Origin of the sequence: Rhizobium sp. FKL33, assembly GCF_005222915.1 — a bacterium.
Lineage (GTDB): Bacteria > Pseudomonadota > Alphaproteobacteria > Rhizobiales > Rhizobiaceae > Rhizobium_E.
Genome location: NZ_STFX01000028.1, coordinates 56,332 through 113,647, shown reverse-complemented (window position 1 = coordinate 113,647; position 57,316 = coordinate 56,332). Strand labels below are relative to the sequence as shown.

Here is a 57,316-nt window from a genome sequence, read left to right as displayed (position 1 = left end):
TGTTCCGCATCATGGGACTGAGGACAAGCATCGAGCGCCGCCTGCGGTCCGACAGCGTTCGGCTCATGAAGATCATTGCGGAAGCGGAAGCGGCCGCCCGCGATCTCGTCCTTAACCTGCCAGAGAAGGACCAGATCGCTCTGGTCCCGTTGATCGAGCGAGAGCGCAAGCGGGATCGGTATCATGAGCGCGCAGGCCTGTTCGAATCCATTCTGGTCGGACTTTCGCGACCGGCGTCCGATGCCTGGGAGCAAGTGTTGCTCAAGGAGATTTCCGGCAAAGAGCCCGGCCTCATGTTGCCGCGGCTGTTGCAGCAGCTGTATCGCGCTCGCGGCGACGCCGACAATTACATCCGGCTGGAGGCGATAAAGCCCGATCGCTATCAGGACCCCTACAGCACCGCGCTGATGCTGCATGAGGCCAAGCGCCATGAGGAGGCGCTCACCTGGGCCCGCAAGATCATCAAGGGTCCCAGGCTGATCTATGCTGAGGGCGAATTCCATCAGGTGGCCGGCAATCATCAATTGCGGGAGCTTCGCCTGCTGGAGGCCGATATTCTCGATGGCCTGAAGCGCAAGGACGAAGCGCGCGAGGCGCGATGGAAATTCTTCCTCGAAAGCTTCGACGCCGACATGCTGCGCCGGCACATCGCCAAGCTCGACGATTTCGATGAATTCGACGAAATGGACAGGGCGTTGAAGCTGGTGGCGTCCAGCGACCGCATCTATGACGCGCTCCGCTTCTATCTCGATTGGCCGCGCATGGATCTCGCCGAACAACATGTGCTGCGGCATAGGAGCGCCTGGGACGGGCGACGCGAGCGCGCCCTCGAGCCTGCCGCCGAACAGCTGGGCGAAAGCTCTCCTCTGGCCGCGACCATACTCTACCGAGCGCTCATCACCAGCGTGCTCGATCGTTCTCTGATGGATTCCTATGCGGACGCCGCGATGTGGACGCTTAGCCTCGATATATTTGACGAGAAACTTCCAGCGAATGCGCCTGTTGTCAGCCATGACGACTTCATGGACGCGTTGGAGACCAAGCACGCCCGCAAATACGGCTATTGGCGCCTGTTGAGCGATGCGCGACTCTATAGCGAGGATTTGTCCCAATAGGGCTGCGGGCCATAGAGATCCGCGAGGAAATCGATGAAAGCGCGCACCTTGGCTGGCAGATGCTGGCGTGATGGATAGACCGCATAGAGGCCGACATCCGACGACCCCTCCCAATCCGGCAACACCTGAACAAGTCTGCCGGCGCGCAGATCGGGACCGACATCCCAGGTGGACCGAAAAGCGATGCCCAAACCCGACAGCACCGCCTCGCGCACCACTTCGCTGGAATTGGTGGACAGAGGCCCGACGGGCCTGAGCGCGACCGGACCATTCGGCCCGCTCAGATGCCAATAGGCGTTGTTGTGGGCGGAAATACAGACATGCTGTTCCAGATCCTCGATCGCCGCCGGCGTCCCATGGCGCTCAACGTAGTCTGGCGTGGCGCAGAGGATGCGCCTGACAGCCGCGAGCTTTCGGGCCACCAGGCTCGAACTCGGCAATTCGCCGATGCGGATGGCGAGATCGAAGCCTTCAGCGACGAGATCCTGAAAGGCGTCGGTCAGCGTCAGTTGAAGTTCGACATCGGGATAGAGCGAGAAGAAGCGGGTGAGATAAGGCGCAATATGCATGCGGCCGAAGGATGTCGGCGCGGAAACGCGCAGGCGTCCGGTCACGGCGCTCGATCGGCCGGCGAGAAAGGCTTCGGCCTCCTCCAGCCCGGCCAGCGCCGCAAGCACGCGCTCATGAAATCCCTCGCCCGCCTCGGTCAGCGAAATCTGACGCGTGGTGCGGTGAAACAGCCGCGACCCCAGCCGTTCTTCCAGCCGCTTGATGCGCTTGGAAATGATCGGCGTCTGCAATCCGAGCTCGCGGGCGGCCTCCGACATCGAACCGGAGGCGACGACGCGCGTGAAGATTTCGAGATCGCCGAGATTGGTCATCATTCTCTCCCCAAGTCGGCCATAGTTTAAGCCGATTGTTTCCCATTGAGGCAAGAGAGCATTGTCGTGGATTGGACCAAGGTCTGGTCGAATGCGACGATGAAGCAGTTGACGCGCAAAGCCGGATCGGGACACTGGCGAAACAAGGGGAGGTCCGACCATGACATCGCTCGCATTCCTGCCGCCGGATCCGGCGGTGCTGTCCAAACGCGACATGATCGTCGCCGATCTCAAGGATCTCATCGGCAAGGATTGCATCCTCTCCGATCCGCGCGAGCTGACTCCCTTCGAAACCGACGGCTTCATCGCCTGCCGCAATCTGCCGCTCGCCGTGGCCTTGCCGCGGACGACGGAGGATGTCGCGGCGCTGATGAAATATTGCGCGCGGTATTCCGTGCCGGTGGTGCCGCGCGGGGCGGGAACATCGTTGTCCGGGGGCGCGATCCCGCAGCAGGATGCGGTGGTCGTCGCGCTCACCCGCATGAACCGCATTCTGGAGGTGGATCTGCCCAATCGCTGCGCCCGCGTTCAGGCCGGCGTCACCAATCTGTCGATCTCCGATGCGGTCGGCGGCGATGGCTTCTTCTATGCGCCCGATCCGAGTTCGCAGCTTGCCTGCACCATCGGCGGCAATATCGGCATGAATTCGGGCGGCGCCCATTGCCTGAAATATGGCGTCACCACCAACAATCTCCTCGGCGTGAAGATCGTGCTGTTCGATGGAACCGTGATCGAGCTCGGCGGCAAGGCGCTGGATGCGGGCGGTCTCGATCTCATCGGCCTGGTCTGCGGCTCCGAGGGCCAGTTGGGCATCGTCACCGAAGCCACCGTGCGGCTGCTCGCCAAGCCCGAAGGGGCGCGCCCGGTGCTGTTCGGCTTTCCGAGCGCGGAGGAGGCGACGGCCTGCGTGTCTGACATCATCGGCGCGGGCGTGATCCCCGTCGCGATCGAATTCATGGACAAGCCGGCGATCGAGATCTGCGAAGCTTTCGCCAAGGCCGGCTATCCCATGGATGTCGAGGCGCTGTTGATCGTCGAGGTCGAGGGCTCCGAGACCGAGATGGATGCGATGCTGAAAAGCATCATCGACATCGCTCGCCGCCACGGCGTCAAGACCGTCAAGGAGAGCCAATCTGCGATGGAGGCCGCCGCGATCTGGAAAGGCCGCAAATCCGCTTTTGGGGCGACCGGCCGCATTGCCGATTACATCTGCATGGACGGCACAGTGCCGCTGTCGGAACTCACCAATGTGCTCAAGGGCACCTATGACATCTGCGCCCGCTATGGCCTGCGCGTCGCCAATGTCTTCCATGCCGGCGACGGCAACATGCATCCGCTGATCCTCTACAACATCAACGACCCCGAAGAGGCGGCCAAAGCCGAAGCCGCCGGCAACGACATTCTCCGCCTCTGCGTCGATCACGGCGGCTGCCTGACCGGCGAGCACGGCGTCGGCGTCGAGAAGCGCGATCTGATGCGGCATCAATATGCAGAGGCCGATCTCGCCCAGCAGATGCGGACCCGTGACGCCTTCGATCCGCAATGGCTGATGAACCCCTCGAAAGTGTTTCCCCTCGAAGGACGGCAGCGATGACGCGCCTTGAACCTCGCCACGAAATCGAATGCGTCGAGACTGTTCGCTCCTGTCTCGCCGGCAAGACGACAGTGGAGATCACCGGCGGCGGAACCAAGCGCGGCATCGGCCATCGCATTCAAGCCGACGCCACGCTCTCCATGCGCGGCATGACCGGCATCGTCTCCTACAATCCCGCCGAGATGGTGATGACCGCCAAGGCGGGAACGCCGCTTGCGGAGATCGAAGCCGCGCTTGAGGAGAAAGGCCAGATGCTGGCCTTCGAGCCGCCGGATTACCGGCCGCTCTTGGGATCGACCGGCGAGCCCACCGTCGGAGGTCTGTTCGCCTGCAATCTCTCGGGACCTCGCCGCTTCCAGTCGGGCGCGGCGCGTGACCATCTCTTGGGGCTGCGCGTCGTCAATGGGCGCGGCGAGATCGTCCAGGCGGGCGGCCGGGTGATGAAGAATGTCACCGGGCTCGATCTCGTCAAGCTGATGGCTGGCTCTTTCGGCACGCTGGGGCTGATGACCGAGCTGACCTTCAAGGTGCTGCCGCGCCCCGAGACGAGCGCCAGCCTGATCCTGTCGGGTCTCGATGATGAAGCTGCTTCCGTGGCGATGGCAAAGGCCATGGCCCTGCCGCTCGAAATTTCAGGCGCGGCTTACCTTCCCGAGAGCTGCAAGGGCAAATTTCTGGCTGGCGAATTGCCAGAAGGCGCGGCGGTGGCGCTGCGGGTGGAGGGGCTGGCTTTGTCGGTTTCCGAGCGAATGGCGAAACTCAAGGCGGTTTTCGAACGTCTCTGTCCTCTTTCCGAACTAGGTCGTGAGGAAAGCCAAGCCCTCTGGCGAGAAATCCGTGACATCAAGCCCTTTCATGCCGATGGCCTGGAGCGCCCGGTTTGGAAAGTGTCGGTTGCGCCCATGGCCGGCGAGAAGCTTTTGTCGATGCTGCGCATGCAGACGGGAGTCGACGGCTATTACGATTGGCAGGGCGGTCTCGTCTGGTTGAGAATGGAGGCCGAGCCCGAAGCGGATTTGCTGCGCGCCGGCATTAGCCATTTCGGCGGCGGGCATGCGACTTTGATCCGGGCGACAGACGCTCAACGTGACGCAATCCCGGTCTTCGAACAGCAGACTCCGGCTCTCGCCGCTCTCACCGAGCGCGTGCGGACAAGCTTCGATCCCATGGGCCTGTTCAATCCCGGCCGCATGACCGGCCCAGCCGCCAGCGCGAGGGCCGCCTGATGCAAACCAATTTCTCTCTCGCCCAACTCGCCGATCCCAAGACGGCGGAGGCAGAGGCGATCCTGCGCAAATGCGTGCATTGCGGCTTCTGCACCGCCACCTGTCCGACCTATGTGACGCTCGGCAACGAGCTCGACAGTCCGCGCGGGCGCATCTATCTGATCAAGGACATGCTGGAGAATGACCGTCCGGCCGACGGGACGGTTGCGACCCATGTCGATCGCTGCCTCTCCTGCCTCGCCTGCACCACCACCTGTCCGTCAGGCGTGGATTACATGCATCTGATCGATCATGCCCGCGTGCATGTCGAGAAAACCTATAAGCGCCCGCTGATGACGCGCCTGCAACGCGCGCTTCTCGCTTGGCTGATGCCGTCGCCGCGGCTGTTCCGCAGCGCCATGACGGCGGCGAAACTCGCAAAACCCTTCGCAGGTGTGATGAAGCGCGTTCCGGCCCTGCGCTCCTTCGCCGCCATGCTCGATCTCGCGCCCGCAAGCCTTCCTTCGCCATCACCTTATGCTGTGCCTGGACGATTTGCAGCTGAAGGCGAGAAGCGGAAGCGGGTCGCGCTTTTGACCGGCTGCGTCCAATCCGTGATGGATCCCGGGATCAACAAGGCGGCGGTCGAACTGATGACCCGTTTCGGCGTCGAGGTCGTGCTGCCGAAAGGCGAGGGTTGCTGCGGCTCGCTTCGCCACCATATGGGCCATGAAGAGCCGGCGTTGGCCTCGGCCCGCCGCAACATTGACGCCTGGATCGCCGAGATGGACGACGAAGGACTGGACGCGATCGTGATCACCGGCTCCGGCTGCGGCACGACCATCAAGGATTACGGCCATATGCTGAAGTCCGATCCCGCCTATGCCGCCAAGGCGCGCCGAGTCGCCTCGATCGCGCGCGACGTGACCGAGATGCTCGATCTTCTCGATCTGCCGGACCTCGAAAAGCGGGGTACCCGCGTCGCCTATCACGCTGCCTGTTCGTTGCAGCACGGCCAGAAGATCACGCTGCAGCCCAAGGCGCTATTGCGTAAAGCAGGTTTTACCGTTGTCGATCCCGCGGAAGGACACCTCTGCTGCGGCTCCGCCGGAACCTACAACATGCTGCAGCCCGACATTTCGGCGGCGCTCAAGGACCGTAAGGTTCGCAATCTCAAGGCCGTGAAGCCCGATGTGATCGCCGCCGGCAATCTCGGCTGCATCACCCAGATCGCCGACGCCGCCGGCGCGCCGATTCTACACACGGTCGAACTGTTGAACTGGGCCTATGGCGGAGAAAAACCCGTCGCGCTCGGCTGAGCGCGACGGGTTCAATTGTCTCTCAAATAAACTCAGCCGCCGAAAGCGGCGAAGAGCTGGCGGAAATGATCGACGCCCTTGTCGGCGAACTGCACCTTGCCCTGACGGTTGCCCGGTCCAACGACGATCACTTTGGTGCCGACGGGCGTGCGTGAATAGAGATGTTCGACATCCTTGTTCATCATGCGGATGCAGCCCGAGGACATATTCAGCCCGATCGTCCAGGGCTGGTTGGTGCCGTGGATTCGGAAGCCGGTGTCGGACTTGCCCTTGTAAAGATAAAGGGCGCGGGCGCCGAGCGGATTGTCGATGCCGCCTTCCTGATATTCGGGGAGGATATGGCCCTTCTTGCGTTCGCGGGCGATCATTTCCTTCGGCGGCACCCAGCGCGGCCATTCCGCCTTGCGCTGCACCTTCACCACACCCGACCAACCGAAACCTTCGCGGCCGACGCCGATGCCGTAGCGCGTCGCCTTGCCTTTGCCTTCGACGAGGTAGAGGAACTTGTTGTTGGTGTCGATGATGATGGTGCCCGGCTTCTCAGTGGTGTCGAGCTTGACGACGCGGCGCTGGAATTTCTGCGCCGGCTGCTTCTGCACGGCGACAAGCTGCACATCGCCTGTAGTCCGCGAGGGCGTCGAACTCTGCGACAGTGTGAAGGCCTGCGCTGCGCCGGCGGCCAGCAATACGGACATTGCAACGCCCATGGCGGCGGCGGTAAAGGTTCGGACGTTCATGAAAACTCCCCCGAAGTTTAGGATTTGTTAAGAAACTACCTGTTGTCGCGGCAAATTCAAGCGCTTCAGCCGCCATCGTCGATCGACAGCGGCTTCACGATGCCGTGAGAGGCGTTGGCTCACAGGACGATGACGCGGGTTCCGACCTTCACCCGTTCATAGAGATCGACCACATCCTCATTGCGCATGCGGATGCAGCCGGAGGACACGGCATAGCCGATCGTCCAAGGCGCATTGGTGCCGTGGATGCGATAAAGGGTCGAGCCCAGATACATGGCGCGGGCGCCGAGCGGATTGGCCTCGCCGCCATCCATGCGCGCCGGCAGGTAATGGCCCTTCGCCGCTTCGCGTTGGATCATTTCCTTCGGCGGATGCCATTCCGGCCATTCCGCCTTGCGGGTGATCTTGTGCTCGCCCGCCCATTCGAAGCCGGGCTTGCCGACGCCGACGCCATAGCGACGCGCCTGGCCATCGCCCATGACGAGGTAGAGAAAGCGGTTGTTGGTGTCGATAATGATCGTGCCCGGCTTGTGCTCGGTCTCGTAAGCGACTGTCTGCGGCAGGAATTGCGGCTCGATCGCGTTGAGCGCCGGACGCTCCGGACGATAGGCCGCCTGCTGAACCTGCGCCTGCGGCTCTACGGCGATCTGGCGCTGGAGCCGGCGCGGCTGGACCATCCGTAGCGGCTGGCCTTGCTCGACGCGCCGCACCACCTGTCCGCGCACCGGGCCGCCGAGCTGCATCATCCATTGCCCGGCGATGCCGGATTCGATGATGACGGGGCGCACCACCTTGTAGCGCTCATCGGCGATCACCGTGGAGGACGCCAGGGAAAGCAGGAATGTCAGAAGCAATCTCGATCTGGTCATGAACGCGACTCGCGGAAAGGTTTGACTTATGGAAATTCACCATCCGCGCGGCGGGCAAGCGAATGGTTAATGTCCATTCATTCCAATTCGAACGAGGCTGGAAAGTTTTTGTCAGGGTTAGCGCCGGGTTTTGAAACATGGTTAGGCAATGCTAAACAGGCGGAAAAAGCGGATTCGGAGGCGAAAATGGCGGGCGCGGGCCTGATCGAAGGCGAAGATGGCAGGCATCGCTGCAGCTGGTGCGGCGGCCTTGACGACTATATGCGCTACCATGACGAGGAATGGGGTTATCCTGTGCGCGATGACCGGCGGCTGTTCGAGAAAATCTGTCTGGAAGGCTTTCAATCGGGCTTGTCCTGGCTAACGATCCTGCGCAAGCGCGACAATTTCCGCGCCGCTTTCGCCAATTTTGAGCCCGAGATCGTGGCCGCTTTCGGCGAGACCGATATCGAACGGCTGCTGGCGGACGCCGGCATCGTGCGTCATCGCGGCAAGATCGTCTCCGCCATCAACAACGCCCGCCGCGCATTGGATCTCAAGGCCGAATTCGGCTCGTTGTCCGCCTATTTCTGGAGCTTCGTTCCGCCCGACAGCGAGCGCCCGTCGACGATGACCCTGGAATGGGCCCGCGCCAATCCGACGTCGCCGACCTCGGTCCGCCTGTCCAAGGATTTGAAGAAGCGCGGCTGGAGTTTCGTCGGCCCCACCACCATCTACGCCTTCATGCAGGCCATGGGCCTGGTCAATGATCACATGGACGGATGCTGGCGCCGCGCCGCCGCGGAAGAGAAACGGTCGCTTCATGCAATGGACGGATGAAGCCGTCATCCTCGGCGTCAAGCGTCACGGCGAAGGCTCCGTCATTGCCGAGGTGATGACGAAGACGCGCGGCCGCCATCTCGGCGTCTTGCGCAATGGCCGCTCGCGCAGCATGCAGCCGCTGCTGCAGCCCGGCAATCTCGTGGAAGCCACCTGGCGGGCGCGGCTCGAAGAGCATCTCGGCCATTTCTCGATGGAGCCGATGAACTTCCGCGCCGCGCAGCTGATGGAGGACGCGATCAGCCTCAATGGCGTACAGGCGATCGGAGCGCTGTTGCGGCTTCTGCCGGAGCGCGATCCTCATCCACATCTCTATGACATGCTCAACATCACGCTCGATCATCTCGGCGCGGCGGCTGAAGCCGGCGAACTCTATGTCCGCTTCGAACTCGCGGTGCTCGAGGATCTTGGTTTCGGTCTGGATCTGGCTCAATGCGCCGCCACCGGCTCGCGCGACGAACTCGATTATGTCTCCCCGAAATCGGGACGCGCCGTCTGCCGCGACGCTGGCCTGCCTTATGCCGACCGGCTGTTTCGCCTGCCGGAATTTCTCAAGGCGCAGTCGAAGCGTGCGGCGGATCAAGATGGGCTGATAGAAGCCTTCCGCATGACGCAGTTTTTCCTGCATCGCCATGTCTACGAGCCGCGTGGATTGGAGCCGGTTTCGGCGCGTGACGGTTTCGTGCAGTCGGTGCTCGCCAAGCTGCCGCGGGTTCTTCAGGAGCAATGACGCCGCCCCGGAAGGCGGCGCCCCATGTGTCAGAGGTCAGGCGATCTTGCCGCCGCCCTGCTTGGTGATGGCCACCACCGACGGACGCGGGGGTATGCCGTCCTTGAAGTCAGGCCAGCGCGTCGCGGGCGTCTCAAAAGTCGGAAGGCCGGCGTCGCCGGGATGCTGGACGGCGACGAAGAACGTGTCCGACGTCGGGTTGAAGCAGGGGCCGCACATTTCCGCGCCCACCGGCACGCGGAAGAACAGTTTTGACGTGCCGCGCATCGCGCCTTCGGTCTCCACCGCCCAGACGCCGTCGGTGCGGCCGGTGTCTTTCTTGTTGTTGCCGTCGGTCGCGACCCAGAGACGGCCGTCGACGTCGATGGCGCAATTGTCGGGCATGCCGAACCAGCCATTCGCCGTCGTGGCGGTGGAGAAGGAAGCGCCGACATCCGCCACCGAGGGATCGCCGCATTTCAGCAGCACTTCCCAGGTCGACTTGGTCGAGGCGAAATCGCCATCGGTCTCGGTGATCTCGATGATATGGCCGAACTTGTTCTTGCCGCGGGGATTGGCGGCGTCGACCTGCTCGTCCTTGCGCTTGGAATTGTTGGTCAGCATGCAATAGACCTTGCCGGTCTTCGGATTGGGCTGCACGTCTTCAGGGCGATCCATCTTGGTCGCGCCGAGCGCATCGCCGGCGAGGCGGGCATTGATGACGACGTCGGCCTGCGAGCGAAAGCCGTTCGCCTCGGTGAGAGGGCCCTGGCCGTGAATCAGCGGCAGCCATTCCACCACGCCGTCTTCATGGAACTTGGCGACATGGAGCGTGCCCTCGTCGAGCAGCTTCATGTTGGCGGCGCGGTCGTCCGGGTTGAACTTCCCGGCGGTCACGAATTTGTAGACATAGTCGAAGCGCTCGTCGTCGCCGCAATAGACCACGACGCGGCCATCCTTGTTCACCACGGATTCGCAGCCTTCATGCTTGAAGCGGCCGAGCGCGGTGTGCTTGACCGGCGTCGAGGTCGGATCCATCGGATCGACTTCCACCACCCAGCCGAAGCGGTTGGCTTCGTTCGGCTCCTTGGAGACGTCGAAACGGTCGTAGAAAGCATGCCATTTGTAATTGTCGCCCGGAATGCCGTAGCGCTTGAAGGCGGCGTGCTCCGGATGGCTTTCCGGCATCTCGCCGCCGAAATAGCCGTTGATGTTCTCCTCGGCCATCAGCCAGGTGCCCCAGGGGGTGACGCCGCCGGCGCAGTTATTGATCGTGCCGAACACGCGGGTTCCGGTCGGGTCTGCCTTGGTCTTGAGGCGATCATGGCCGGCGGCCGGACCGGAGATCGACATTTCAGTCATGGCGGTGATGCGACGGTTGAACTTTCCGTCAAGCACCGGCCGCCATTTGCCGGCGACCTTCTGGATTTCGATCACCGTTCCGCCATGGGCGGCCATTTCGATGTCCACCAGCTCCTTGGTGAAGTCGCCCATGATCACGGCGTCTTCTTCCTTGCCGTCGACCATCTCTTTGCCGATCTTGGCGAAGTTCGGGAACATCAGTTCGGCGTTGGTGTATTCGTGGTTGACCACGAGTAGACCGTGATCGGCGGAGCCGTCGAGCGATACGAAGCCGACATAGTCGTTGTTGTAGCCGAACTGGCGAAGCTGGGCGGCTGCGGTCTGCGCCATCGGGTCAAAGTCGGGGCTGTCGGCGAACAGCTTGTCGCCCCAGCGCAGCAGGACATCGGCGTCATAACCGCGAGCGACATGATGCGTCTCGTCGACGCCGGCCTCGACTTCGTCGAAATCGAAGCTCGGGGAAGCAGCCTGCGCCTCCGACGCCGCGCCGAGCGCCAGCGGGCTCACGGTCGTCGCGATAGCCGCTACAGCCAGCGAGCCGCCGAGAAAGCCGCGGCGGGAGAAGCGACGATGAATGATGTCGCCCATCGTCGGATTGGCGGAACAGTTGCTGCCGTAGTCTTCCTGGGCTTCCCGGATGTCCTGGGGCGTTTGCGACGGGGGGATGTTGTCCTGACCGATGATCTCGTTCATTGTCTCTCTCCGGTTGAATTCCGCGCCAGCATTATCCTCGGATCGATGACGGCGCTGTGACATCGGAACGCATAAAGCGGCGTCTTCAACCGTTAGAACAGGCATGGACGCTTTGCCAGCTTCGGGGTGGAACAGGCATGTTGGAATTGATGGCTCTGGCCGCTTTGCTCATCGCAGTTCTTGCGATGTTCAGGATCAAGGATCTCAACCGCAGATTCGAACGGGAAATCGCAGCGTTGCGGGACGATATCGGGCGGCTTCAGCAGGCGACGCCTTCAGCCGCGCAGGATGCAGCCGATGCTCCTGAAATGACGACGGCGTCTGATCCACCTTCCATAGCGGTCGACGACGTTGCAGAAGCCGATCCTCTAGATGCAGCGTCTGCGCAGGCGCAGCCATCCGAAAGCCTCGAGTCTCGGGAAGACGCGCCTGAGCCGATCGAGCCCGCTCTTCCCGCCGCCGCCCGCGAGAGCCTGGAAAGCCGACTGGCCGGCCGCTGGTCGGTTTGGGTCGGCGGCATCGCTTTGGCCTTCGCTGGCGTCTTCGCCGTCAAATATTCGATCGAGCAGGGGCTCTTGAGCCCCGCCGTGCGGCTGACGCTCGCGGCGCTGTTTGGTCTGGCATTGGTCGCGGCCGGCGAATGGGTGCGGCGCAGAACGACGCCGCTCGTCCAAAGCGCCTTCCAGAACGCTCTCATCCCCGGCGTGCTGACGGCGGCGGGATCGCTGACCCTGCTTGGCGCCGTCTTCGTCGCCCATGCCGTTTACGGTTATGTTGGACCCGGCTTCGCCTTCTTCCTGCTGGCTCTGGTGTCGCTCGCCACGCTCGCGCTTGCGCTCATTCACGGACAAGGCCTTGCGGGGCTTGGTCTTCTGGCCTCCTTTGCGACGCCGCTCATGGTCGACAGCGACGCGCCGAGCCCAGGGTTTCTGTTCGGCTTCCTGTCGATCGTCTGGCTCGCCAGCGCTCTCGCCTCGCGCATGCGGAACTGGCGGGTTTCGCCGGCGCTCGCCAATGCCGGCCTGTCTCTCTGGTCCCTGGGGCATGCGGCGTTCTTCCCGGCTGAAACGGTCTTTGCGTCGGCTTTCGCCATGCTGGTGATGATCGCCGGCATGGCCTTCGTCTGGCCCGGACCGAAGGCGCCTCCGTCCCCTGCCGTCAAGTCGGCGCGCTCTCCGTGGGAGCTTTATCTGTTCCCCAGCCATGGTGCGGCCGTGCTGATCGCCTCTCTCGGCGTCCTCGCCAATGTCATGGCGGTTTTGTCAGCTGGCATCAGGATCGCCGGAGCCGAATGGGTCTTCGCAGCCCTGGTGATCGCCCTTGCACTGTTGGGCGCCGGGCGGCGATACGGCGCCTATGCCGCCATTCTCGCCGCGCTTTCGGCCTTCGGCGGCATTCGCGCGATGGCGGAGAATGCCGTCTCCACGACCATCGACGCGGCGGGAGAAAGCTATTACGCGCCCTTCGAGCCCAATCTCGTGATTGGCCTCGCCTTTGGCCTCGGGCTGGTCTTCGTCCTGCTCGGCGGCGCGGTAAACTGGCGGCTGGGCGAGCGCCTCCTGCCGAGATCGGTGGTGTGGAGCGGGCTTTCAGCAGTCACGCCGCTGGCGCTCGCGGGTTTGAGTTTCTTCTTCCTGGGCAACTACGCCTTTGACCCGTCGCATGGCGCTTATGGGCTTTTCCTGGCCATTCTCTATTTCGCGGTCGCCTGGCGTCTTTCGGGATCGATCGGAGCCGGCCGCTATCATATCAATCGCGATATCTGGGCGGCGGCGTCCTGGGCGTCCCTGCTCTTCGCTTTGGTGATGTTGACCGAGGGCGCGGCGACGACGCTGGGCGCGGCCATCATCGGCTTTGCCTATTTGCTGGGTTATCGCCTCAAGCCCTGGCCGATCCTGCCCTGGGCCATGGCGGCCTCGGCTATCTTCGTCGCCAGCCGCATCGCCTGGCAGCCGACCATCGTCGGGGCGAGCCTGCTCGGCAAGACGCCGGTGTTCAACGCGCTGCTGATCGGTTACGGCGGCCCGGCGCTGCTGCTCATTCTCTCGGCCTGGATGATGCGCAGGAGCGAGGACATTCGCCTGCGCAGCGTGCTCGAAGCGCTGGCGAGCCTGTTCACGCTGCTGACGCTCGGCGTTCTCGTGCGTCACGCCATGAATGGCGGCGTGCTCGACAGCGGTGTGCCCACGCTATCGGAGCAGGCGATCTACACGCTCCTGACCATCGGCGCGTCTGCAACCTTGATGGCGCTCGATCTGCGCCAGCCTAGCATCGTCTTCCGCACGGGCTCCATGGCCGTAGGCTATGTGTCGATGCTCTCGGTTCTCTCGGCGCATTTCATCGGGCTCAACCCCTATTTCACCGGCGAGCCCACCGGCACTATCCCGTTCTTCAACCTGCTCTTTCTCGCCTATCTCCTGCCGGGGCTCGCTTATGGCGCGGCGGCGCATTACGCCCGGGCGCGGCGGCCCCTGCATTATGTCATGGCGCTTGCGTTGACCGGGTCCGCGCTTTTGTTCGGCTATGTGACGCTGTCGGTGCGGCGGCTCTATCACGGCGCCGATATCTCCGACTGGAAAGGCTTCCTGCAACCCGAGCTTTACACCTATTCCGCCGTCTGGCTGGCGCTCGCCGCCGCGCTTCTGGCGATCGGTTATCGTTTCAGGGCGAAAAGCATACGGCTCGCTTCGGCAGGCCTGATGCTGGTGGTGGTGCTGAAAGTCTTTCTGATCGACATGGCCAATCTCGAAGGTCTTTTCCGCGTCCTGTCCTTCGTCGGCCTCGGCGTGGTGCTGATCGGCATTGGCCGCTTCTATCAGACCATTCTCGGCGGACCGCAAACTCCGGGAGAGCCTGCGGGCGGTGTTTCTCCTACCGCAACAGAAACGGTTGCAGATCGAGGCGAAACGGATAGAACCGCCTGATGACAGACACCGCATCCCGCTTCGCGCCTCACGAGGCGCTCGCCGTCACGCTTCTGCCGCATGCGGTGGCGAGCGACGACGGCGCCCATGACATCGCCCATATCGGCCGCGTCTTCGCCAACGCCATGCGCATTCATGCGGAGGAGGGCGGCGATGGCGAACTGCTTGCGGCCGCCGTGCTCCTGCATGACTGCGTGTCCGTCGAGAAGAACTCTCCGCTCCGGTCGCAGGCCTCTCGGCTCGCGGCGGAGAAGGCGAGCGGCATTCTCGCTGAACTCGGCTGGGACAAGGCGCGGATCGCCGCTTGCGCCCATGCCATCGCCGCGCACAGTTTTTCTGCGGCGATTGAGCCGGAGACGCTTGAGGCGAAAATATTGCAGGATGCAGACCGGCTCGACGCCATCGGCATGGTGGGCGTCGCCAGACTTTTCTACATCGGCGGTCGCATGGGTTCGCAATTGTACGAGTCCGCTGATCCCCGCGCCGAGCATCGGGCGCTGGATGACAAGACTTTCGCGCTCGATCATTTCCCCGCCAAGCTTTTCACCCTTGCGGATGGTTTCAAGACCGAGACGGGTCGACGGATGGCGGCCGAACGCCATCGCCGACTGCATCTGTTCCGCGATCTGTTTTTAGAGGAGATCAACGCATGAAGGTCGTGTCCCTGCATGTTTATCCGCTGAAAAGCGCTCGTGCGATCGATCTCGGCGTGGCCGAAGTGACCGGTTGGGGCCTCGCCGGCGATCGGCGCTACATGGTGTGCGATCCCGAAGGCGCGCTTGTGACGCAACGCGAGGTGCAGGCGCTGGCGCAGGTGACTGCGCGCGTGGAGAACGGTGTTCTGACCCTGACGAAACAAGGGGAAGCCACTCCGATTCATGCGACCTTCGATCCCGAGCGGCGTCTCGACGTGCGAGTCTGGGATGATCCGCTCAGCGCCAGTCTCTCCTCGCCTGAGGTTGACGCTGAACTCAGCCGCTGGCTGGGTCGCGACGTCAGGCTGGTGCATGCCGATGCGCTTAGCCACCGCGCCTGCAATCCCGCCTGGGCGGGCGAGGGCGTCGAGACGGGGTTTGCGGATGGCTATCCCATTCTCGTCGCCACGACTGGCTCGCTGAAGGCGCTGGCCGAAGAGGCGGAACGTCTGGGCGGCGGCGCCTTCGGCATGGATCGCTTCCGTCCCAATATTGTCATCGAGGACGACAGGCCCTTCGCCGATGATTATTGGCAGGCGATCGAGATCTCCGGCATCCGCTACGATCTCGTCAAACCCTGCACCCGCTGCATCATGACCACCCAGGACCAGATGACCGGCGAACGTGGCGGCCCGGATCCGATGCCGGCCATGCGCCGCATTCGCATGTCGGGCGATCGCCGTGTGGCGGGCGTTCTGTTCGGCTGGAACGCCGTGCCACGCGCCGAGGGCCGCGTATCCGTGGGCGATACGGTGACGGTGGTCGCGGAGCCTCCCGACGGCTGGCCGCTCAGGACGCGTTGATCGGGATCGAGACGACCTGGTGCACTGCCTGGTAATCCGGCGACAATTCGCCATAGGGCGCAACTGTCCAGGACCATTCAGCGCGCGCCGGCGGAAGCTCTACGCCTTTCATGAGATCATCGCGTTCGAGCACATTCCCCGCCTTGTCGATCACCTCATAGGATCGGTCGGTGAGCAATAGGCTGGACGTTTTCAAGCTCTGCAGCCCCTCCACATGCGCTGCGATCAGGCGCTCGGCTGCTTGGCGCGGAAGCGTCGGATCCGCTGCGACCATCCGGCCGATGCCAACCCCTATCTGGCTCAGCAGATTTGCGGAGACTGCCAGATCGAGATCGGGGATCTCTTTGAGAAAGGCGAGGGGGCGAGGCTGAGCCCCCGGCTTCTCTGCCAGTTGTTCCATGCCCGAAAGATCTCGGGTTTGGAATTCGAGATTGGCGAGACCTGACAGCCGCGCCCAGATCCGCACGCTCGCCAGATGCTGCAGATCGTAGAGATAGACCCGGTCGAACTGTTCCGACAAAAGCTGGATCGGCACATCGCGCAAAAGCCCAGAGCCAAGCACCGCGACCGCGCGGCGGGTATTGGGCAGCGTCGCAACGATTGCTGAGACCTCCTGGTGGCAGGCCTCCTCATGCGTCCGCCAATGCCGCGCCGCCCGTCGCGACCGTGCCCAGAGGCTGACGGAGGAGGATATTTCGTGTCTCCGCCGCCTCGGCGTCAGCGGATAGGTCGCAGCAAAATTCAGCGCTTCCAGAATCATGGTCCACGGTCACCCCTTGCCCCGACACGGGCTGGCCGTTGATAGCCGCAATTTTGCCGCCGACGCAATCCGGGACAATCACTCCCTTATAACGGGAAATATATTGAGGCTCGCCTATAGACATGAAATGATGTCTCGTTCATGGCGGAAGCAGCAGCGCCGAGCCAGCCGGCGCAACCGTGGGAGATGGGCTCCCCGGCTGTGGCGAGAGCCTCGCTTCATGAACGGAGGGTGTTGCCATGTGGCGTTTGCCAGTGCGCATCACGTTGGAAGTGAAGAGGATGCGGACGAGTTGGCAGCTCATTGTCCGCATCCAATTCGACTACTGATCCAGGAAGGCGGGCGTAAGCTCGCCTTCCACTCCCGAGATTATCATCATCCGACATCCATCAGCAACCAACGCATCCCGTCTTAGTGTGAAAAAATACACGCATTGCGAGAATGGGATTGATGAGTCCGAGCCTTGATGAGAAGCTTCATCGTTCTCAGCGAAAGCAGCAGCGCCGAGCCAGCCGGCGCGACCGTGGGGGATGGGCTCCCCGGCTGTGGCGAGAGCCTCGCCTGTGAACAGGAGGTGCATGCCATGTGGCAATTGCCAGTGCGCATCACGCTTGAAGTGAAAAGGACGCGGACGAGTTGGCAGCTCATTGTCCGCGTCCAATTCATATTTTGAGCAAAAGGAAGGCGGGCGAGAGCTCGCCTTCCACTCCGTCAGATTATCACCGTCCCACCGAAACGGCAACTATTGTGGATCGCTTGCATGGATGCGTTGCACTCATGGCGCGAATGTCGTTGATGCGATCAAAGTAAAATGAGAACATCCCGGGTCCGCAGCGGAAGCAGCAGCGCCGAGTCAGCCGACGCGACCGTGGGAGATGGGCTCCCCGGCTGTGGCGAGAGCCTCGCCTGCGAACAGGAGATATGTGTCATGTGGCATCTGCCAGTGCGCATAACGTTCGAAATAAAGAGGACGCGGACGAGCTGGTCCCTCGTGATCCGCGTCCAACTTTATAGATAACGAAACGGAAGGCGGGCGAAAGCTCGCCTTCCACTCCAGATATAGTCGAATTCCCGCCATTCCGCAACGATGGCCGCTCAGTGCGGCGCATCTGCCCCTTGCCGCTCCCCGGATGATCCGTTAGAGCGAGGGCCTTGAGAAAACCGACGTCCGGATCAGCCCGCCATGAATGACAAGCCCAAGAAACCGCAGAAGCTCAAGGCCCGCCTGCCGCGCGGCTTCGTCGATCGCGAGGCGGCCGATATCAGGGCCGTCAACGAGATGACGGCGAAGATCCGCGAGGTCTATGAGCGCTATGGTTTCGATCCCATCGAGACGCCGCTGTTCGAATATACCGATGCGCTGGGCAAGTTCCTGCCGGACAGCGACCGTCCCAATGAAGGGGTGTTCTCGCTGCAGGACGACGACGAACAGTGGATGAGCCTGCGCTATGACCTGACCGCGCCGCTCGCCCGGCATGTCGCGGAGAATTTCCAGGAAATTCAGCTGCCTTATCGCACCTATCGCGCCGGCTATGTGTTCCGCAACGAAAAGCCCGGCCCCGGCCGCTTCCGCCAGTTCATGCAGTTCGACGCCGACACGGTGGGCGCGGCCGGCGTGCAGGCCGACGCCGAAATGTGCATGATGATGGCCGATACGCTGGAAGCGCTGGGCATCAAGCGCGGCGACTATGTGATCCGCGTGAACAATCGCAAGGTGCTGGATGGCGTGATGGAAGCCATCGGTCTTGGCGGTGAGGAGAATGCTGGACGTAGGCTGACCGTGCTGCGCGCGATCGACAAGCTCGATAAGTTTGGGCCGGAAGGCGTAAAGTTATTGCTCGGGGCGGGTCGGAAGGATGAAAGTGGAGACTTTACCAAGGGCGCTGGTCTGGATGAAGATCAAATCGGTAGGGTCGAAACTCTCTTGCAGGTAGAGCGATTTGCAGGAATGAGTATCACGGCCTTTGCTGGGGATCCTTCCAACTTCGCATCGGAGCGCACAGTCACGAACGAGCGGGTAGTAACCGCCGCTAATGTGGCCGTGATTGGAAGCTCAATTGGAGTCGACGGACTGAACGAGCTGCGGGCAATAGCTGAAGTCGTCGAAGCTTGCGGATATGGACGTGACCGCATCAAGATTGACCCTTCCGTCGTCCGCGGCCTCGAATATTACACCGGCCCCGTCTATGAGGCCGAACTCACCTTCGACGTCACCAATGAAAAAGGCGAAAAGGTGGTCTTCGGCTCGGTCGGCGGCGGCGGGCGCTATGATGGTCTTGTGTCCCGCTTCATGGGCCAGCCCGTGCCGGCGACAGGCTTTTCCATTGGCGTCTCCCGCCTGATGACGGCGCTCAAGAATCTCGGCAAGCTCGGGGCCGATGAGGTGGTCGCCCCCGTGGTCGTTTGCGTCATGGATCGCGACGTCGAAAGCCTCGGCCGCTACCAGAAATTCGTCCAGGATCTGCGCCATGCCGGCATCCGCGCCGAAATGTATCAGGGCAACAAGAAGAATTTCGGCGATCAGCTGAAATATGCCGACCGCCGCTCAGCCCCGCTCGCCATCATCCAGGGCTCGAGCGAACGCGAGGCTGGCGAGGTGCAGATCAAGGATCTGATCGAGGGCAAGCGTCTGTCGGGCGAGATCACCGACAATGTCGCCTGGCGCGAAGCCCGCGTGGCGCAGGTCGCCGTGCCCGAGAGTGAACTGGTTGAGAAGGTTCGCGAGATGCTGGCCGCTCAGGCTGAAGATCGTCGGCGTTCGGGCGAATAGTCGACATGACCGTTATTGGCCTGGATCACATTCAAATCGCGATGCCAAGGGGGCGGGAAGATGATGCGCGCGCTTTTTATAGTGCGATCCTCGGATTTTCTGAGATCAAGAAACCGGATGCACTGTTTGACCGCGGCGGTTGCTGGTTCGTTGCAGGCGATGTGAAGCTACATCTGGGCGTTGAGGAGAGTTTTAAGCCCGCTCTAAAGGCGCATCCGGCATTTCTGGTGGAGAGCGCCGCGATGATGGAAACGCGCCTGACCGCCTCCGGCTATTTGATCAGCCGCGATGCCCCCTTGCAGGGCTATCAGAGATTCTTCGTGTCGGATCCATTTGGAAACCGGATCGAGATTATGCAACGAACGAAAGATTGAGGGAACTGAGATGCCCCTGATCAACAGCCCCGCTTTCGCCGCCGATCTCTTCGCGCTCTTCACCGAACTTGGTACGGAGCGCGTCGACACGCCGATCATCCAGCCCGCCGCGCCCTTTCTGGACATGGCCGGCGAGGATCTGCGTCGGCGCATTTTTCTCACCGAAAGCGAAACCGGCGAAAGCCTGTGCCTCCGGCCGGAATTCACCATTCCTGTCTGTCTTCGCCATATCGAGACTGCCACCGGCACGCCCAAGCGTTACGCCTATCTCGGCGAAGTCTTCCGCCAGCGTCGCGAAGGCGGCAGTGAATTCTATCAGGCGGGCATCGAGGATCTCGGCGATCAGGATTTCGCCCGCGCCGACGCTCGCACCGTGGCCGACGCGATCGCCTGCCTGACGCGCACCCTCAAGGGCAAGGTCTTCGCCGTCACCATCGGCGATCAAGCGGTGTTCGAAGCCGTCGTCGCAGCGCTCGGCCTGCCAACGGGCTGGCAGAAGCGGCTCGTGCGCGCCTTTGGCCAGACCGATCTGCTCGAAGCCATGATTGCGCGTCTCGCGCGGCCCGAGCCGATCGCCGGGCTCGACCCCAAGGTCGAGGCGATGCTGGAGGCTGGCGACGATGAAGGGCTCGCCGCCCATATCGAAGCGGAGATGGAGCGCACCGGCTATCTCACCAACGCCAGCCGCTCGCCTGCAGATATCCTCCGCCGCCTTAAGGAAAAGCGGACGCTGGCCGGCGCCTCGCTGGACACCGCCAAGCTCGACGCGCTCAAGGAATTTCTGTCGTTGAATGTCAGCCTGCGCTATGCGCCGGGCGTGTTGGCCGATTTCGCCCGCGCTGCCGGTTTGCCGCTGGAAAAGGCGATCTCAGGTTTCGACGCGCGCGTGGCGGCTTTCGCCCAAGCCGGCGTGTCCTTGGCCGACATCACCTGGCGCGCCGCCTTCGGCCGTCCGCTCGATTATTACACCGGGCTCGTCTTTGAGATCACCGAGCGCGGCGACCACCGGGTATTGGCCGGCGGCGGTCGCTATGATCGCATGTTGACGCTGCTCGGCGCCGCCGATCACATTCCCGCTGTGGGCTTCGCCCTCTGGCTCGACCGCATCGAGGCGGTGAAGGGAGAGACGAGATGATCACCATCGCGCTGCCCTCCAAGGGCCGGATGAAGGACGACGCGTTGGCGATCTTTGAGCGCGCCGGCATGAAGATCGTGCAGGTCGGCAATGACCGCTCCTATCGCGGCCGCGTCGAAGGCGTCGACGATGTCGAGATCGCCTTCCTCTCGGCGTCTGAAATCGCCCGCGAAGTCGGCGCCGGAACCGTCGATTTCGGCGTCACCGGCGAAGACCTGATGCGCGAAGACGTCGCCGATGTCGACAGGCGCGCCGAATTCTGCGTTCGGCTCGGCTTCGGCCATGCCGATGTCGTCGTCGCCGCGCCTGAGATCTGGCTGGATGTCGATTCCATGGCCGATCTGGCCGATGTCGCCGCCGATTTCCGCGCCCGCCATGGCCGCCGCCTTGCCATCGCCACCAAATATTGGCGACTGACGCAGCAGTTCTTCTCGCGCACCCATGGCATCCAGCTCTACCGGATCGTGGAAAGCCTCGGCGCCACCGAAGGCGCGCCGGCGGTCGGCCAGGCGGATATCATCGTCGACATCACCTCGACCGGGTCGACCCTCAAAGCCAATCACCTCAAGATCCTCTCGGACGGCGTCATCCTCCGCTCCCAAGCCTGCCTTGTGCGGGCGCGCAAGCCGGAGCATGAGGGCGACAGGCGGATCGGCGAGATCGTGGCTGCCGTCAGGGCGGCGCTTTAGGATAATTCTCGGTCAGCCTCGCGCCACCCTGTTGTGAGATAGGTTAACCATTATGGGGCACGATTACAGTGCATTTGGTCGATTCGGCCTTGAACCGGATCGCTCACCGGAGTGATGGCCTGATGAAAGCGCAGTTGAAGCCGAGAATTAATCTGGAAGGGCGCACGCCCCTCGAAACGGTGATCCCGCTCGAGACGCCCTTCATTGTATTCGTCGATCCCGCGAGTTCCTGCAATTTCAAATGCACCTTCTGCCCCACCGGCCATCGCGAACTGATCGCCGAGACCGGACGATATCAAGGCGCGATGAAATATGAGGTCTTCACCAAGGTGATCGACGACCTCGCCGCTTTCGGCAAACCGATCAAGGTGCTGCGCATGTACAAGGATGGCGAGCCCTTCCTGAACAAGCGCCTCGCGGACATGATCCGCTACGCCAAGCAGTCGGCCTATGTTGACTACATCGACACCACCACCAACGGCACTTTCTTGACGCCCGAACGGCTCGCGCCCGTCATCGAGGCCGGCCTCGACAAGATCAACATCTCCGTCGACGGCATGACCAATGAGACCTATCAGAAGTTCACCGGCTTCAATTTCGATTTCCCGAAATTCGTCGAGGGCGTGAAATGGCTCTATGACAACAAGGGCGACATGGAAGTGTCGATCAAGATCCCCGGCGAGCTCATCACCGAGGCGCAGCGCCAGGAATTCTTCGACACCTTCGGCGATTATTGCGACCGTATCTTCATCGAGAATTTCGCGCCCTGTTGGCCCGAGTTCAATGTCGAAGAGCGCTCCGGCATCAAGATCGGCGATGTCGGCATCTACCAGCAGGAACTGCGTCCTACCGACACCTGCCCCTATATCTTCTACGCCATGAGCGTGAACGCCGATGGCCTCGTATCGTCCTGCTTCCTCGATTGGGGCCGAAAGCTGGTGATCGGCGATGTCCGCACCGAGCCGTTGTCGAAGATCTGGATGTCGGACAAGATGAACGCGCTCCGCCTTCAGCATCTCGAAGGCCGCCGCTGCGAGAACAAGGTCTGCGGCTCTTGCGGCCAGCTCACCCACTGCCTGCCCGATAATATCGATGATCATCGCGAAATGCTGCTCGAACGCTTCCGCGCCAAGGTCAAGATCAATCCGGCGGTACCCGCTCCGGGCGGCCTTAAAATGCCGACGCCCGTCGCCGCTGAATGAACATCCTGCATGTGACGGCCCATCTGGGCGGCGGCGTCGGCAAGGCGCATGCCGCCTTGAGCGCCGCCATGCCGCCTTCGATCCGACGCACCTATCTCCTGCTCGAAGAGGCGCGCGATCGCCGCTATGCGGATGAAATCGCCGATCACGGCGTGGAAGTGCGCATGGCCCGCGGCTTGAACGATATCGCGGCGCAGGCCGCCCAAGCCGACATCGTCCAGGTCGAATTCTGGAACCATCCGCGTCTCTACGAATGCCTGGCGTCCGATCTCCTGCCGCCGATGCGATCGGTTTTCTGGTCGCATGTCTCCGGTCTGTTCCGGCCGGTGATCGATTCACGTCTTTTTGAGACTGTTCATCGCTTCGTCTTCACGACGCCGGCGTCTCTTGCCCTTGGTCGTGCACTGCCAGAAAGCGTGAAGGCGCGCCTGTCCAGTATCGGCAGCGGCTTCGGTTTCGAAAACAGGGGTGAAACAGCGCCGCCTGACGGCGCTCCCATCTGCTATCTCGGCACCGTGGACTTCGTGAAGATGCATCCCGGTTTGTTCGACGCGATCGACGGTATGCGGTATGACGCCATCGTCGCCATCTGGGGCGCGGTTGATCCCGAAGGCGACGTGGCGGCCCGCGCCCGCGCCATGCGCCGCCCGGAGCGGGTGATGTTCATGGGTCAGACAGACGATCCCAGAGCGGCTCTTTCGGCCTCCCGCATCTTTTTCTATCTACTGCAGCCCGATCACTATGGCACGGCGGAGAATGCGCTGATCGAGGCGATGTCGTTGGGCCTCGTTCCTGTGGTGCTCGCCAATCCTGCGGAGCAGGCGATCGTCACCCATGGCGGTGACGGCCTCGTCGCGGGCTCTGTTGCGGATTGCGCGGCCTTGTTGGATGGCTTGCTGGACGATCCCGCCCGATGCGCGGCTCTCGGTCGCGTGGCGGCCGAGCGGGCAAAGAGCTTTTCGGCGGAAAGATCGGCGGACGCCTTCCTCCGTCTCTGGTCCGAGGTGCTGCGAGAGGACAAGCGGAAACCGGATTTTGCCGCCATCATCGGCGCGACGCCGTTGGATTGGCTGCGCAGCACGCAAGGTCGCGCGGAGACGTCGGGCAAGCCGACGGCCGAACGCGCCGCCAAGGGCACGCTCGCCCATTTTCGTGCTGCTTTCCCCGATCATTCCTGCTGGACAGAGCTGGACGGCTGAACGCCTCAGACGGCCACGCCGCCGCACATCAGGCCGATCGGCGCCAGGAAGTTGCGGATCACCCGGTAAAATTCGATGGCGTTGCGTGCACCGCCGATGTGGCGGTCGACCATCAGAGTCGTGCCATGCAGGCCGCGGCGGCGTTCGAGCGGGCGAGGGCCGGTGAATTTCGGCTGGAAGAGATGGGCGTGCCGTCCGCCCTCCCAAAGCGCCAGAGCCTGCCGATAGCCGGCGCATTTGGCGTCGAAACGGGCGGGGTCGGTCTCGCCGATGCAGTCGATCAGGATCGCGCGGATCACATGTTCGGGCGCGCCGCTCCAGGCGGCCCCCATTTCGGTGAACAGCGCAGCCTGGATTTCAATGATGCCGCCGGTGACGCCGAGGCCGGCATGAAACGGGAAGTCGGCGCGCCGGACAAATCGCGCCGGCGTCGCATAAGGACGCTGGTCGACGATCGACAGAGGGCGCGGGCAGAAGACGAAGTTCTCGCCGATCAACATCACCCGCGCCGCCCATTCCCATTGCGGCAGGTCATGATCGCGTCCGGCTGTGCGAATAGTGCCGGCGATGTTGAGCGCGAGCTCCCGCGACAGAATGCCGTGATAGAGGCCGAAGGGCGCCTTTGGCGTCGCAAGGCTGCCCTCCCAGAGAAAGAACGCCTTGAGGAGATTGGTTTTCTCGTAGGGGAACGGGTCGAAGCCGGTGGGGAGACCGACCGATTCGTCCCGCGCGGGGTCGGCGTCGGCGCTGATGGGTATGGCGTTCCAGGCCAGTGCGTCGACCTTGCCGATCTTGGCCTTCACCGCATCGGCAATCCGCCCGGCCTCGGGCTCGAAGCCGTCGCGCGGCTTGACCAGCGAAATCCAGGCGCCGGTGGAGGCTTCGACGGCGGCGCTCCAAAGCGCCAGCGAAGAGGTCGGTCGAGCCGCGGGAATGAACAGGCGCGCCCGCGAATCCTGCGCGGCCAGCGCCTCAAGATCAAGCGCCGCCGCCGTCTCCCGATCAGGCGCGGCGAGCAGGATTTCGAGATCGGCTCCCTTGTTCTCGGCGAGCGAAGTCAGCAGTTCGGCCGGACATTCGTCGCGCGTTTCCACCGGAATGATCAGGGAAAGTGTGGCCAAAACCTGCTCCAGAAAAAGAAGTAGGACAGACCAGCCTTGGAGAGACGCGAAGGCGGTTCGCGTCCCACGCGCGGCTTTTGGCCGTGGCGGCTGTCCATGACGCTGTTGGTAAGGCGTCTATCTTGAGCGAAGCTTAGGCTTTTCGGCGCTGGCTTGCATCAGCCTTGACGGAATGCCGAAAGCTCAGAACGCCGCCACGCGGTCGAGTTCCCCGAGCGGGGTCACGCGCGACAGCAGCGCGCGCGCCTCCTCGACGTCGCGATTCATCTGGGCGATCAAAGGGTCGAGCCCATCATATTTCTCCTCCGGCCGCAGGAAGCCGAAGAAGGACACCGAACAGTTCTGGCCGTAGAGATCGCCTGAAAAGTCGAACAGCATGGTTTCGAGCAGCGCCGCGCCGTTATCCGTCACGGTCGGGCGGTAGCCGAAGCTTGCGACGCCGTCATGGATGGCGCCGTCCTGCTTGCGGAAACGCACGGCGTAAACGCCGGGGCGAAGGCCGCATTCCGGCGGCAGCGCCATATTGGCGGTCGGAAAGCCGATGGTGCGGCCGAGTTTCTTGCCATGGATAACAGGCGCTTCGACCGTGTAGCGATAACCGAGAAGACCAGCCGCTTGCGACACATCGCCTTCGCCGATCAGCGTGCGAACGCGGCTCGAGGAGACGACTTCCGCATTCTCGTCACGAAAGGCGTCGACAAGCGTAACGCCGAAGCCATGGCGGCCGCCGGCTTCAAGCAGAAAGGCCGGCCCGCCCTCCCGCCCCCTGCCGAAGTGAAAATCGAAGCCGGTCACTACGTGCCGCACGCCGATCCAGTCTTTCAGGATCGATTGAATGAATTCTTCCGCAGACCGACCGGAAAAAGCGCGGTCGAAGGGATATTCGAGCACGGCGTTGAAGCCCATGGATTCCAGAAGCCGAGCCTTGAGAGGCGCAGGCGTCAGCCGGAAGACAGGCTTGTCTGGATTGAACACCGTGCGTGGATGCGGCTCAAAGGTTAATGCGAGCGTCGGCGCGCCGACCGCTTTGGCGATGTCCAGCGCCCGGGACAACACCGCCTGGTGGCCGCGATGCACCCCGTCGAAATTGCCGATCGCCAACACGCCGCCTTCGAGCGACTGAGGCAGATCGCCGCGATTTTCGTTTCGGTGAAACACGGTCATGCGCGGCGTATCCCTCTCAGGCGAGGCGCGGCATCCACCAGCGCGGTTCGGCCTGGTGGGCGGCGAGGAAGGCGTTCATCCGGTCGACATCGGTCACACTGCCGGTCATGTAGTCGCGGGCATGGATACCGGCGGAAATATAGAGAAGATCAAGCCCTTGGCTGATCGCCCCCTTGACGTCGGTCGGCATGCCGTCCCCGATGGCAAGCACGCGGGCGCGATCAATTGGGCCACGCGCGTCTTCCGCCGCGGCGAGCGAGGCGGCATAGATCGGCGCATACGGCTTTCCGGCGATGCTGGTTGCGCCGCCGAGTTCGGCATACAGCGCTGCAAGCGCGCCGGCGCAAGGAATGAGCCTGTGGCCGCGCTCGACCACGAGGTCGGGATTGGCGCAGATCATCGTCAGGCCGCGCGCAGCAAGGGCCGCCAGCCTGTCGCGATACATTTCCGGCGTCTCGGTTTCGTCATCCTTGAAACCGCTACAGACGACAATTTCGCCCTCCTCGTCGGTCACGATATTGACGCCCAGTCCTTCGAGAAGGGGCGTGTCGCGGTCGGCGCCGATGAACGCGATGTTCCTGGGGCCTTCGGAGATAAGCTTGCGGGTGACGTCGCCGGAGCTGACGATCCGGTCATAGGCGTCGCGGGCGACGCCGATCGCGTCGAGCTGGGAAACGACGTCCTTGCCCGGGCGAGGAGAATTGGTGATCAGCACCACCGTCGCGCCGGCGTCGCGGATGGCTTTCAGTGCTAGAGGCGCTTCCGGGAAGGGGCTTACGCCATTGTGCAGAACGCCCCAGACATCGCAAAGGATCACGTCGTAATGCGAGACGATGTCTCGTAGGGACTCGATGCGCTCCGCCATTTCATTCTCCAGAAAAATGATCGCGCCCCAAATCGCAAAATGGGGCGCGGAACACAAGAGAGAATATGTCTCAGGCCGCTCCGCGATCGAAGTTTGGCCGGCGTGACGTCATAGGTTGCGTATATAGGCGGAAAGCCTGTCTGCCGCCTGCGACACGATCGCAGGATCTCTCAGGAAGCAGGCGCGCATGAAACTCTCTCCGCCGGGGCCGAAGGCTGTTCCGGGAGCCAGGCCCACGCCTGCTTTGTCGACGATGTCGAAAGCCGCCTTGCGGGAATCCGTCACGCCGTCGATCTTCAGGAAAGTGTAGAGCGCGCCGTCGGGCTTCAGCGTCGCCACGCGGTTGGTGGCGATCAGCGCGTCGCAGAGAATATCCCGCGAGGCCTTCGCCTTTTCGAAATTCGCCCGCATGACGTGGTCGCCTTGATCGAGCGCGACGACGGCGCCGCGTTGGATGAACTCGGCGACGCCCGACGTCGCATACTGCACCAGGTTTTCGAACACCTGTCCTGTTTCTGGCGGCGCAACGATCCAGCCTATCCGCCAGCCGGTCATCGACCAGTTCTTTGAGAAGGAATTGACGAACAGGATCTTGTCGCCGTCCGTCATCACGTCGAGAAAGGACGGCGCCCGCGCGGCGGAGAAGGAGTAGAGCGCATAGATCTCGTCGGCGATGATCCAGAGATCATGGGCGCGGGCGAGCGAGAGCAGGGCTTCGAGATCGGCGCGCGTCGCCGTCCAGCCGCAGGGGTTCGACGGCGTGTTGATGAACAACGCCCGCGTCTTGGCGGTGACCGCCTTCTCGACCTTGGCGATATCGAGGCTCCAGGCTCCATCCACGAAATCGAGCACGGCCGGAACTGCCTTGCCGCCGGAGATTTCGAGGGAGGCGGCGAAATTGGGCCAGGCCGGCGACAGATAGATCGCCTCGTCCCCCGGCTTCACGACCGCTTCGATGGAAAGCTTGATGGCCTGCATGCCCGAGCCGACCACATAGAAATGCTCCGGCGGCAGCCGCTTGTTGAAGTGCCGGGCGTAGTAATTCGACAGCGCCTGGCGCAATTCGGGAATGCCGCGCTGATAGGTGTAGAAAGTCTGGCCGGCATTCAGCGACGCAATCGCCGCATCCGCGATGAATTGCGGCGTCGGGTTGTCGCCTTCCCCCACCCAGAGCGGAATCAGATTGTCCCGCGTGCGGGCGTAATTGACGATTTCGACGATGCCGCTTTCCGGGGCGGCGAGTGATTGCGGCGAAAGACTTTCAAGCAAGGACATGAGGTCGGCTCCATTGGGTGAGACCTCATAGCCCGATTTGTCCGGTAGATCTCATGAGAATTGTTGAATGGAGCTTCAACGTCAGTGACCGGTCGGCAAAGACTTTGTTGGTCTTCGCCGACTGTCTGATCCTCAATGCCAGGCGTCAGCCGTATCGGCCTTCTTGCGCGCCATGAAATCGAGCAATTCCTCGTCGACCGCCTCGTCGAGTGGCGGCGCCTGGTATTCATCGAGCATGCGCTTCCAGCGCTTGTTGGCGCGGGTCGCCATGTCGGTCGAGCCGCCTTCTTCCGACCACTTCTCGAAAGGCTCGTTGTCGGAGACCTCGGTGTCCCAGAAGGCTGTCTGGTAGTTGCGCAGCGTATGGCCGCTGCCGAGAAAATGACTGCCGGGACCGACTTCCTGAAAGGCGTCCATCGCCAAGGCGTTGTCGTCGACCTCCACCCCCTTGAGGTAGGAATGCAGCGCGCCGCAGAAGTCCATGTCCATGACGAATTTTTCGTAGGACATCGACAAGAGCCCATCGAGGAAGCCCGCCGAATGCAGAATGAAATTGGCGCCGCAATGGACGGCCGACATCATCGACATCACGCCTTCTTGCATCGCCTGCGCGTCCGGAAGCTTCGAGTTGGAGAAATTGCCGGCGCAGCGCAACGGCAGCTTCAGCCGGCGTGCGAGCTGTCCCACCACCATGGAGCCGATCGCCGGCTCCGGCGTGCCGAAGGTGGGCGAACCCGAGCGCAGCGACATCGACGACAGGAAATTGCCGAAGATCACCGGCGCGCCGGGCCGTTCGAGTTGGGTGAGGGCGCAGCCGGCCAGCGTCTCCGCCCAGGCTTGCGCGATCGCGCCTGCATTGGTGACCGGACCCATCGCGCCGCCGAGAATGAAGGGAACGATGACGGCGGCCTGATTGGCGCGGGCATAGGCGCGGAGCGCTTTCGTCATGGTGCCGTCCCAGACGAGCGGCGAGTTGACGTTGACATTGCCCAGGATCACGCAATTCGCGTCGACGAAATCGCGGCCAAACACGATCCGCGCCATGTCTATGGATTCTTCGGCGCGTGATTCCGCCGTCACCGAGCCCATGAAGGCGCGGTCCGAATATTTGAGATGGCTATAGACCATGTCGAGATGGCGTTTATTGACCGGCAGATCGACCGGTTCGCAGATCGTGCCGCCCGAGTGGTGGAGCCAGGGGCTGGAATAAGCCAGTTTGATGAAGTTGCGAAAATCCTCGATCGTGCCGTAGCGCCGGCCGCGATCGAGATCCATCACGAAGGGCGAGCCATAGGCCGGAGAAAACACCACATTGCGGCCGCCTATTTCGACATTGCGGGCCGGATTGCGGGCATGCTGCGTGAATGTGGCCGGCGCGGTAGAGACGATCTCCAGCAGCATGCCGGGGTCGAATGTGACGCGGAGGCCGTCGATCTTAGCGCCCGCCTTCCGCCAGAGGTCCAGCGCTTCCTGGTCGTCGCGGAATTCGATGCCAATCTCGGCCAGAATTCGCTCGCCCGTCGCTTCGATCCGCAACAGCGATTCCTCGCTGAGAATGTCATAGGTGGGAATGTTCCTGACGATATAGGGTACGCCGAGCGGGCGTGCGGCCGGGTCGCGGCGCTTGCCGCGCTCACGCCTGGTTTTCGGTTCCTGATCGAGGACGGCGTCGGTCTGGCTCATGCGTCTGTTCCCTTATGGTGGGCGCTAGCCTATGCCCCACGAGCGCATTTGTATTCTTCCAAAATTTGGGGGCTTGCTATAAAATCTCCTTATGCAAAATCTGAAACGCCTCTTGCCGTCCGCCTCCGCGCTCGTCGTTTTCGAGGCGGCGGGACGCCATGAGAATTTTACCCGCGCCGCCGAGGAACTGGGCATGACCCAGGCGGCCGTGTCCTATGCCGTGAGAACGCTCGAAACGCATCTGGGCGTCGCCCTCTTCCATCGCAGCCACCGGGCCGTGAGCCTGAGCGAGACCGGCGCCCGATTTCACGCCGATGTCTCGGCGGGTCTCGCCCGCATCCAAAAGTCCGCCGAGCAGTTGCGCGCCAAGGGTCGCGAAGCCAATGTCACGCTTGCCGCCTCCACGGCTTTCGCCTCGATGTGGATGCTGCCGCGCATCACCCGGCTGCGCGACGAACTTCCGGATATCGATCTGCGCATCCAGACGTCGGTGCGGGATCTCGATCTGGAAGAGGAGGGCATCCCACTCGGCATCCGCGGAGGCGAGCCCTCGCAATGGCCGTCCTATCACGCAGCCGTGCTCGCGCCGGAAGTGGTGAATGCGGTGGCGAGTCCCGCATACATCGAGTCTCTCGGCGGGCCGCCGGCGCTTGCCGACATGCCCAGTCTGCGGCTCATCCATCTCGAAGAGCCGGTGCGCGAGGCCTGCGACTGGCGGGAATGGTTCCGGAGCGCCGGCATTGACTACGCCAAACCCTACCGTCCGCTGATCATCAATGACTATGTGCTGGTTATCCAGGCGGTGTTGGCGGGAGAGGGGATCGCGCTCGGATGGAGCCATCTCATCGCCCCCCAGATCCGCTCCGGCGCCCTGGTTCCGGTCGGCGATCACGTTCTGGAGACGGGGAAAGCTTTTTATGTCGTCTGGCCGCGAGGCATAGAGCTCGGCGCTTCAGCGCGCCGCGTCCGTGATTGGCTGCTTGGCAGCGGCGGACCTATTCCCCGCTGACGCGTCTACGTTCGCCGCCGTCCTCGCTTTCGTAGCGCTGGCTGATATAGTCCAGCGTGGCGCGGGCTGGCGCGGGTTTGCCGTAGAAATAGCCCTGGCCCATATCGCAGCCGAGCCCCTTCAGTTTCAGCGCTTCCGCGAAATCCTCGATGCCTTCGGCGACGACGATCAATTCCAGGCCATGGCACATGGTCACGATCGCCTTGACGATATGTTCGGAGGCGGAATCCGTCAGCATGCGCGAGACGAAGGCGCGATCGATCTTCACCTTGTCGAACCGGAAATCGCAGAGACGGCTGAGGCTCGATTGCCCGGTGCCGAAATCGTCGAGCGAGATCCGCACGCCTGCGGCGCGCAGTTCGGAGATGATCTTGTCCGCCGTCTCGGGGTCGGACATCACGGCCGTCTCGGTGATTTCGAGCTCCAGCCGCCGAAGATCGAGACCCGTGCGGTTGATAACCGCGAGAATATTGAAAGCTGTCGCAGGATCGAGAAGCTGGGCGGAGGACAGGTTGAAGGACAGGAACAGTTCCTTGGGCCAGGAAAGCGCCGCCTCGGCCGCCTTGCGCAACAGGGTTTCCGACAGCGCGTCGATGAAGCCGCGTTCCTCCGCGAGCGGAACGAACACCGCGGGCGAGACAAAGCCGAGATCCTTGTCCTGCCAGCGCGCCAAGGCTTCGAAGCCGAGCACGGAATCATCCTTCAGCGAGACGATGGGTTGAAAATGCACATCGACTTCATCGGCGATGATCGCGTTTCGGAGCGCCTGCTCGATCTGCGTGGCGCGCTTCATCTGCTCGGCCATTTCGGTCGAGTAGACGGTAATCTGGCCGCGTCCGCGCCGCTTGGACCGGTAAAGCGCAGTCTCCGCGCTTTTCAGCAGATCGTCGAATTCGGCGCCGGCAAAGGGATGGATGGCGAAACCGAAGGAAGCCGACAACCGGACATTGCGTTCGCCGAGATCATAAGGCGCGGACAGCACCTCCTTGAGCATCGAGCCCATCTTTTCGGCGCTGCGGCGTTCGAAGACGAGCGGAAGCAGAAGCGCGAATTCGTCTCCCTCATAGCGCACCACGATCGCGCCGTCGGGAATGCAGGCCTTGAGGCGATGAGCCACCTGGCAGAGAATCTGGTCGCCGGCGGAAGGGCCGAACAGATCGTTGATCGGCTTGAAGCCGTCGAGATTGGCGATCCCGACCGTGAAGGGCGCAGGGTCGGAGGCCCGCTCCATGATCAATTGGCGCAGCTTTTCTTTAAGTCTATACTTGTTTCCGAGCCCAGTCAGGGCGTCGGTGAAAGCCAATCGATGTAATTCGCTCTGGCTGGCTGGCAAATCACCCGTGTCAGCAACGGTCATTAGTGTGTCCTGCTTCTATACGCCCCTGTTGAATTCAGACTGCCGTTGAAGTGTTAAGAAACACCTCCGGCTTTCCGTGGATTTTCGCCTTACTGCCGACAATTGCGGTTTATCCCGCCGATCTCGCATGGAATGGCGATTTGGCCGGCCGATTTCCTGCGGCGCCGCGGGGTGCGTAATGGCGCTCCAGCAGGGGACCGATGCTCTCGGGACTGATCGGCTTGACCGCCACGTCGAGGAAACCGGCCTCGTGTAATTCGGGAATATTCTCCTGCGCCGAAGGCGGCGGCATGGCAAGAAAAGGCGTCTCGGCCTGCAGGGCGCGCGCTTTTTTCATGAAGTCGCCGAGGCTCATGTCCGGCAGCGTCGTGTCCACGAGCGCCAGCCCGATCTTACGTTGAGCCAGCACCACGAGAGCAGCCTGGCCTGTCTCCGCCAGCGCGTAACTCAGGCCCAGGCTGTCGAGAATCTGCGCCAAAGCCAGCCGGTTGACCTCGCGATCCTCTACGGCCAGCACGTCGATCGGTTGGTCTGGCGCCGGTGTCGCAAGCGCATCGCTGTCTTCGCCCTCCTGGCGCCGTTCGCGCGCGGCGAGAAACAGCGCGAGATCGCTCATCAACGCGTTGACGGAGGACAGGACGCGAACCGGCGTCCTGCCATTGGTCGCGATAGGGGCGAAATGCACCGCGCTTTCGTCGAGCAGAATGAGGTCGAGCCGGATTCCTGCCGCGTCCAGCGCAGGCAGGAATTTGTCGAGCTCGGTCGGTGACCGGATGATGCACAGTTCCACGCCGATATCTGCGGCGTTTGCGATATAGCGGGCCTCATCCACCGAGCGCGTGGTGGCGAGCGCCACCCGCAGCGATTGATCGGATTGCGCGCGCGCATTGAGGGCAGGGTCCCGCGCGCTCTCGAGGATGGTGCTTGCGTCGGCGACGATGGCCGGATTGATTTCAGCTTCGGGCGTCGTCTCGAATGTCATGACGATGTAATGCGCTCCCGGTCGCCCGATCCGCCGGGAACGATGCTGGATGCGGGAGGATGCGTCGTCACCACTGCGGATCTCGACGATCGATGTCTGGTCTTCGCCGCTGCTGAGGAGTTTCCAGTTGGCTTCCTCGAGAGCGCCGGCGACCTTGGGCGCGAAAATGTCCCAGACAGATCTGCCGATCAAACGTTCCGGCTTGAGGTCGAACAGTTCCGAAAAGCGCTTGTTGACGGCGGCGTAGTTCAGGTTGCGATCCTTGACGGCGACGCCGATCGGCAGAGCATCGAGTATTTCCTCGGTGAGCCTCACCCGCTCCTTATCCGCGTTCCAGATGCGTTCTTTCTTCTTGTATTCGGTCACGTCCTGCAGCACCGTGAGGCCCAGACCGGAGGAAAAGCGGCGGCTGACCACGTGGAACCAGCGATCGCCGGGGCCGTGCTCGATCTTGTCGACGCGTTCTTTCCAGCCGGTTGCGACGCGGTCGCTCACCCAGTCTTCTTTCGGAACATCCTTATGGGCCTGTTGCGCGCCGAACCGGCAGCCGGCGTCATAGAGGGCGGCATAAAAATCGCGGACGCGAGAGCCGGGCCGGATGACGCTTTCGGGCATTGGAAAATAATGCAGCAGGCGCACGCTGGCGAAGGCGATATTGTCGAGCCTGTCGGTCACGAAAAGGGCCGCGCCGAGACCCTCGCAGAATATCTCGAGCAAATTGCATTGCAGAACGGCGTCGAAGGACGGGGCATCGTCCATTTCAGGCTCCCGCTGGCGGCGGTATTATCGATGCATGCTGGCGACGCCTGAACGGGCTTTGGCTGGTTCTCCTCCCGATCGCCCCAGCCGGCGATCAGAACCCGCGCCGCATCGGCTTTCGCCGACGCCCATGATCATTTCAAGACCTGAACGATTGTCATAGGAAGATTAATCCGAGTTTAATCAAATGCGATGGAGCGCATGAAAAGCGGAAAAATATCATGTATTTATCGCGATCAGTGTCATTCCGCGGCTTCATGCCGGGGCTTGATCAGCGGCTCGGGCTGCACAGGCTGGTTCGAATACAGCATTTCCCGGCCGGCGGAAATGCCGTCCTGCGCCTGAATGGCGAGACGCATTTCATCGCGCTTGCGGATATCGTCCTTGATGGCTGCGGCGTCCGCCTCCGTCATGCCCAGGGCTTCGAGCGTCTTCTGGCCGAACAGAAGGCCGGACTCCAGCGTCTCGCGCAATTCGTAGTCCACGCCCTTGGCCAGGAGCGACAGGCTGTGAACGCGATCGTAGGAGCGCACGAAGATCTTGGCGTCAGGATATTCCGACTGCACGAGATCGACGATGCGGTCGGTGATGTCGCGGTTATGGGTGCAGATGGCGATGATCTTGGCCTTCTCGATGCCGGCCGACACCAGCACATCCTTGCGCGTGCCGTCGCCGAAATAGATCCGGAAACCGAAGCGGGACGCCTGCCGGATGCGATCGGCTGAGTGATCGATGATCGTCACCTCCCGACCGGCGGCAAGAAGGATCTGCGCGGCGATCTGGGCGAAGCGCGAAAAACCGATGATGAAGACTTCCGCCCCCGCGCCTTCGAAATCCTCTTCCAATTCCTCGCGGCGTTCGCTCCGGACGATCAGCTTCGGAAGCGCAGCGACCAGGGGCGTCAGCGCCATGGTGACGGTGACGATAGCGATCAGCAGCGAGGCCGAACTCTGCGGAAACACCGCCGCGCCCGCCGCCGTCGTGAATAGCACGAAGCCGAACTCTCCGCCCTGCGACAGCAGGAAACCGATGCGGGCGCTGTCATTGTAGGATGAGCGTCCGATGCGGCAGAGCGCATAGATCGTCGCCGCCTTGACGCTCATGATCACCGGCACGCTGATCAGGATGAGCAGCCAGTTGTTGAGAACGACGTTGAGATCGAGCGACAGGCCGACCGCCATGAAGAACAGGCCGAGCAGAATGCCGCGGAACGGCTCGATATCCGCTTCCAGTTCATGTCGGAAGGACGATTCCGCCAGCATCAGTCCAGCGAGAAAGGCGCCCATGGCCATGGAGAGACCGGCAAGCTCCATCAGAGCGCCGGCGCCCAGCACCACGAAAAGGGCCGCGGCGATCATCGCCTCGCGGGCGCCGGTGCGACCGATGATCTGGAAGAGCGGTGTCAGCAGGAACCGACCTGCAAGAATAAGCGCCCCCACCGAGCCGATCGCGATGGCGGCGCCGGTCCAGGTGAAACTCTCGCCGCTGTCTGGCGCGATGAAGCTCGTCAGCGCCAGAAGCGGCACGATGGCGATGTCCTGGAAGAGCAGGATGGAGAATGCGCGCTGTCCATGCGCGGTGTTGAGGTCGCTGCGCTCTTCCAGGATCTGCAGCGCGAACGCAGTCGAGGACAGCGCGAGGCCGAAGCCGGCGACAATGGCGCCTTGCCAGCCAAGAAGGCCGGCCCAGTGAACGAGCGAGCTGAGAACGGCGCCGGAGATCAACACCTGCGCGCTGCCGAGCCCGAAAATGTCGCGCCGCATCTGCCACAATCGCGCCGGCTTCAACTCGAGCCCGATGATGAACAGCAGGAACACCACGCCCAGTTCTGCGAAAGACAGGATCTCTTCGCCGTCGGTGATGTGGTTGAGCACCGGGCCGATCAGGACGCCCGCCGCCAGATAGCCGAGCACGGTGCCGAGCCCCAGCCGCTTGAACAGCGGCGCGGAGACGACAGCGGCGCCCAGAAGGAGCAGCGCTTCGCTGATGACGGCATGGGATTGGCTCATGAATGGGGTCCAGTTCCGGATTCGTTGCCGCCATATAGCCGGGCAGGCCGCTTCCCCGTCAAGATAAGCCTGCCAACCCTTGATGATTTTGAATCAGCGCCATAAATGGAGCGGAGCAGAAAGGCCGACCATGCAAGAGCCCATTGATTCCCGTCATCTCCTCGACCGCGCATCCGAACTCGTCGACCTCGCCCGCAAGGCGGGCGCCGACGCTGCCGACGCCGTGGTCGTCCGCTCCCGCTCCCGGTCGGTCTCGGTCCGCCTCGGCAAGGTCGAGGGCGTCGAATCCTCCGAAAGCGATGATTTCTCGCTACGCGTCTTCCTCGGAAAACGCGTAGCGAGCGTGTCGGCCAATCCCGGCTTCGACCTCAAGACGCTGGCCGAACGGGCCGTGGCGATGGCCAAGGCCTCGCCGGAAGACCCGTTCGCCTGCCTGGCCGACGAAGCCGATCTCGCCCGCGATGCGCTTGATCTCGGTCTTTTCGATCCCACCGAGGTCGATTCCGCGCAACTGACCGATGCGGCGCTTGCCGCCGAAGCGGCGGCGCTCGCCGTGCCCGGTGTCACCAATTCGAGCGGCGCGGGCGCTTCCGCCTCCATGGGCGGGCTGGTGTTGGTGACGTCGCACGGCTTTTCCGGCTCCTATATGGCCACCCGCTTCGGCCGCGGCGTCAGCGCCATCGCTGGCGAAGGCGTCAATATGCAGCGCGATTACGAGGGCGACAGCCGCCTGCATTTCGCCGATCTCGACGCGGCCGAAGAGATCGGCCGCAAGGCCGGTGAACGGGCCGTCCGACGCCTCAACCCGCGCAAGGCCGACACCGGCGCAGGCCTCACCGTCATTTACGATCCGCGCGTCTCCCGCGGTCTCGTCGGCCATATCGCCTCCGCCATCAACGGCGCGGCGATCGCCCGGAAGACCTCGTTCCTCAAGGACAAGATGGGTCAGCAGATCCTGGCCCGCGGCCTCAACATCACCGACAACCCGTTGATCCACAAAGGATCGTCGTCGCGGCCGTTCGATGGCGAAGGCGTGCGCGGCGACGCCATGATCATGGTGGAAGACGGCGTTTTGAACCACTGGTTCCTTGCCACCTCGGCTGCCCGCGAGCTCGGCCTCAAGACAAACGGCCGTGGGGTCCGCGGCGGCAATTCCGTGTCTCCGTCCTCCACCAATCTGGCGCTCGAGCCCGGCGAGGTCTCGCCTGAGGATCTGATCAAGGGCGTGACGTCGGGGTTTTACGTCACCGAGATGATCGGCCACGGCGCCAATCTGGTGACCGGGGAATATTCGCGCGGCGCTTCCGGTTTCTGGATCGAGAATGGCGAACTGACCTATCCGGTCTCAGAAGTCACCATAGCCTCGAACATGAAGGACATGTTCCTGACGATGGTCCCGGCCAACGACATCGATCGCAAATATGGCGTGGCGGCCCCAACCGTGCTGATCGAAAACATGACGATCGCCGGAAAGTGAAAGTGACGGTCCTTTGACATTTTCCCATGCAGATGATCTGGAGCTTCTGCGCGAAGCGGCTTTGGCTGCCGGTCGCGTCGCGCTCGGCTTCTTCCGCAATGATGTCGAGGTGTTCTGGAAGAATGGCGGCGCTTCGCCGGTCACCGCTGCTGATCATGCCGCCAACGATGTTCTGAAGACGCGTCTCCTCGCCGCTCGGCCGGATTATGGCTGGCTGTCGGAAGAGAGTGAGGATGATGTCTCGCGCCTCGGCGCGCCTCGCGTTTTCGTCATCGACCCGATCGACGGCACGCGCGCCTTCATGAATGGACGCGAAACCTGGGCGGTGAGCGCTGCGGTGGTGGAAGACGGGCGACCCGTGGCGGGCGTGCTCTTTGCGCCTGCGCTCGAAGAACTCTATCTCGCCGACGCCGGCGGCCGCTCCGAGAAAAACGGCAAGTCGATCGAAGTGGCGGCAGGCGCCGCCGGAGGGCGATTCACGGTCAGCGCCGCCGACGACGTAATGGGGCGTCTCAATGCAGATCTGCGCGCCCGCACCGACAAGGTCGGCCGCATTCCCTCGCTTGCCTATCGCCTGGCGATGATCGCCGACGGGCGGCTGGATGCGACCCTGGTCAAGCCGGACGCCCATGACTGGGATCTCGCCGCCGCCGAACTCATTCTCGCCAATGCCGGCGGGGTCCTGAGCGATGCCGCCGGCAAAGCCATAGTCTACAACAGGCCGGACACAAGCCATGGACTGCTGGTCGCGGCGCGGGCCGATTTGCATCGTCAGGTCATCGACGCGCTGTCCACCTGAGAGACTCAGCACGGGATGGCGCGTGAATCCGGCCATGTCTCCATTGACTTTGCATCGGATTGCCGCAATTCCATGTCCTCGTGCCTATCCAATCTGTCCAAAAGAACTCAATAAGAAAAGGAAGCATCCATGTCCGACGCAGCGGGCTCCAAGCAACTCCTTCACCTGGTTTTCGGCGGCGAACTCACCACGCTTGGCGCGACCGAGTTCAAGAACCTCGACGAACTTGATATCGTCGGCATCTATCCGGATTACGCTTCGGCGTTGACGGCTTGGAAGTCCAAGGCCCAGCAAACGGTGGACAACGCCCATATGCGCTATTTCATCGTGCATCTGCACCGTCTCCTCGAGCCGTCCCAGGGCTGACGGATGATCAAGGGAACAGGCGCATGAGCAGCCTCCGCGCTCGGGCGGCCCTCTGGGCCTACCGCTGGGCGGGCGTGGTCGCCTATCCGGCGATCAACACGCTTGTCGCCATTCGTTCGGCGCGCGGCAAGGAAGAGCGCGCGCGCCGCTCGGAGCGCTATGGCTATGCGAGCGCGGCGCGTCCGGAAGGTCCGTTGGTCTGGGTCCACGCCGCGAGCGTCGGCGAAACCAACGCCATGGTTCCGCTGATCAAGGAAATCTCGCGGCGCGGCATCACGGTGCTCCTGACCACCGGCACCGTCACGTCGGCGACGGTCGCGAATGCTCGCCTGGCCGGCTATGTGATCCATCAATATGTGCCGCTCGATCTCAAGACGGTGGTCGACCGGTTCCTCGATTATTGGCAGCCGGATCTCGCTCTGTTCGCCGAATCCGAGATCTGGCCCAACACGATCATGGCGCTCGGCAAGCGCCATATTCCGCAGATTCTCGTCAATGCGCGCATGTCGGATCGCTCGTTCCGCCGCTGGTCGTCATTTCCGAACGTCGCCTCGACATTGTTCGAAAACCTCGCGCTGGTGATCGCCCAATCCGAACTCGACGCCAGCCGATTCCAGGATCTAGGCGCCCTGCCGGTGCTGGTGTCGGGCAATCTGAAGGCTGACAGCGACATGCCGGAGGCCGATGCGTCTGCTCTCATGCGCCTGCGCCAGCAGATCGGCGGCCGGCCGACCTGGGCAGCCATCTCCACCTTCGATGGCGAGGAAAAAGCGGCCGGACAGGTGCACAAGGCGCTGAAATCGCGCCTCGATCTCCTCAGCATCGTCGTTCCGCGTCATCCGGAACGCGGCGACGACATCGAAGCGATGTTCAAAGAGCAGGGCCTGGCGGTGGCGCGACGCAGCCGCGGCGAACAGATTTCCGCCGACACCGACGTCTATCTCGGCGACACGATCGGCGAGATGAGCCTTTATCTGCAACTAACCGAGGTGGCGTTCGTGGGACGCTCGCTGACGGCGGAAGGCGGACAGAACCCGCTGGAGCCGGCGATGATGGGCTGTGCGGTGTTGTCGGGCGGCCATGTCGGCAATTTCCGGGAGAGCTACCAGATGCTGGCGCGCAACGGCTCCGCCCGCATGGTGCGAGACACGGAAATGCTGGCCAAGGGCGTCTATTATCTGATCACCAACGAACCGGCGCGTCACCAGATGATCGACGCCGGTCTCCAGACGGTGCATCAGATGCGGGGCGCGCTCTCGGCGACGCTGCGCGGGCTGGAGCCCTATATCAATCCTTTGACCATGAAGGCGCGGCTGATGCCGCGCGCCAGCGCCAATGGCGGATGACACGATGACCAGATTTTCCGCGATCCTGTTCGATAAGGACGGCACGCTTCTCGATTTCGACAAGACCTGGGAGCCGATCAACCGTCGCGCCAGCCTGTTCGCCGCCGATGGCGATGTGGTGCTGGCCGATCGCCTGATGATCATCTGCGGCATGGACCCCAAGACCGGCAAAGTATCGGCCGGCAGCCTGTTCGCCGCCGCCGCGCCCAGCGAGATCGCCGCAGCCATGGCGCAGGGCGGCTCGCCCTATGAGGCTGACGAATTGACCGGTCATCTCGACCGGTTCTTCCTCGAAGGCGCGGCCAATTCCGTGCCGGTCACCGATCTTCCGGCGCTGTTTTCGCGCCTGAAGGGCAGGGGGCTGAAACTCGGCGTCGCCTCGTCCGACAATGAAGCCTCGATCCGCCTGATGGCGGAACGGCTCGGCGTCATCGGGCTGCTCGACTATATCGCCGGCTATGACAGCGGTCATGGCGTGAAGCCCGGTCCCGGCATGATCGACGGCTTCGCGCGGCAAGTGGGCGTGTCCGTATCCGAGATCGTCATGGTCGGCGACAACACCCATGATCTGCATATGGCGCAAAACGCCAAGGCCGGTCTCGCCGTGGGCGTGCTGACCGGCACCAGCGGCCGCGACGCGCTGGCCCCCGACGCCGACCATGTCCTGGCGAGCATCGACGAACTGGAAGCGCTTCTCGATCGCCTCTGAGAGCGAAGATCGCCCCCTTCATACCGCTTATCCTTGCTTTTCCTGAATTTTTCGCGTTCTCTGATGTCGTTTATCACCTTCAACGCGAAAGACAGGGTCTCGCGACGACGCGGGACGGACGCGATGGTATCGGATTCACCGCCCTTCTGGTGGCGGAAGACCGGATGGGAGGCCTTGGCGCTCGCGCCGATCTCCTGGATCTATGGGGCCGTTGCGGCGCGAAACCTGCGCCGCGGCGCCCGTGCGCCGCTTCCCGTTCCTGTTGTTTGCGTCGGCAACTTCACCGTCGGCGGCGCCGGCAAGACGCCCACCGTCATTGCCCTGGCCAAGGCCGCGACAGCCCTGGGTCTCAAGCCCGGCGTGCTGAGCCGCGGCTATGGCGGCAGCATCGATCGCACCACGGTCGTCGACCCGCTTCACCATCGCGCCCGTGATGTTGGCGACGAACCGCTGCTGATCGCCCGGCACGCCCTGACGGTGATCGCGCGCAAGCGGCTTGATGGAGCGAACCGGCTGATCGCCGAAGGCGCCGATCTCATCATCATGGATGACGGTTTTCAGAGCGCGCGGCTGCATTTCGATTACGCGCTGATGGTGATCGACGCGCGCCGCGGCATCGGCAATGGCCGCATCGTGCCCTCGGGGCCGGTGCGCGCGCCCACGGGGTTGCAGTTGAAATACGCCACCGCCCTCCTGAAAGTCGGCGAGGGCGTCGCCGCCGATCCCTTCATCCGGCTGGCGGCGCGGATCGGCAAGCCGGTGATGGAGGCGAAGATTGCGCCGCGCCAGTCTGACGACCTCGCGGGCAAGCGGGTTCTGGCTTTCGCGGGTATCGCAGATCCAGAGAAATTCTTCCGCACCGTCCGCGACATCGGCGCAGATCCGGTCGCCACCCGCTCCTTCGGCGACCATCAGCATCTGACCGATGACGAGATCGAGGACATTCTGTCGACCGCGGATCGGGAGGAACTGGTGATCGTCACCACCGCCAAGGATGCCGTGCGCCTGATCGGCCATCATGGCCGCGCCGAGGATTTGGCTCGCCGCATGCGCGTCGTCGAGGTCGACATGGCCTTCGACAATCCGCAAGCGCCCGGTTTGATCATCAGGGAAACCATAGAGGCGGCCCGGCGGCGCCGGTCCTCGGGCAAGACCCCGCGGGCCGTGTAAAAATTGCAACGCCGCAGCCGTTTTTGTTGATTCCGTCAGATGCGCTATTGCGGAAAACACCGATTTTGGCGAGCACTGCGATATGGTTAATCGGAAAATAATAAAGTGAAATTCGAGCAATTTCTTTATGCGCTGACCATGTCGGCGCTGACAGTCTGTTCGGCGCATGCGACTGACGTGAGGATGACTTCCGTCGACGAGGCTCTCTGGCTTCAGGGCGGCGTTGGCGTCATGAATGTTCAGTCGCGCGAATATGTCTATCTCGGCAAGAACAAGGCGAGCGAGCTCGACTGGGACGCCAAAGGCGTCCCGGTCTACTCCCTGACCACAGGCGCCGATCTCGGCGGAGGGTGGCGGCTCAAGGGCTCTGTCGATGTCAGCGTCGATGGCGACGGCCATATGGTCGATTATGACTGGGTGCCCGGATACGCCGTGGACCAGACCAAGGATGGCTGGAGCGATCGCTCCATTCACCCCGACACGCAGCTCGAATATTATGTCAGCGGCAAGGTCGAGCTCGGGCGCACGCTCTTCAGCGACGAGACCGGCGACCTCAGCGCCGGCGGCGGCTTCCAGTATACAAGGCTGCGCTGGAACGCCTATGGCGGCTCCTACATCTATAGCGATGGCGGTTTCCGCAACGACGTCGGCGAGCTTCCCGACGGCCTGAAGGGCATCACGTATGAGCAGCGGGTTCCGACCTTCTTCGCAGGACTGGACGGATCGAAGCGATTTGATCGACTGACCCTGTCCGGCGGCGTCAAGGGCGGGGTGACGCTCGGGATCGATGACATCGACGACCATTGGCTGACGGGCACGCGCACCTATGGCGATGTCCAGGCGGCGCCGGTGCTGATGCTCAATGCCGCTGCCGACTTCAGGATCACCGGGGCGACTTCGGTCTATTTCGCGGCCAAGTTCGAAAACACCTTCCGCGAGCGGGGCGACATGCGAGAGGTGGACACCGCCACAGGGGCTGAAACCATCTACCGAGACGCCGAAGGAGCTTCTCTCCGGACGATGTCCGTTCAGTTCGGCATTCGCGCCCGCTTCTGATGATTGTTGACTTCAGGGCCGGGGCGATGCGTCTCGGCCCTGTCTTGTATGCGGAAGCGGTCGGCATGCGCCCAGATCCTGACCGCGTGCAAGTCCAGAGACTTTTGAGGACGATGTCATGAGCGATGCTTTTGCATTCATGTTCGCTTTCTACGGGCTGCTGCTCGGCTTGGCCGTGGCGGAGATCGCCTCCGGCTTTTCACGCGCCTACGCCAACCGCCATATCCGCCGGCTGGGCGTCATCGCGCCCCTGTTCGGCGTGTTGCTGCTGGTCGATCTCATCACGTTCTGGATGAATGCCTGGGCCTATCGTGACCTCGAAAAGATCAGCTATGTCGTGGCCTTCGCGGTCGCCGTGGTCGCATTGCTCTATTATTTCGCGGCGACGCAGGTGTTTCCGAGCGCGGGCGACACCGACACGCTCGACGATCATATCATGATCCACCGCCGCGAAGTGGCGTTCTGCGTGTTGCTGAGCAATCTCTTGACGCAGATTCCGCCGGCTGTCCTGATGTTCAAGGAGTCCTGGCCGCTGTCGAACATCGCGATCTGGTCGGGGCTCAACCTGACCTATTACGCGCTTCTGTCCACCGCCGCTCTGGCGAAAAGCAAAAAGATCATCGCGACCGCATTGGGCGCAGCCATCCTTCTGGTCACCGGCGCGACGGCGATCTTCGCATGACGGCCTTGAGTTGGCTGTCCGTGGCCGGAAGCCGAAGCGTCAATTGGTCGGGATATGGCCCGCGCGCTTTTCGGCGTCCAGGGAAGCGGCTGCGTCCGCATAGGCTTCCTGACGGTCGACGCTCCAGTATTTCAGTTCGTCGAGCGGGATCTGGCGCCCAGTGACGGCGCAGACGACATAGCCGCCGGGCAGCAGGATCTGGAAATCGCCGTCGAGATAGCGAATTTTGGCTTCGCGGCTTCCGCTTCCTTCAAACCGGTTCATATTCAATCCTGCTGATCATCCGTATCGGGCCGATATACAGAGCCGCGCGGTTCTGCGCCACAAAAATCAGCTTCGGCCGAACAGCCGTTCGATGTCGGCGAGCTTCAATTCGATATAGGTCGGGCGGCCGTGATTGCACTGGCCGGAGCCCGGCGTCGCCTCCATCTGCCTTAGAAGCGCGTTCATTTCCTCGACCCTGAGGCGGCGGCCGGAACGCACCGAGCCGTGGCAGGCCATGGTGGCGGCGACATGTTCGAGCCGCGCATGCAGGCCGCGGGACGTATCCCATTCGCCGATTTCGTCGACGAGATCCTTCACCAGCCCCTGAATGTCTGTTTCGCCCAGCATTGCCGGCGTCTCGCGGATCAGGATCGCGCCGGGGCCGAAGCGTTCGTAGACGAGGCCGAGGCGTTTGAGGTCGTCTGCATGCTCCATAAGCCGGTCGCAGTCCTCTTCCGGCAGGTCGACGATCTCCGGGATCAACAGCGCCTGGGTCGGCAGGTCGCGATCGCGCAACGCCTTGCGCATGTCCTCGAATACAAGCCGTTCATGCGCGGCATGCTGGTCGACGATGACGACGCCGTTTTCCGTCTGCGCCACGATATAGTTTTCATGCAGTTGCGCCCGCGCCGCGCCGAGCGGATGGCGCGTCAGGTCCGGTTGGCTCGTCTCGGCGGCATTCATAGCGGGCGCTTCTGAGCGGGCGGAAGGCGTTGCAAAATCGGCAAACCCCTGCTGGCGAAGCGGGGAGGCCGCCGATTGTTCGGCGAAGCCCATCGGCTCGAAAGGCCGCGACGGTGATTGCGCCGCCGTCCAGTTCTGCGCGGGCGGCGCGCGATAGCCCGAGAAACCGGGACGGAAAGCGTCCATCATCGACCGCGTCGCGGTCGTGGAGGAGCGGTCGCCTTCGCGCAGCAACGCCTGCCGGATTGCCCCGACGATCAGCCCGCGCACCAGGCCCGGATCGCGGAACCGCACGTCGGATTTGGCCGGATGCACGTTGACGTCGACCAGCGCCGGATCGAGTTCGATATCCAGCACCGCCGCCGGATAACGGCCCGATGGCACCGTTTCGGCATAGGCGCCGCGCAGCGCCGAAATGATCAGCTTGTCGTTGACGGGGCGGCCATTGACGAAGGCGAATTGGTGGGCGCTGTTGCCGCGATGGAAAGTCGGCACGCCGGCGTAACCGGACAGGCGAACGCCTTCGCGCTCGGCGTCGATCTCGATGGCGTTGTCTTCGAAATCCTTGCCGATCACCTGGGCGATGCGCGCCAGCTTGTCGCCCGGCGTCGCCGGAAATTCGAGCAGCGACCGGTCGGTCCCCGACAGTGTGAAGCGGATATGCGGGAAGGCGATCGCCATGCGCCGGACCACTTCGGTGATCGCGCCGGCCTCGGCCTTCTCCGTTTTCAGAAATTTCAACCGCGCCGGCGTGGCGAAGAACAGGTCGCGCACCTCCACCACCGTGCCGGCATTGGCCGCCTTGGGGCGGATGTCCGACATCTTGCCGCCATGGACAGTGATTTCGAAGGCGTCGGCGGCGTCTTTCAACCGCGAGACGATCGACAGTTTGGCCACCGAGCCGATCGATGGCAGGGCTTCGCCGCGAAAGCCGAGCGTGCGGATATCCTCGAGCCCGCGCTCGAGCTTGGAGGTGCAGTGCCGGCGCACCGCCAGCGCCAGATCCTCCGGCCCCATGCCCGAGCCATTGTCGATGATCCTCAGCAGCGACTTGCCGCCGCCGCTGGTGGCGATCTCGATACGGGACGCGCCGGCGTCGATGGCGTTTTCGATCAGTTCCTTGGCGGCGCTGGCGGGGCGTTCGATCACCTCGCCGGCGGCGATCTGGTTGATCAGCGTTTCTGGCAGGAGCTTGATGGTCATGGCCCCTTTTCCCGGATTCGCGCCTCTCGCGAAAGCAAATTCCTATTCGGCCGCGTCTTTTTGCCGGATCGGGATGCGCATCAGATTGGCCCTGAGGGCTGCTGGCTTCACCGGCTTGTTGAGAAGCACTGCGCCGAGCCTGTCCGCCGCCGCCCGCACTTCGGCGGTCCGGTCGGCGGTGACGAGTATGGCGGGCAGATCCGGCAGCCGCGCCCTGACCGCCTCGATCGCCTCGATGCCTGTGGCGTCGTCGAGATGATAATCGGCGATGACCAGGTCGACGCTTGCTCCGGGTCGCGAGAGAAACTCTTCCGCTTCCGTCCGTCCCGCTGCCTTGACGACGCGCGCGCCCCAGCCTTCCAGCAAGAGCCCCATGCCGTCGAGGATCGCCGGTTCGTTGTCGATGCAGAGAATGGCGAGATGGTCGAGCCGCGCGAGCCCAGGCTGCGACCCGTCGCTGGCGGCGGCGTTCTTCGTCTCCGGCATCTGTTCGCTGAGCGGCAGCCGCACCCGGAACACCGTGCCCTTGCCGGGCGTCGACTGGAGTTCAACGGGATGATTGAGCACCCGCCCGATCCGGTCGACGATCGAGAGACCTAGCCCCAATCCAGAGGCGGTGCGGGCCCCTTCGTCGAGCCGGGCGAATTCCTTGAACACAGTGCGGAATTTCGATTTCGGGATGCCGATGCCGGTGTCATGCACTTCGATCCACACTTCCTGCCCGCGCTTGCGCGCGCCCACCAGCACGCGGCCCGTAACGGTGTATTTGATGGCGTTGGAGACGAGGTTCTGCACCAGGCGGCGCAGCAGCATGCCATCAGAGGTGACTTTCAGCGAGGTCGGCAGGAAAGTGAGTTTCAGCCCGCGCGCCTGGGCGAGCGGCTGGTAGTCCGTCTCGATGCGCTTCAGGAAGGGCGCGAGCGGCAGCGCCGTCATGCGCGGCTTCATCGCCCCGGTGTCGAGCCGGGAAATGTCGAGCACGGCGCCGAGAATCGATTCGACCGATTCCAATGCGGAATCGATGTTGAGGACGAGGTCGCTGTTGGGCGAATGGCCGAGCCGCTCCACCAGCGTCGAGGAATAGAGCCGCGCCGCGTTCAGCGGCTGCAGAATGTCGTGGCCTGCGGCGGCGAAGAAGCGGGTCTTGCCGAGATTGGCCTCTTCGGCGGCGGCGCGGGCTTCGGCGAGCTGCTGGTTGACCGTGGTCAGTTCCTGGGTGCGGGCGCTCACCCGCGCCTCCAGTGTCTCGTTGGCGACTTCGAGTTCGCGCGCCGCCTTTACTTGCGCCGTGATGTCGGTGACGGTGGTGACGATGCCGCGATCCGGCATGGCGTTGGATCGGAGTTCGACAATGCGGGTGCCCTGATCGAGGTGCAGCACGAAGCTGGTTTCCGGCGTCAGGATCGTCTCCATCACGTCAACCTCGCTGCCCGAAGCGATGTCGCCGCGTTCGGAGAGTTGCGCGACGATGGCCGAGAGCGGAAAGCCCACCTGGCCCACGCTCTCAGGCAGATCGAGCAGCGCCCGGAAGCGTCTGTTCCAGATCGACAGGCGATTTTCCGCGTCGAACACCGCCACGCCCTGATCCATCTGGGCGAGGGCAGTCTGCAGCACGCCCTGGTTATACTCGATGGCCTCAGAGGCCTGATCAAGCAGAAGCGCCGTGTCGTCCGGCTGTGCGTCATGGCGGCGCATGGTCAGCGTCATCACCAGTCGCGCCGACGACGAGCCGATCGCCGACCCCAGCAATTGTTCGGTGAAATTCAAGAGATCGGCGTCCGCCACCTGCCGCGGATCGAGCGGTTTGCCGCGCCGCGCCTCGAAATTGGCGAAGGAGCGCTGCATCCGTTCTTCGCCGAGATAGCGGCCGATGACAGTCTTGAGGTCGCCGACCGTCAGGCCCGTGCGCCAGCTGCGCATCAAAAGCCGCGGATTTTCCGACTGCGGAATATAGACCGCCGCCTGCTGCCGTTCGATCAATTTGGCGTTGCGGCTCATCGAACCGATCACGAAACAGGCGGTGTTGATGATCAGACTGAGCAGGACCGAATTGATGAAGGGATCGCTGCCTGCGCCCGAAAAGAACTTCGACGACGGCAGAAGCGCGTCGAGAATGAGCCCTGCGTCCGGCGATGTGTCCGTGCCGCCGAGCGAGGGTATGAACAGGAGCCAGGCCCAGACCATGAAGCCTGACGTGATCCCGGCGATGGCGCCCCGCGCATTGGCGCGCCGCCAGAACAGCCCGCCCAGCATGGCCGGCGCCAACTGCCCGATTGCGGCGAAGGCGATGAGGCCGATCGAGGCAAGCCCGTTGGAGGCCCCGGCCGCCCGATAATAGAGATAGCCGAGCAGCATCACGCCGAAGATCGATCCGCGCCGCACCATCAGCACCAACCGGCCGAGATCCGCAGTCGTGTCGCTCGGCGCGCCGACCAGATTGCGCCGGAGCAGAACCGGCAGCACGATGTCGTTGGAGATCATGATGGCCAGCGCCACCGAGGCGACGATCACCATCGCGGTCGCCGCCGAAAAGCCGCCGATAAAGGCGATCAGCGTGATCGTCTTCAGCCCCGACTGCAGCGGCACGGTCAGCACATAGAGATCGGCGTCGCCGGCGCCATTGAACAGGATGACGCCGCCGAGCGCGATCGGCAGTACGAAGAGATTGATGGCGATCAGGTAAAGCGGGAAAAAAATCGCCGCGAGCTTCAGCTCGCCATGGCTGCGGTTCTCCACTACCGTCACATGGAATTGCCGGGGCAACATCACGATGGCGAAGGCCGAGAGCACGATCAGCGTGATCCAGCGGCCCGGCGGCGTTTGATAGGCGAGCGCCGCGGCGGCTTCGGCGTGCCGTCCTGCGGCTGCGAAGAGATCGCCAGGGCCGTCGAACAGGAAGAAGGCGACAGTCACCCCCACCGTGCCGATGGCGAGCAGCTTGACCAGCGATTCCGTGGCGATGGCCACCATCAAGCCGTTCTGGTGTTCGGTGGCGTCGGCATGGCGGGTTCCGAAGACGACGGCGAACAAGGCAAGCGACAGCGACACCAGAAGCGGCAGGTCGATCAATTGATGGGAGTCGAGCCCGATCGCATAGTCGGATGTATCCACGAGCGCTGCGACGGAGGCTGAGACGGCCTTGAGCTGCAGCGCGATATACGGCACTGCGCCGGCCAGCGCCACCAGCGCCACGATCATGGCGACCACGGGGTTCTTGCCATAGCGGGCGGCGATGAAGTCGGCGATCGAGGTCAGCCGCTCGCGCTTGGCGATCACGGTGATCCGCCGGATCAGCGGCAAGCCGACCGTGAACATCAGCATCGGGCCGATATAGATGCCGAGAAATTCCCATCCGCGCTCGGCGGCCAGCCCGACGCCGCCGAAATAGGTCCAGGAGGTGCAGTAGATCGCGAGACTGAGCGCATAGACGATCGGTCGGCTGCGCTCGGCCGCCTCGGCCCCACGCGCCTTGCGATCGGCGATCCACGCCACCGCGAACAACAGTCCGAGATAGCCGATCGCCGAGCCGAAAATCACCCAGCCTGGAAGCATGCCCTCTCCTTGATGCGCCTCCCGCGCCTTGAGAAGCATAGGCCGAAGCCCGGTCGTGGAAAAGTCATTCCTTCGTCGAGTGGTTCGGACATTCGGCGGTTCGGCTGTCTTGCGGTTAACCGATTATTAGCGTTTACTTTCTCCGGGTGGACAAGCAAGGAGAGGCCCATGTTGAACGAATTCAAGACCTTCATCGCGCGCGGCAATGTGCTCGATCTCGCCGTCGGCGTGATCATCGGCGCTGCCTTCGGCGGCATCGTCAAATCGCTCGTCGAGGATCTGATCATGCCAATAGTTGGTGCGATCACCGGTGGCGGCGTTGATTTTTCAAATTACTTCCTGCCACTGTCGAGCGCCGTGACGGCCACCACGCTTGCTGCCGCCCGTGAACAGGGCAACGTTATTGCCTATGGCAGCTTCATCACCATTCTGATCAACTTCCTTATTGTCGCCTGGATCATTTTCCTGCTCATTAAGGTCGTCAATCGGGCTATGCCGAAGAAGGAAGAGCCTGCCGCGCCGACTGGCCCTTCAGAGGACATCGTGCTGCTGACCGAGATTCGCGATCTCCTGAAATCCAAGTGAGCGTGCTCAGGCGCGGAATGTGTTTGCCGCGTCCAGCGATCGCTTGAGTTCGTCCTTGATGTCGGCCGACATGGCGAGAATGTCGGCCGCTTTCATGAAATCGAGCACGGCGATCTTGCCGACATTCGGGCGTAGAAGAATGTCCGGCTTGCGGATCTTGAGCTTGGCGGCGATGATCGATTGCATCATCAACTGACTTGCGCCGAACAGGCTTTCGATGCGGCGCGGAATCTGCTGGTCTTCGCCGACAGGCGCGCCGACAGGCGCGCCGACCACGTCGACGCCGATGACGATATCGGCGTCGTCGAACAGATAGTCGAAGGGCACGGGATTGTAGATGCCGCCATCGACCATCACCCGTCCCTCCACCATCACCGGCATGAACACGGCGGGAATGGCGGCCGACGCCGCCATGGCTGGATAGAGCGCCCCCTGTTCGATCAGGACCTCGCGCTCTCCGTAATAATCGGTGGCGATGACGCCGAGTGGAATGTTGAGGCCCGAAAAATCCTCCGGCAGTGATTCAGGCAGGAAGGCTTTCAGAATGCGTTCGAGGTTGTACTGACCGACGCGAAAGCCGCCGCCGGAGACGAATTCCTGCAGTGTGGTCGGCCTGAGAGACCAGATGCGGTTCATCACCGCGCGCGGGTCGCCGACCGTCTTCAGCGTGAAGTCGCGGATCTCGGCTCCTGAAAGTCCGGCCGCCATGCCGGCGCCCATGATGGCGCCGATGGAAGAGCCGGTGATGCGCACCGGGCGTATGCCCAGTTCGTCCAGCGCTTCGATGATGTGAATATGGGCCAGTCCCCGCGCGCCGCCGCCGCCGAAGGCGATCGCCACTCTTGGCGCAGAAGTGCCCTGCGTGATCATCTCATCCTCACCGATCGGCAGCGTAGCGATAGAAATGCATCCGTGTGTCGCCGAATTCCCGAACCTCGAGAAAAGCGAAAGGCGCGGGAACGACGGGATCGACGGAGGCCCGCTCTTCGAGAATGGCAAGCGCGCCCGGCTTGAGCCAGCCGCCTGCAGCCGCCGAGGCCATCGACTTCTCGCCCAGACCCTTCTCATAGGGCGGATCGGCGAAGAGGAAGTCGAAGGGATCGATCGTGCCGCTCTGGCCGAGATCGGTCGCGTCGCGCCTGAGAATGCGCGTGCGGCCCTGTAGTCCCAAGGCCTCGATATTGCTGCGGATCAGCCCCCGGCCTTCCACCGACATTTCCACGAACATCGCCTGCGAACAGCCGCGCGACAGGGCTTCCAGTCCCACCGCGCCGGTGCCGGCGAACACGTCCATCACCCGGGCGCCATCGAGCGCCTCGGGATATTTGTGGTTCAGGATGTTGAACAGGCTCTCACGCGTCCGGTCGGTGGTCGGCCGGATGTCGTGGCTTTTCGGGGTCGCGAGCGGCCGCCCGCGAAACTCACCGCCGACGATCCGCACCGCCGCCCCTCACGCCTTTTCCACCCGGTCCGCCCTTGCGGGGGCCGCTTCTGTCGTCGCTGCGGCCTTCGCCCGAGCGCGCGTCAGGCCGACGTCCGCCTGGCTTGCGCGTGTCGTCGCGACGGCTGTCGTCCCGGCGCTTGTCACCTTGGGGCCGATCATTTCTCGGCTTGTCGTCCCTGGGCCTGTCGTCGCGTCGCTTGTCGCCGTCGCGGGCGAAATCAGGCTTGGCTTTACCGAAGGCGCGCTTGGGCGCGTCGCCGCGATCCTGGAAGTCCGGTTTTCCGCCCGGCTTTGCCGAGCGGCTGCGTGGGCGCTCGCCGCCCGCCGCATCGTCGCGTCCGCGACGGGGCGCTCTTGTCTCGCGTTCGTCACGGCCGGCGTCGCCGCGCTCGTCCCGGCGCGCCTTGGCGGCTGCGGGGCGCTTCGGCTTGGACGGCTTCTTTTCGGCGCCGTCCTCCTTGGGCTTGCGCACGCGCAGGATCTGGCGGCCGGCGCGATCGGTGATCACGTCGCCGGAGGCGTCCTTCTCCGCGGGCCGTCCGCCCGGAGCGATCCAGACATTGGCGGTGCGGATCGCGCCCAGCGGCGGACGCTTCGGCTTGTCGTCGCGGCGATCGCCACGGCGGTCGTCATCGCGTCCGCGACGATCCCGATCGCCACCGCGATCCCGATCGCCACCGCGCTCGCCTCTGTCGCGGTCCCCCTTGGCCCAGTCGCCCTTGCCGCGCGCTTCGCTCTTGGCGGGACGCTTGGTGTCGATGCGGGCGAGGTCGCGGTCGCGCCGCTCTTCCCGGCTTTCGCGGCGCGGCCTTTCGGCAGCCTCAGGCTGGTCCGCCTTCTTCTCTTCGGCTGCGGCGTCCTTGGGCAGAGTGTTGATCGGCGCTTCGAAATTGGCGTTGGCTTCGGCGATCAGGCGCGGGCCGAGCTGGTCGCGCAGCGTGCGGCTGCGCACTTCCACCACGTCGCCTTCTTCGAGTTCGCCGAGCTGGAACGGACCATAGGAAATGCGGATCAGGCGGTTGACGTCGAGGCCGAGCGCGCCGAGCACATTCTTGATCTCGCGGTTCTTGCCTTCGCGCAGACCCATGGTGATCCACACATTGTGGCCCTGCTGGCGGTCGAGCGTCGCTTCGATCGCGCCGTAGAACACGCCGTCGACCGCGATGCCGTCTTTCAGGCTGTCGAGCTTGGCCTGGTCGATTGCGCCATAGGCGCGCACGCGATAGCGCCGCAGCCAGCCGGTGGTCGGCAATTCCAGCATCCGGGCCAGGCCGCCGTCATTGGTCAAGAGCAGCAGGCCTTCGGTGTTGATGTCGAGACGGCCGACGGAGATCACCCGCGGCAGGTCTTCCGGCAGATTGTCGAAGACGGTCGGGCGACCCTCGGGGTCGTAATTGGTGGTCACCAACCCGCCGGGCTTGTAATAGATCCACAGCCGCGTCCGCTCGATCGCGCCGATCGGCTGGCCGTCGACCTCGATCTTGTCGTCGGGCGTACAGTTGACGGCGGGCGTGGTCAGCACCTTGCCGTTCAGCGACACCCGGCCCTCGAGGATCATCCGCTCGCAATCGCGGCGCGAGGCGACGCCGGCGCGCGCCATGATCTTTGAGATGCGTTCGCCCTCGCCGGTCACTTCGAGATGAGCAGGGTTCTTGTCCTTGCCGCCGGGGCCCTTGGCCGGTCGCGCGCCCGCGCCCTTGCCCGAGGCGAATTTCCCGCCTTTGTCTGCGCCGGTTTTGGCCCGCATCGGTTTCCGGCCAGCCGGTTTCTTGGTGTCTTTCATCTGTCCTTGCCTTTGTTCTTACGCTCTCCTATCAGGACATCATGCCCGGGTTAAGAGGAAATACCGTGTGAAGCCGGCAAAACCCTTCATGGAGATCGCGCTCGAGGAAGCGCGGGAGGCCGCAAGACGCGGGGAAGTGCCGGTCGGCGCCGTGATTGTCAAGTCGGGCGAGGTCATCTCGCGGGCGGGAAACCGCACCCGCGAGAAAAACGATCCCACCGCGCATGCCGAAATCGAGGCCATCCGCATGGCGTGTCGTGAGGTCGGCGACGAACGGCTGATCGACGCCGATCTCTATGTCACGCTCGAACCCTGCACGCTCTGCGCCGCCGCCATTTCCTTTGCCCGCATTCGTAGGCTGTATTTCGGCGCGGCCGATCCCAAGGGCGGCGCGGTCGACAGCGGCGTGCGCTTCTTTTCCCAGCCGACCTGCCATCACGCCCCCGAGGTCTATTCCGGATTTTCGGAGACGGAAGCCGCTGACCTGCTCAAATCCTTTTTCCGCGATAGGCGCGGCTGATCAGGCGGCCTCGGCTTCGTCCCCGTCATGCATAACCACGCGGTTGCGGCCGCCGGATTTGGCGCGGTAGAGACGGCGGTCGGCGATGCGGTAGTGATCGAGCGCGTCTCCGGGACCTTCGAACACCGTTACGCCGATGCTGAGCGTCGTCTTCACGGACCGGCCCTCATAAACGAGGCCGATCTCCTGCGCAGCCGAGCGGATCTGGTCGGCGATATAGAACGCCTCTTCCTCGTCCGCGCTATCCAGAAAGATGGCGAATTCCTCGCCGCCGACACGGCCCCAGAAATCGAGCGGCCGCAGCGACCGGGAAATGGCGGCGGCGATGCCGCGCAGAGCCTCGTCGCCAGCGAGATGACCATGCGCGTCGTTGATCTTCTTGAAATGGTCGGCGTCGCACAGCAGCAGCGCGGCGCATCCGTCCTTGCGGCAGGCCATTTCGAACATCTGGAGGAAGGTGTCGCGGTTGAGCCCGCCCGTCATGCCGTCGATGCGCGCCTTATGCGCCAAGAGGTCATGGGCGTGGGTGAGTTCCTGGTGCAACCGGTCGAGTTCGGCATGCGCCCGGGCGAGTTCGTCGCGCGCCCGCTGGATCTTTTCCGTCTGCGTGAACTGATAGGCGCTGGCCGGCCAGGCGATGACGAGCGGACATATCAGGCTCATCCAGAACCCGGGGCCGTCCGGCGTGCCGCCCAGCATGGGAACGATCAGGAGGCAAATGGATATCGAGACAATCATCGAAACGATCGACACCGATGTTGCCTTTAGGAATGTTTTCTTGCTGACCTTCATACCCTAGCGTTAGGCGCAGAAAGTTAACAACCTTTTTTACTCCCGGGCGCTGTCGGAAGATTTATAATTTAAGTAAATTTATAATCAAGAAGCAGATCGATCGCCTGCTGCTGAAACAATTAAGCGGCCCGTAGGCCGCTCAACCTCAGTCGAAAACCTGCCACCATTTCTTGCCGCTGCCGGCAATCTCGGCTTCCTTTTTGCGTTCTTTTTCCTTCTTCGACTCGGGCGTGCCGAGATCGGCAAGTTTGGATGGGTCGTCGACGCGACGATATTCCAGTGGCGGATCGCTCATGAAGCGGCGCTGATCGGAATAGCGACCGTCCTGGATCTTGCGAGCTTCGCGGAAGGCCTGCCGCTGCTGCTCCGGCGAAAGCCCCTGGCCATTGGCCGTGGACACCGCGATCGGCGAACGGTAGCTGGAACTGTCGGCATTGGCGTCGGCCTCGGCGCGCAGGCGCTTGCGCAGCTCCTCCGGGCTTTCCACCCATTGCGGATTGTCCTTTGTGGCGATGTTCTTCTCGGGCTCGACGAGCGCATTGACATTGGCCGGCTTCACCAGTTGGCCGCGCGGCTGATAGGCGAGGTCCGGCTGCTTCTGCGGCTTCAGCGAAATCGCATCGCCGAGATCGTCGAACAGCTGTTCATTGGCGGATTTCCCGGTGCCGTAAGTCGGCCCCATGCAGCCCGACGCCGCCAGGCCGATGAGGGAAAGCGCCGCGAATGCGCCAGCCACGCGATACAACTTTGTCATGCCGTCCAAGCCTTTCCGGCGAAAGATGCTCATTCGAAGTGGTGTGGAATAGTCGGTTTAGCGAAAATTCCGGCCATTTTCAGGCAGCTTTTACCGGAGATGGGCGGCGAGCGCAAATGATTCCGATCCGGAATTGCATCCGGTCAATTCTAGCCGCCGAAAGTCCGAACGGAAAACGGCGCCCGAAGGCGCCGTTTGAAGGTGATCAGGCCTTTATCGCGGCCAGTTCCCGGAGCGCCTGCGCATCGCGCGCCGACACATCGGGATATTCGGGATCGGAGCCGACATCGCGGGTGATCTTCCAGGAGCGGGCGCATTTGACGCCTTCCGCCCGCTTGGGCTCCACCGCCACATGGTCGACGTCTTCCGAGCGGAACGCCTCGGCCGGACCTTCGCCTGCGACCAGCGAAATATCCGAGGTGATGCAGATCTCGGCGAAATCCAGTCCTTCCACCGCCGTCATCAGGCTGGCGTCGGCGATGTGGACCACGGGCGCGGCTTCGAGCGACGAGCCGATCCGCTTGTCCTTGCGCTCGATTTCCAGCGCGCCGGTCACGGCGCGGCGCACCGCGCGCACCTTCTTCCACTTCTCGGCCAGCGCCTCGTTCGACCAGTCGGCCGGGATTTCCGGGAACTGTTCGAGATGCACCGATTGAGCCGAGGGATCGCGCGACAGCCAGGCCTCTTCCATGGTGAAGGGCATCATCGGCGCAAACCAGGTGACGAGGCAATCGAACAGCTTGCGGATCACAAACAGCGCCGAGCGCCGCTTCAGGCTCGACGGCGCGTCGCAATAGAGCGTGTCCTTGCGGATGTCGAAATAGAAGGCCGACAATTCGACATTGGCGAAATCAGACAACGAGCGGACGATGCGCTTGAAGTCGAATTCGTCATAGCCCTGGCGCACCACCGCATCGAGTTCGGCGAGGCGATGCAGCATCAGCTTTTCGAGTTCCGGCAGATCGGCGTAAGCAATGTCCTCGCCCTGGTCATGGGCGAGCGTGCCGAGCATCCAGCGGATCGTGTTGCGGATCTTGCGATAGGCGTCGATATTGGTCTGGATGATCGTCTTGCCGAGACGCTGGTCTTCCCAGTAATCGGTGTTCATCACCCAGAGACGCAGGATATCGGCGCCCGACTGGCCCATCACTTCCTGCGGCGTCACGGTGTTGCCGAGCGATTTGGACATCTTGCGGCCGTCCTCAGCCATGGTGAAGCCATGGGTGATGACCGTGTCATAGGGCGCGCGGCCGCGCGTGGCGCAGCTTTCAAGCAGCGAGGAATGGAACCAGCCGCGATGCTGGTCCGAGCCTTCGAGATAGACGTCGGCGGGCCATTTCAGGTCCGGACGGTCTTCAAGCGTGAAGGTGTGGGTCGAGCCCGAGTCGAACCAGACGTCGAGAATGTCGGTGACCATCTGCCAGGTCTCGCCGTCATGGTCCGAACCAAGGAAGCGCTCCTTGGCGCCCTCGGCGAACCAGGCGTCGGCGCCTTCCTCTTCGAAGGCTTCGAGGATGCGGGCGTTGACCGCCTCGTCCTTCAAGACATTGCCGTCCTTGTCGGCGAAGACGCAGATCGGCACGCCCCAGGCGCGTTGGCGCGACAGCACCCAGTCCGGACGCTGCTCGATCATGGCGCGCAGACGGTTCTGGCCGCCGGCGGGGACAAAGCGGGTTTGGTCGATGGCAGCGAGCGCGCGGGAACGCAGCGTTGCGCCATCGCCGAGATCCTTGTCCATATAGACGAACCATTGCGGCGTGTTGCGGAAGATCACCGGCTTCTTGGAGCGCCAGCTATGCGGATAGTCATGCTTGATGCGGCCGCGGGCGAAGAGGTTGTTCGCGGCGATCAGCGCCTCGATGACGCGCTTGTTGGCGTCGCCCTTCTTGCCGTTGTCGTCCATCACCCGCGCCGCGCCGCCTTCGGCCGAGGGGCCGAAACCGGGGGCTTCATCGGTGTAGAAGCCGTCGTCGCCGACCGGGAACGGGATCTTGGTGTCGATGTCGCGCGCCTCGAGCGCCCGCACATTCGCCATCCATGCCTCGAAGTCTT

At 63.1% G+C, this 57,316-nt stretch carries 48 protein-coding genes (2 of these 48 running past the window's edge); 26 read left to right on the top strand and 22 right to left on the bottom strand.

Going from position 1 to position 57,316, the window contains the following annotated elements; translation table 11 throughout:
* Positions 1-1,115, top strand: partial view of a DUF6880 family protein gene (locus E8Q41_RS17560; RefSeq protein WP_137156855.1) — the 3' portion only. 316 nt of this gene lie to the left of the window's left edge; only the last 1,115 of its 1,431 coding nucleotides appear in the window; its start codon lies beyond the left edge, outside the window; the stop codon is at positions 1,113-1,115.
* Here E8Q41_RS17560 and E8Q41_RS17555 read toward each other — a convergent pair.
* Entirely contained in the window at positions 1,091-1,999 is a 909-nt protein-coding gene (locus E8Q41_RS17555; protein WP_246660234.1) for a LysR family transcriptional regulator, read from the bottom strand. The genes E8Q41_RS17560 and E8Q41_RS17555 overlap by 25 nt on opposite strands.
* 157 nt (positions 2,000-2,156) lie before the next feature.
* Between E8Q41_RS17555 and E8Q41_RS17550 the strand changes: the two genes are divergently transcribed.
* From E8Q41_RS17550 to glcF, 3 genes are read left to right on the top strand one after another with little or no spacing between them, the layout of a single operon-like run.
* Positions 2,157-3,590 (top strand): FAD-linked oxidase C-terminal domain-containing protein, encoded by a 1,434-nt coding sequence (locus tag E8Q41_RS17550; protein ID WP_137156853.1) that lies wholly within the window; start codon positions 2,157-2,159, stop codon positions 3,588-3,590.
* Positions 3,587-4,816, top strand: a complete 1,230-nt coding sequence (gene glcE / locus E8Q41_RS17545; protein WP_137156852.1) for a glycolate oxidase subunit GlcE — start codon at positions 3,587-3,589, stop codon at positions 4,814-4,816. The genes E8Q41_RS17550 and glcE overlap by 4 nt, the downstream gene beginning before the upstream one ends.
* Positions 4,816-6,114: a glycolate oxidase subunit GlcF gene (gene glcF, locus E8Q41_RS17540; protein ID WP_137156851.1), complete on the top strand. Its 1,299-nt coding sequence runs from the start codon at positions 4,816-4,818 to the stop codon at positions 6,112-6,114. Before glcE ends, glcF begins: the two co-directional genes overlap by 1 nt.
* A 32-nt stretch (positions 6,115-6,146) precedes the next feature.
* Here glcF and E8Q41_RS17535 read toward each other — a convergent pair whose 3' ends face one another.
* Entirely contained in the window at positions 6,147-6,851 is a 705-nt protein-coding gene (locus E8Q41_RS17535; RefSeq protein WP_137156850.1) for a L,D-transpeptidase, read from the bottom strand.
* Positions 6,852-6,970: 119 nt separating this feature from the next.
* Positions 6,971-7,720: a L,D-transpeptidase gene (locus tag E8Q41_RS17530; RefSeq protein ID WP_137156849.1), complete on the bottom strand. Its 750-nt coding sequence runs from the start codon at positions 7,718-7,720 to the stop codon at positions 6,971-6,973.
* A 186-nt stretch (positions 7,721-7,906) separates the two neighbouring features.
* On the opposite strand from E8Q41_RS17530, the gene E8Q41_RS17525 reads away from it, so the two are divergent.
* Both E8Q41_RS17525 and recO read left to right on the top strand, forming a co-directional pair.
* A complete protein-coding gene (locus E8Q41_RS17525) occupies positions 7,907-8,539 on the top strand; it encodes a DNA-3-methyladenine glycosylase I (protein ID WP_137156848.1) in 633 nt (210 codons plus the stop codon).
* Entirely contained in the window at positions 8,523-9,269 is a 747-nt protein-coding gene (gene recO / locus E8Q41_RS17520; RefSeq protein WP_137156847.1) for a DNA repair protein RecO, read from the top strand. Before E8Q41_RS17525 ends, recO begins: the two co-directional genes overlap by 17 nt.
* Before the next feature lie 36 nt (positions 9,270-9,305).
* Here recO and E8Q41_RS17515 read toward each other — a convergent pair whose 3' ends face one another.
* On the bottom strand, positions 9,306-11,303 hold the full coding sequence (locus E8Q41_RS17515; protein ID WP_137156846.1) for a PhoX family phosphatase: 1,998 nt from the start codon (positions 11,301-11,303) through the stop codon (positions 9,306-9,308).
* Positions 11,304-11,440: 137 nt separating this feature from the next.
* Here E8Q41_RS17515 and E8Q41_RS17510 point away from each other — a divergent pair, with 137 nt between their 5' ends.
* The 3 genes from E8Q41_RS17510 to E8Q41_RS17500 are packed head-to-tail and all read left to right on the top strand — an operon-like array spanning position 11,441 to position 15,725.
* Complete coding sequence (locus E8Q41_RS17510; protein ID WP_137156845.1) at positions 11,441-14,227, top strand: DUF2339 domain-containing protein; 2,787 nt, start codon at positions 11,441-11,443, stop codon at positions 14,225-14,227.
* Entirely contained in the window at positions 14,227-14,880 is a 654-nt protein-coding gene (locus E8Q41_RS17505) for an HD domain-containing protein (protein ID WP_137156844.1), read from the top strand. Before E8Q41_RS17510 ends, E8Q41_RS17505 begins: the two co-directional genes overlap by 1 nt.
* Positions 14,877-15,725, top strand: a complete 849-nt coding sequence (locus tag E8Q41_RS17500; protein WP_137156843.1) for an MOSC N-terminal beta barrel domain-containing protein — start codon at positions 14,877-14,879, stop codon at positions 15,723-15,725. Before E8Q41_RS17505 ends, E8Q41_RS17500 begins: the two co-directional genes overlap by 4 nt.
* Here the strand turns inward: E8Q41_RS17500 and E8Q41_RS17495 are convergent.
* Entirely contained in the window at positions 15,712-16,485 is a 774-nt protein-coding gene (locus tag E8Q41_RS17495) for a hypothetical protein (protein ID WP_137156842.1), read from the bottom strand. The two genes, E8Q41_RS17500 and E8Q41_RS17495, sit on opposite strands and share 14 nt — an antisense overlap.
* Before the next feature lie 1,183 nt (positions 16,486-17,668).
* Here E8Q41_RS17495 and hisS point away from each other — a divergent pair.
* The 6 genes from hisS (at position 17,669) to E8Q41_RS17465 (ending at position 23,854) form a co-directional block, all read left to right on the top strand.
* Positions 17,669-19,255, top strand: a complete 1,587-nt coding sequence (hisS, locus tag E8Q41_RS17490; protein ID WP_137156841.1) for a histidine--tRNA ligase — start codon at positions 17,669-17,671, stop codon at positions 19,253-19,255.
* A 5-nt stretch (positions 19,256-19,260) separates the two neighbouring features.
* Positions 19,261-19,629 carry a VOC family protein gene (locus tag E8Q41_RS17485; protein ID WP_137156840.1) on the top strand — a complete coding sequence of 123 codons (369 nt, stop codon included), beginning with the start codon at positions 19,261-19,263 and terminating at the stop codon, positions 19,627-19,629.
* A gap of 10 nt (positions 19,630-19,639) precedes the next feature.
* Positions 19,640-20,764: an ATP phosphoribosyltransferase regulatory subunit gene (locus tag E8Q41_RS17480; RefSeq protein WP_137156839.1), complete on the top strand. Its 1,125-nt coding sequence runs from the start codon at positions 19,640-19,642 to the stop codon at positions 20,762-20,764.
* Positions 20,761-21,453 (top strand): ATP phosphoribosyltransferase, encoded by a 693-nt coding sequence (gene hisG / locus E8Q41_RS17475; RefSeq protein ID WP_137156838.1) that lies wholly within the window; start codon positions 20,761-20,763, stop codon positions 21,451-21,453. Before E8Q41_RS17480 ends, hisG begins: the two co-directional genes overlap by 4 nt.
* A 122-nt stretch (positions 21,454-21,575) precedes the next feature.
* A complete protein-coding gene (locus E8Q41_RS17470) occupies positions 21,576-22,655 on the top strand; it encodes a radical SAM protein (protein WP_137156837.1) in 1,080 nt (359 codons plus the stop codon).
* The gene (locus tag E8Q41_RS17465; protein WP_137156836.1) at positions 22,652-23,854 is read left to right on the top strand and encodes a glycosyltransferase; all 1,203 of its coding nucleotides are present in this window, start codon (positions 22,652-22,654) and stop codon (positions 23,852-23,854) included. The genes E8Q41_RS17470 and E8Q41_RS17465 overlap by 4 nt, the downstream gene beginning before the upstream one ends.
* Before the next feature lie 5 nt (positions 23,855-23,859).
* On the opposite strand, the gene E8Q41_RS17460 is transcribed toward E8Q41_RS17465, so the two are convergent.
* The 5 genes from E8Q41_RS17460 to E8Q41_RS17440 form a co-directional block, all read right to left on the bottom strand.
* Positions 23,860-24,975, bottom strand: coding sequence for a hypothetical protein (locus E8Q41_RS17460; RefSeq protein ID WP_137156835.1), 1,116 nt, complete (start codon positions 24,973-24,975; stop codon positions 23,860-23,862).
* A gap of 183 nt (positions 24,976-25,158) precedes the next feature.
* Complete coding sequence (locus E8Q41_RS17455) at positions 25,159-26,139, bottom strand: bifunctional riboflavin kinase/FAD synthetase (protein ID WP_137156834.1); 981 nt, start codon at positions 26,137-26,139, stop codon at positions 25,159-25,161.
* A gap of 16 nt (positions 26,140-26,155) precedes the next feature.
* The gene (locus E8Q41_RS17450) at positions 26,156-27,004 is read right to left on the bottom strand and encodes a TIGR01459 family HAD-type hydrolase (protein ID WP_137156833.1); all 849 of its coding nucleotides are present in this window, start codon (positions 27,002-27,004) and stop codon (positions 26,156-26,158) included.
* 108 nt (positions 27,005-27,112) lie between these two features.
* Entirely contained in the window at positions 27,113-28,279 is a 1,167-nt protein-coding gene (locus E8Q41_RS17445; RefSeq protein ID WP_137156832.1) for a pyridoxal phosphate-dependent aminotransferase, read from the bottom strand.
* A gap of 132 nt (positions 28,280-28,411) precedes the next feature.
* Positions 28,412-29,962, bottom strand: coding sequence for a trimethylamine methyltransferase family protein (locus tag E8Q41_RS17440; RefSeq protein WP_137156831.1), 1,551 nt, complete (start codon positions 29,960-29,962; stop codon positions 28,412-28,414).
* A gap of 91 nt (positions 29,963-30,053) precedes the next feature.
* On the opposite strand from E8Q41_RS17440, the gene E8Q41_RS17435 reads away from it, so the two are divergent.
* Positions 30,054-30,971, top strand: coding sequence for a LysR substrate-binding domain-containing protein (locus E8Q41_RS17435; RefSeq protein ID WP_137156830.1), 918 nt, complete (start codon positions 30,054-30,056; stop codon positions 30,969-30,971).
* Here E8Q41_RS17435 and E8Q41_RS17430 read toward each other — a convergent pair.
* From E8Q41_RS17430 to E8Q41_RS17420, 3 genes are all read right to left on the bottom strand, one after another.
* A complete protein-coding gene (locus E8Q41_RS17430; RefSeq protein ID WP_137156829.1) occupies positions 30,958-32,328 on the bottom strand; it encodes an EAL domain-containing protein in 1,371 nt (456 codons plus the stop codon). The genes E8Q41_RS17435 and E8Q41_RS17430 overlap by 14 nt on opposite strands.
* Before the next feature lie 109 nt (positions 32,329-32,437).
* Positions 32,438-34,069, bottom strand: coding sequence for a PAS domain-containing protein (locus E8Q41_RS17425; protein WP_137156828.1), 1,632 nt, complete (start codon positions 34,067-34,069; stop codon positions 32,438-32,440).
* 242 nt (positions 34,070-34,311) lie between these two features.
* Positions 34,312-36,078: a monovalent cation:proton antiporter-2 (CPA2) family protein gene (locus E8Q41_RS17420; protein WP_137156827.1), complete on the bottom strand. Its 1,767-nt coding sequence runs from the start codon at positions 36,076-36,078 to the stop codon at positions 34,312-34,314.
* A 130-nt stretch (positions 36,079-36,208) separates the two neighbouring features.
* Here E8Q41_RS17420 and E8Q41_RS17415 point away from each other — a divergent pair, with 130 nt between their 5' ends.
* From E8Q41_RS17415 to E8Q41_RS17380, 8 genes are all read left to right on the top strand, one after another.
* The gene (locus E8Q41_RS17415) at positions 36,209-37,555 is read left to right on the top strand and encodes a TldD/PmbA family protein (protein WP_137156826.1); all 1,347 of its coding nucleotides are present in this window, start codon (positions 36,209-36,211) and stop codon (positions 37,553-37,555) included.
* A gap of 13 nt (positions 37,556-37,568) precedes the next feature.
* Positions 37,569-38,354 carry a 3'(2'),5'-bisphosphate nucleotidase CysQ gene (locus tag E8Q41_RS17410; RefSeq protein WP_137156825.1) on the top strand — a complete coding sequence of 262 codons (786 nt, stop codon included), beginning with the start codon at positions 37,569-37,571 and terminating at the stop codon, positions 38,352-38,354.
* Between the two features lie 129 nt (positions 38,355-38,483).
* On the top strand, positions 38,484-38,720 hold the full coding sequence (locus E8Q41_RS17405; RefSeq protein ID WP_137156824.1) for a DUF4170 domain-containing protein: 237 nt from the start codon (positions 38,484-38,486) through the stop codon (positions 38,718-38,720).
* A 23-nt stretch (positions 38,721-38,743) separates the two neighbouring features.
* Positions 38,744-40,066: a lipid IV(A) 3-deoxy-D-manno-octulosonic acid transferase gene (gene waaA / locus E8Q41_RS17400; RefSeq protein WP_137156823.1), complete on the top strand. Its 1,323-nt coding sequence runs from the start codon at positions 38,744-38,746 to the stop codon at positions 40,064-40,066.
* A gap of 4 nt (positions 40,067-40,070) precedes the next feature.
* Positions 40,071-40,775: an HAD family hydrolase gene (locus E8Q41_RS17395; protein ID WP_137156822.1), complete on the top strand. Its 705-nt coding sequence runs from the start codon at positions 40,071-40,073 to the stop codon at positions 40,773-40,775.
* 123 nt (positions 40,776-40,898) lie between these two features.
* Positions 40,899-41,945: a tetraacyldisaccharide 4'-kinase gene (lpxK, locus tag E8Q41_RS17390; protein WP_137156821.1), complete on the top strand. Its 1,047-nt coding sequence runs from the start codon at positions 40,899-40,901 to the stop codon at positions 41,943-41,945.
* Positions 41,946-42,050: 105 nt separating this feature from the next.
* Entirely contained in the window at positions 42,051-43,001 is a 951-nt protein-coding gene (locus tag E8Q41_RS17385; RefSeq protein ID WP_137156820.1) for an omptin family outer membrane protease, read from the top strand.
* Between the two features lie 118 nt (positions 43,002-43,119).
* Entirely contained in the window at positions 43,120-43,683 is a 564-nt protein-coding gene (locus E8Q41_RS17380) for a hypothetical protein (protein WP_137156819.1), read from the top strand.
* Positions 43,684-43,722: 39 nt separating this feature from the next.
* On the opposite strand, the gene E8Q41_RS17375 is transcribed toward E8Q41_RS17380, so the two are convergent.
* The 3 genes from E8Q41_RS17375 to E8Q41_RS17365 form a co-directional block, all read right to left on the bottom strand.
* Positions 43,723-43,947: a DUF2093 domain-containing protein gene (locus E8Q41_RS17375; protein ID WP_137156818.1), complete on the bottom strand. Its 225-nt coding sequence runs from the start codon at positions 43,945-43,947 to the stop codon at positions 43,723-43,725.
* 66 nt (positions 43,948-44,013) lie between these two features.
* On the bottom strand, positions 44,014-45,834 hold the full coding sequence (gene mutL / locus E8Q41_RS17370; protein WP_137156817.1) for a DNA mismatch repair endonuclease MutL: 1,821 nt from the start codon (positions 45,832-45,834) through the stop codon (positions 44,014-44,016).
* A 42-nt stretch (positions 45,835-45,876) separates the two neighbouring features.
* The gene (locus E8Q41_RS17365; protein ID WP_137156816.1) at positions 45,877-49,386 is read right to left on the bottom strand and encodes a PAS domain-containing hybrid sensor histidine kinase/response regulator; all 3,510 of its coding nucleotides are present in this window, start codon (positions 49,384-49,386) and stop codon (positions 45,877-45,879) included.
* A gap of 168 nt (positions 49,387-49,554) precedes the next feature.
* Here E8Q41_RS17365 and mscL point away from each other — a divergent pair, with 168 nt between their 5' ends.
* A complete protein-coding gene (gene mscL / locus E8Q41_RS17360; RefSeq protein WP_137156815.1) occupies positions 49,555-49,971 on the top strand; it encodes a large conductance mechanosensitive channel protein MscL in 417 nt (138 codons plus the stop codon).
* A 6-nt stretch (positions 49,972-49,977) separates the two neighbouring features.
* Here mscL and E8Q41_RS17355 read toward each other — a convergent pair whose 3' ends face one another.
* Genes E8Q41_RS17355 through E8Q41_RS17345 form a run of 3 tightly spaced genes read right to left on the bottom strand, consistent with a single transcriptional unit; the run spans position 49,978 to position 53,198 of the window.
* Positions 49,978-50,841 (bottom strand): patatin-like phospholipase family protein, encoded by an 864-nt coding sequence (locus tag E8Q41_RS17355; RefSeq protein WP_137156814.1) that lies wholly within the window; start codon positions 50,839-50,841, stop codon positions 49,978-49,980.
* A gap of 7 nt (positions 50,842-50,848) precedes the next feature.
* Complete coding sequence (rsmD, locus tag E8Q41_RS17350) at positions 50,849-51,412, bottom strand: 16S rRNA (guanine(966)-N(2))-methyltransferase RsmD (protein ID WP_137156813.1); 564 nt, start codon at positions 51,410-51,412, stop codon at positions 50,849-50,851.
* Positions 51,393-53,198 (bottom strand): pseudouridine synthase, encoded by a 1,806-nt coding sequence (locus E8Q41_RS17345; protein WP_246660233.1) that lies wholly within the window; start codon positions 53,196-53,198, stop codon positions 51,393-51,395. The genes rsmD and E8Q41_RS17345 overlap by 20 nt, the downstream gene beginning before the upstream one ends.
* Positions 53,199-53,286: 88 nt before the next feature.
* Between E8Q41_RS17345 and E8Q41_RS17340 the strand changes: the two genes are divergently transcribed.
* Positions 53,287-53,718, top strand: a complete 432-nt coding sequence (locus E8Q41_RS17340) for a nucleoside deaminase (protein WP_137156948.1) — start codon at positions 53,287-53,289, stop codon at positions 53,716-53,718.
* On the opposite strand, the gene E8Q41_RS17335 is transcribed toward E8Q41_RS17340, so the two are convergent.
* From E8Q41_RS17335 to ileS, 3 genes are all read right to left on the bottom strand, one after another.
* Positions 53,719-54,471 carry a GGDEF domain-containing protein gene (locus E8Q41_RS17335; RefSeq protein ID WP_246660232.1) on the bottom strand — a complete coding sequence of 251 codons (753 nt, stop codon included), beginning with the start codon at positions 54,469-54,471 and terminating at the stop codon, positions 53,719-53,721.
* Between the two features lie 184 nt (positions 54,472-54,655).
* Positions 54,656-55,264 (bottom strand): hypothetical protein, encoded by a 609-nt coding sequence (locus E8Q41_RS17330; RefSeq protein WP_137156811.1) that lies wholly within the window; start codon positions 55,262-55,264, stop codon positions 54,656-54,658.
* Between the two features lie 205 nt (positions 55,265-55,469).
* Positions 55,470-57,316, bottom strand: partial view of an isoleucine--tRNA ligase gene (gene ileS / locus E8Q41_RS17325; RefSeq protein ID WP_137156810.1) — the 3' portion only. The gene runs 1,120 nt beyond the window's last position; 1,847 of the gene's 2,967 nt are visible here — the last part of the coding sequence; the start codon falls outside the window, past its right edge — the gene reads right to left on this strand; its stop codon occupies positions 55,470-55,472.

Excerpts from the sequence above, each read along its gene's own strand:
- E8Q41_RS17405 (WP_137156824.1), top strand. The coding sequence starts at position 38,484 with ATGTCCGACGCAGCGGGCTCCAAGCAACTCCTTCACCTGGTTTTCGGC.
- E8Q41_RS17505 (WP_137156844.1), top strand. The coding sequence starts at position 14,227 with ATGACAGACACCGCATCCCGCTTCGCGCCTCACGAGGCGCTCGCCGTC.
- hisS (WP_137156841.1), top strand. The coding sequence starts at position 17,669 with ATGAATGACAAGCCCAAGAAACCGCAGAAGCTCAAGGCCCGCCTGCCG.
- E8Q41_RS17515 (WP_137156846.1), bottom strand. The coding sequence starts at position 11,303 with ATGAACGAGATCATCGGTCAGGACAACATCCCCCCGTCGCAAACGCCC.
- E8Q41_RS17480 (WP_137156839.1), top strand. The coding sequence starts at position 19,640 with ATGCCCCTGATCAACAGCCCCGCTTTCGCCGCCGATCTCTTCGCGCTC.
- E8Q41_RS17450 (WP_137156833.1), bottom strand. The coding sequence starts at position 27,004 with ATGGCGGAGCGCATCGAGTCCCTACGAGACATCGTCTCGCATTACGAC.
- E8Q41_RS17440 (WP_137156831.1), bottom strand. The coding sequence starts at position 29,962 with ATGAGCCAGACCGACGCCGTCCTCGATCAGGAACCGAAAACCAGGCGT.
- E8Q41_RS17355 (WP_137156814.1), bottom strand. The coding sequence starts at position 50,841 with ATGATCACGCAGGGCACTTCTGCGCCAAGAGTGGCGATCGCCTTCGGC.
- glcF (WP_137156851.1), top strand. The coding sequence starts at position 4,816 with ATGCAAACCAATTTCTCTCTCGCCCAACTCGCCGATCCCAAGACGGCG.
- recO (WP_137156847.1), top strand. The coding sequence starts at position 8,523 with ATGCAATGGACGGATGAAGCCGTCATCCTCGGCGTCAAGCGTCACGGC.
- E8Q41_RS17425 (WP_137156828.1), bottom strand. The coding sequence starts at position 34,069 with ATGGACGATGCCCCGTCCTTCGACGCCGTTCTGCAATGCAATTTGCTC.
- E8Q41_RS17465 (WP_137156836.1), top strand. The coding sequence starts at position 22,652 with ATGAACATCCTGCATGTGACGGCCCATCTGGGCGGCGGCGTCGGCAAG.
- E8Q41_RS17530 (WP_137156849.1), bottom strand. The coding sequence starts at position 7,720 with ATGACCAGATCGAGATTGCTTCTGACATTCCTGCTTTCCCTGGCGTCC.
- E8Q41_RS17470 (WP_137156837.1), top strand. The coding sequence starts at position 21,576 with ATGAAAGCGCAGTTGAAGCCGAGAATTAATCTGGAAGGGCGCACGCCC.
- E8Q41_RS17330 (WP_137156811.1), bottom strand. The coding sequence starts at position 55,264 with ATGACAAAGTTGTATCGCGTGGCTGGCGCATTCGCGGCGCTTTCCCTC.
- mutL (WP_137156817.1), bottom strand. The coding sequence starts at position 45,834 with ATGACCATCAAGCTCCTGCCAGAAACGCTGATCAACCAGATCGCCGCC.
- E8Q41_RS17380 (WP_137156819.1), top strand. The coding sequence starts at position 43,120 with ATGAGCGATGCTTTTGCATTCATGTTCGCTTTCTACGGGCTGCTGCTC.
- E8Q41_RS17495 (WP_137156842.1), bottom strand. The coding sequence starts at position 16,485 with ATGATTCTGGAAGCGCTGAATTTTGCTGCGACCTATCCGCTGACGCCG.
- E8Q41_RS17340 (WP_137156948.1), top strand. The coding sequence starts at position 53,287 with ATGGAGATCGCGCTCGAGGAAGCGCGGGAGGCCGCAAGACGCGGGGAA.
- E8Q41_RS17345 (WP_246660233.1), bottom strand. The coding sequence starts at position 53,198 with ATGAAAGACACCAAGAAACCGGCTGGCCGGAAACCGATGCGGGCCAAA.
- E8Q41_RS17550 (WP_137156853.1), top strand. The coding sequence starts at position 2,157 with ATGACATCGCTCGCATTCCTGCCGCCGGATCCGGCGGTGCTGTCCAAA.
- lpxK (WP_137156821.1), top strand. The coding sequence starts at position 40,899 with ATGGTATCGGATTCACCGCCCTTCTGGTGGCGGAAGACCGGATGGGAG.
- mscL (WP_137156815.1), top strand. The coding sequence starts at position 49,555 with ATGTTGAACGAATTCAAGACCTTCATCGCGCGCGGCAATGTGCTCGAT.
- waaA (WP_137156823.1), top strand. The coding sequence starts at position 38,744 with ATGAGCAGCCTCCGCGCTCGGGCGGCCCTCTGGGCCTACCGCTGGGCG.
- E8Q41_RS17485 (WP_137156840.1), top strand. The coding sequence starts at position 19,261 with ATGACCGTTATTGGCCTGGATCACATTCAAATCGCGATGCCAAGGGGG.
- E8Q41_RS17435 (WP_137156830.1), top strand. The coding sequence starts at position 30,054 with ATGCAAAATCTGAAACGCCTCTTGCCGTCCGCCTCCGCGCTCGTCGTT.
- E8Q41_RS17395 (WP_137156822.1), top strand. The coding sequence starts at position 40,071 with ATGACCAGATTTTCCGCGATCCTGTTCGATAAGGACGGCACGCTTCTC.
- E8Q41_RS17535 (WP_137156850.1), bottom strand. The coding sequence starts at position 6,851 with ATGAACGTCCGAACCTTTACCGCCGCCGCCATGGGCGTTGCAATGTCC.
- E8Q41_RS17510 (WP_137156845.1), top strand. The coding sequence starts at position 11,441 with ATGTTGGAATTGATGGCTCTGGCCGCTTTGCTCATCGCAGTTCTTGCG.
- E8Q41_RS17375 (WP_137156818.1), bottom strand. The coding sequence starts at position 43,947 with ATGAACCGGTTTGAAGGAAGCGGAAGCCGCGAAGCCAAAATTCGCTAT.
- E8Q41_RS17365 (WP_137156816.1), bottom strand. The coding sequence starts at position 49,386 with ATGCTTCCAGGCTGGGTGATTTTCGGCTCGGCGATCGGCTATCTCGGA.
- glcE (WP_137156852.1), top strand. The coding sequence starts at position 3,587 with ATGACGCGCCTTGAACCTCGCCACGAAATCGAATGCGTCGAGACTGTT.
- hisG (WP_137156838.1), top strand. The coding sequence starts at position 20,761 with ATGATCACCATCGCGCTGCCCTCCAAGGGCCGGATGAAGGACGACGCG.
- E8Q41_RS17555 (WP_246660234.1), bottom strand. The coding sequence starts at position 1,999 with ATGATGACCAATCTCGGCGATCTCGAAATCTTCACGCGCGTCGTCGCC.
- E8Q41_RS17455 (WP_137156834.1), bottom strand. The coding sequence starts at position 26,139 with ATGACCGTGTTTCACCGAAACGAAAATCGCGGCGATCTGCCTCAGTCG.
- E8Q41_RS17420 (WP_137156827.1), bottom strand. The coding sequence starts at position 36,078 with ATGAGCCAATCCCATGCCGTCATCAGCGAAGCGCTGCTCCTTCTGGGC.
- E8Q41_RS17430 (WP_137156829.1), bottom strand. The coding sequence starts at position 32,328 with ATGACCGTTGCTGACACGGGTGATTTGCCAGCCAGCCAGAGCGAATTA.
- E8Q41_RS17415 (WP_137156826.1), top strand. The coding sequence starts at position 36,209 with ATGCAAGAGCCCATTGATTCCCGTCATCTCCTCGACCGCGCATCCGAA.
- E8Q41_RS17500 (WP_137156843.1), top strand. The coding sequence starts at position 14,877 with ATGAAGGTCGTGTCCCTGCATGTTTATCCGCTGAAAAGCGCTCGTGCG.
- E8Q41_RS17445 (WP_137156832.1), bottom strand. The coding sequence starts at position 28,279 with ATGTCCTTGCTTGAAAGTCTTTCGCCGCAATCACTCGCCGCCCCGGAA.
- E8Q41_RS17525 (WP_137156848.1), top strand. The coding sequence starts at position 7,907 with ATGGCGGGCGCGGGCCTGATCGAAGGCGAAGATGGCAGGCATCGCTGC.